General features: G+C 72.6%; 41 protein-coding genes, 1 tRNA gene and 1 other RNA gene (1 of these 43 cut by a window edge). 15 read left to right on the forward strand and 28 right to left on the reverse strand.

Annotated elements, in window-relative coordinates; translation table 11 throughout:
* From ASG05_RS04350 to ffs, 3 genes are all read right to left on the reverse strand, one after another.
* Nucleotides 1-1,965, reverse strand: a 1,965-nt coding sequence (locus tag ASG05_RS04350; protein ID WP_235491382.1) for a DNA polymerase III subunit gamma and tau, incomplete at its 3' end; no start/stop codon positions are given.
* Nucleotides 1,966-2,101: 136 nt separating this feature from the next.
* Nucleotides 2,102-11,080: an Ig-like domain-containing protein gene (locus ASG05_RS04355; protein WP_056257697.1), complete on the reverse strand. Its 8,979-nt coding sequence runs from the start codon at nucleotides 11,078-11,080 to the stop codon at nucleotides 2,102-2,104.
* A gap of 462 nt (nucleotides 11,081-11,542) precedes the next feature.
* An RNA gene (gene ffs / locus ASG05_RS15720) (signal recognition particle sRNA small type) lies at nucleotides 11,543-11,639 on the reverse strand.
* A gap of 54 nt (nucleotides 11,640-11,693) precedes the next feature.
* On the opposite strand from ffs, the gene ASG05_RS04360 reads away from it, so the two are divergent.
* Nucleotides 11,694-12,374, forward strand: a complete 681-nt coding sequence (locus ASG05_RS04360; protein WP_056257699.1) for an SDR family oxidoreductase — start codon at nucleotides 11,694-11,696, stop codon at nucleotides 12,372-12,374.
* Nucleotides 12,375-12,492: 118 nt separating this feature from the next.
* Here ASG05_RS04360 and ASG05_RS04365 read toward each other — a convergent pair whose 3' ends face one another.
* Nucleotides 12,493-13,686: an acetate/propionate family kinase gene (locus tag ASG05_RS04365; RefSeq protein WP_056257701.1), complete on the reverse strand. Its 1,194-nt coding sequence runs from the start codon at nucleotides 13,684-13,686 to the stop codon at nucleotides 12,493-12,495.
* Nucleotides 13,683-15,854, reverse strand: a complete 2,172-nt coding sequence (gene pta, locus ASG05_RS04370) for a phosphate acetyltransferase (protein WP_056257704.1) — start codon at nucleotides 15,852-15,854, stop codon at nucleotides 13,683-13,685. The genes ASG05_RS04365 and pta overlap by 4 nt, the downstream gene beginning before the upstream one ends.
* Before the next feature lie 75 nt (nucleotides 15,855-15,929).
* Between pta and ASG05_RS16180 the strand changes: the two genes are divergently transcribed.
* From ASG05_RS16180 to ASG05_RS04385, 3 genes are read left to right on the forward strand one after another with little or no spacing between them, the layout of a single operon-like run.
* The gene (locus ASG05_RS16180) at nucleotides 15,930-16,127 is read left to right on the forward strand and encodes an antitoxin VbhA family protein (protein ID WP_056257705.1); all 198 of its coding nucleotides are present in this window, start codon (nucleotides 15,930-15,932) and stop codon (nucleotides 16,125-16,127) included.
* Nucleotides 16,124-16,699, forward strand: a complete 576-nt coding sequence (locus ASG05_RS04380) for a Fic family protein (protein ID WP_056257708.1) — start codon at nucleotides 16,124-16,126, stop codon at nucleotides 16,697-16,699. Before ASG05_RS16180 ends, ASG05_RS04380 begins: the two co-directional genes overlap by 4 nt.
* A 9-nt stretch (nucleotides 16,700-16,708) precedes the next feature.
* Nucleotides 16,709-17,200: a GNAT family N-acetyltransferase gene (locus ASG05_RS04385; RefSeq protein WP_056257712.1), complete on the forward strand. Its 492-nt coding sequence runs from the start codon at nucleotides 16,709-16,711 to the stop codon at nucleotides 17,198-17,200.
* Between the two features lie 189 nt (nucleotides 17,201-17,389).
* On the opposite strand, the gene ASG05_RS04390 is transcribed toward ASG05_RS04385, so the two are convergent.
* Nucleotides 17,390-17,474, reverse strand: a tRNA-Ser gene (locus ASG05_RS04390).
* Nucleotides 17,475-17,593: 119 nt separating this feature from the next.
* On the opposite strand from ASG05_RS04390, the gene ASG05_RS04395 reads away from it, so the two are divergent.
* The 3 genes from ASG05_RS04395 (at nucleotide 17,594) to ASG05_RS04405 (ending at nucleotide 19,363) form a co-directional block, all read left to right on the forward strand.
* Nucleotides 17,594-18,118 carry a YbaK/EbsC family protein gene (locus ASG05_RS04395; RefSeq protein ID WP_056257716.1) on the forward strand — a complete coding sequence of 175 codons (525 nt, stop codon included), beginning with the start codon at nucleotides 17,594-17,596 and terminating at the stop codon, nucleotides 18,116-18,118.
* A 67-nt stretch (nucleotides 18,119-18,185) separates the two neighbouring features.
* Entirely contained in the window at nucleotides 18,186-18,566 is a 381-nt protein-coding gene (locus tag ASG05_RS04400) for an RNA-binding S4 domain-containing protein (RefSeq protein WP_056257719.1), read from the forward strand.
* A 158-nt stretch (nucleotides 18,567-18,724) separates the two neighbouring features.
* A complete protein-coding gene (locus tag ASG05_RS04405) occupies nucleotides 18,725-19,363 on the forward strand; it encodes a hypothetical protein (RefSeq protein WP_056257722.1) in 639 nt (212 codons plus the stop codon).
* A 6-nt stretch (nucleotides 19,364-19,369) separates the two neighbouring features.
* Here the strand turns inward: ASG05_RS04405 and ASG05_RS04410 are convergent, their stop codons facing one another.
* The 3 genes from ASG05_RS04410 to ASG05_RS04420 form a co-directional block, all read right to left on the reverse strand.
* Nucleotides 19,370-21,433 carry a helicase HerA-like domain-containing protein gene (locus ASG05_RS04410; RefSeq protein WP_056257725.1) on the reverse strand — a complete coding sequence of 688 codons (2,064 nt, stop codon included), beginning with the start codon at nucleotides 21,431-21,433 and terminating at the stop codon, nucleotides 19,370-19,372.
* A 145-nt stretch (nucleotides 21,434-21,578) separates the two neighbouring features.
* The gene (locus ASG05_RS04415; protein ID WP_082486453.1) at nucleotides 21,579-22,289 is read right to left on the reverse strand and encodes a phosphatase PAP2 family protein; all 711 of its coding nucleotides are present in this window, start codon (nucleotides 22,287-22,289) and stop codon (nucleotides 21,579-21,581) included.
* An 83-nt stretch (nucleotides 22,290-22,372) separates the two neighbouring features.
* On the reverse strand, nucleotides 22,373-23,602 hold the full coding sequence (locus ASG05_RS04420; RefSeq protein WP_056257728.1) for a multidrug effflux MFS transporter: 1,230 nt from the start codon (nucleotides 23,600-23,602) through the stop codon (nucleotides 22,373-22,375).
* A 325-nt stretch (nucleotides 23,603-23,927) separates the two neighbouring features.
* On the opposite strand from ASG05_RS04420, the gene ASG05_RS04425 reads away from it, so the two are divergent.
* Nucleotides 23,928-24,494, forward strand: a complete 567-nt coding sequence (locus tag ASG05_RS04425; RefSeq protein ID WP_056257730.1) for a TetR/AcrR family transcriptional regulator — start codon at nucleotides 23,928-23,930, stop codon at nucleotides 24,492-24,494.
* Between the two features lie 31 nt (nucleotides 24,495-24,525).
* Here the strand turns inward: ASG05_RS04425 and ASG05_RS04430 are convergent, their stop codons facing one another.
* From ASG05_RS04430 to ASG05_RS04455, 6 genes are all read right to left on the reverse strand, one after another.
* Nucleotides 24,526-25,083 carry an MOSC domain-containing protein gene (locus tag ASG05_RS04430; RefSeq protein ID WP_056257734.1) on the reverse strand — a complete coding sequence of 186 codons (558 nt, stop codon included), beginning with the start codon at nucleotides 25,081-25,083 and terminating at the stop codon, nucleotides 24,526-24,528.
* A gap of 107 nt (nucleotides 25,084-25,190) precedes the next feature.
* The gene (locus tag ASG05_RS04435; RefSeq protein WP_056257736.1) at nucleotides 25,191-26,288 is read right to left on the reverse strand and encodes a sugar-binding protein; all 1,098 of its coding nucleotides are present in this window, start codon (nucleotides 26,286-26,288) and stop codon (nucleotides 25,191-25,193) included.
* Nucleotides 26,289-26,399: 111 nt separating this feature from the next.
* The gene (mmsB, locus tag ASG05_RS04440) at nucleotides 26,400-27,758 is read right to left on the reverse strand and encodes a multiple monosaccharide ABC transporter permease (protein WP_200936731.1); all 1,359 of its coding nucleotides are present in this window, start codon (nucleotides 27,756-27,758) and stop codon (nucleotides 26,400-26,402) included.
* Between the two features lie 5 nt (nucleotides 27,759-27,763).
* Nucleotides 27,764-29,314, reverse strand: coding sequence for a multiple monosaccharide ABC transporter ATP-binding protein (gene mmsA, locus ASG05_RS04445; protein ID WP_056258446.1), 1,551 nt, complete (start codon nucleotides 29,312-29,314; stop codon nucleotides 27,764-27,766).
* Between the two features lie 333 nt (nucleotides 29,315-29,647).
* The gene (locus ASG05_RS04450) at nucleotides 29,648-30,667 is read right to left on the reverse strand and encodes a LacI family DNA-binding transcriptional regulator (protein ID WP_235491383.1); all 1,020 of its coding nucleotides are present in this window, start codon (nucleotides 30,665-30,667) and stop codon (nucleotides 29,648-29,650) included.
* A gap of 88 nt (nucleotides 30,668-30,755) precedes the next feature.
* Nucleotides 30,756-32,135: an MFS transporter gene (locus ASG05_RS04455; RefSeq protein WP_157490049.1), complete on the reverse strand. Its 1,380-nt coding sequence runs from the start codon at nucleotides 32,133-32,135 to the stop codon at nucleotides 30,756-30,758.
* Between the two features lie 94 nt (nucleotides 32,136-32,229).
* Here ASG05_RS04455 and ASG05_RS04460 point away from each other — a divergent pair, with 94 nt between their 5' ends.
* A complete protein-coding gene (locus tag ASG05_RS04460; RefSeq protein ID WP_056257739.1) occupies nucleotides 32,230-34,089 on the forward strand; it encodes a cell wall-binding repeat-containing protein in 1,860 nt (619 codons plus the stop codon).
* Nucleotides 34,090-34,173: 84 nt separating this feature from the next.
* Here the strand turns inward: ASG05_RS04460 and ASG05_RS04465 are convergent, their stop codons facing one another.
* Nucleotides 34,174-35,328 carry a cystathionine gamma-synthase gene (locus ASG05_RS04465; protein ID WP_056257741.1) on the reverse strand — a complete coding sequence of 385 codons (1,155 nt, stop codon included), beginning with the start codon at nucleotides 35,326-35,328 and terminating at the stop codon, nucleotides 34,174-34,176.
* Between the two features lie 99 nt (nucleotides 35,329-35,427).
* Nucleotides 35,428-36,792, reverse strand: coding sequence for a cystathionine beta-synthase (locus tag ASG05_RS04470; protein ID WP_056257744.1), 1,365 nt, complete (start codon nucleotides 36,790-36,792; stop codon nucleotides 35,428-35,430).
* Nucleotides 36,793-37,039: 247 nt separating this feature from the next.
* On the opposite strand from ASG05_RS04470, the gene ASG05_RS04475 reads away from it, so the two are divergent.
* Both ASG05_RS04475 and ASG05_RS04480 read left to right on the forward strand, forming a co-directional pair.
* Entirely contained in the window at nucleotides 37,040-37,714 is a 675-nt protein-coding gene (locus tag ASG05_RS04475; protein WP_200936696.1) for a DUF3105 domain-containing protein, read from the forward strand.
* Nucleotides 37,711-38,448 (forward strand): DUF305 domain-containing protein, encoded by a 738-nt coding sequence (locus ASG05_RS04480; protein ID WP_082486353.1) that lies wholly within the window; start codon nucleotides 37,711-37,713, stop codon nucleotides 38,446-38,448. The genes ASG05_RS04475 and ASG05_RS04480 overlap by 4 nt, the downstream gene beginning before the upstream one ends.
* Before the next feature lie 37 nt (nucleotides 38,449-38,485).
* Here the strand turns inward: ASG05_RS04480 and ASG05_RS04485 are convergent, their stop codons facing one another.
* The 3 genes from ASG05_RS04485 to ASG05_RS04495 form a co-directional block, all read right to left on the reverse strand.
* Nucleotides 38,486-39,886 carry a mechanosensitive ion channel domain-containing protein gene (locus ASG05_RS04485; RefSeq protein ID WP_056257749.1) on the reverse strand — a complete coding sequence of 467 codons (1,401 nt, stop codon included), beginning with the start codon at nucleotides 39,884-39,886 and terminating at the stop codon, nucleotides 38,486-38,488.
* Nucleotides 39,883-42,075: an adenylate/guanylate cyclase domain-containing protein gene (locus tag ASG05_RS04490; protein ID WP_200936699.1), complete on the reverse strand. Its 2,193-nt coding sequence runs from the start codon at nucleotides 42,073-42,075 to the stop codon at nucleotides 39,883-39,885. Before ASG05_RS04490 ends, ASG05_RS04485 begins: the two co-directional genes overlap by 4 nt.
* A 190-nt stretch (nucleotides 42,076-42,265) precedes the next feature.
* Nucleotides 42,266-44,137: an ABC transporter ATP-binding protein gene (locus ASG05_RS04495; protein ID WP_235491384.1), complete on the reverse strand. Its 1,872-nt coding sequence runs from the start codon at nucleotides 44,135-44,137 to the stop codon at nucleotides 42,266-42,268.
* 267 nt (nucleotides 44,138-44,404) lie between these two features.
* Between ASG05_RS04495 and ASG05_RS04500 the strand changes: the two genes are divergently transcribed.
* Nucleotides 44,405-46,000: a LuxR C-terminal-related transcriptional regulator gene (locus tag ASG05_RS04500; protein ID WP_056257752.1), complete on the forward strand. Its 1,596-nt coding sequence runs from the start codon at nucleotides 44,405-44,407 to the stop codon at nucleotides 45,998-46,000.
* 42 nt (nucleotides 46,001-46,042) lie between these two features.
* Nucleotides 46,043-47,482 (forward strand): APC family permease, encoded by a 1,440-nt coding sequence (locus tag ASG05_RS04505; RefSeq protein ID WP_056257756.1) that lies wholly within the window; start codon nucleotides 46,043-46,045, stop codon nucleotides 47,480-47,482.
* A 171-nt stretch (nucleotides 47,483-47,653) separates the two neighbouring features.
* Here the strand turns inward: ASG05_RS04505 and rplL are convergent, their stop codons facing one another.
* From rplL to ASG05_RS04525, 4 genes are all read right to left on the reverse strand, one after another.
* Nucleotides 47,654-48,037, reverse strand: coding sequence for a 50S ribosomal protein L7/L12 (gene rplL, locus ASG05_RS04510; RefSeq protein WP_056257758.1), 384 nt, complete (start codon nucleotides 48,035-48,037; stop codon nucleotides 47,654-47,656).
* Between the two features lie 48 nt (nucleotides 48,038-48,085).
* Nucleotides 48,086-48,601, reverse strand: coding sequence for a 50S ribosomal protein L10 (gene rplJ / locus ASG05_RS04515; protein WP_054146730.1), 516 nt, complete (start codon nucleotides 48,599-48,601; stop codon nucleotides 48,086-48,088).
* A gap of 246 nt (nucleotides 48,602-48,847) precedes the next feature.
* Nucleotides 48,848-50,452, reverse strand: a complete 1,605-nt coding sequence (locus tag ASG05_RS04520) for a cell wall metabolism sensor histidine kinase WalK (protein WP_082486355.1) — start codon at nucleotides 50,450-50,452, stop codon at nucleotides 48,848-48,850.
* Nucleotides 50,449-51,207, reverse strand: a complete 759-nt coding sequence (locus tag ASG05_RS04525) for a response regulator transcription factor (RefSeq protein WP_056258464.1) — start codon at nucleotides 51,205-51,207, stop codon at nucleotides 50,449-50,451. The genes ASG05_RS04520 and ASG05_RS04525 overlap by 4 nt, the downstream gene beginning before the upstream one ends.
* Nucleotides 51,208-51,373: 166 nt before the next feature.
* Here ASG05_RS04525 and ASG05_RS04530 point away from each other — a divergent pair, with 166 nt between their 5' ends.
* Together ASG05_RS04530 and ASG05_RS04535 are read left to right on the forward strand one after the other, a co-directional pair.
* The gene (locus tag ASG05_RS04530; RefSeq protein WP_056257760.1) at nucleotides 51,374-52,933 is read left to right on the forward strand and encodes an ABC transporter permease; all 1,560 of its coding nucleotides are present in this window, start codon (nucleotides 51,374-51,376) and stop codon (nucleotides 52,931-52,933) included.
* Nucleotides 52,930-53,766, forward strand: a complete 837-nt coding sequence (locus tag ASG05_RS04535) for an ABC transporter ATP-binding protein (RefSeq protein WP_369814030.1) — start codon at nucleotides 52,930-52,932, stop codon at nucleotides 53,764-53,766. The genes ASG05_RS04530 and ASG05_RS04535 overlap by 4 nt, the downstream gene beginning before the upstream one ends.
* 111 nt (nucleotides 53,767-53,877) lie before the next feature.
* Here the strand turns inward: ASG05_RS04535 and ASG05_RS04540 are convergent, their stop codons facing one another.
* The 4 genes from ASG05_RS04540 to ASG05_RS04555 form a co-directional block, all read right to left on the reverse strand.
* Nucleotides 53,878-54,843, reverse strand: coding sequence for a PD40 domain-containing protein (locus tag ASG05_RS04540; protein ID WP_056257763.1), 966 nt, complete (start codon nucleotides 54,841-54,843; stop codon nucleotides 53,878-53,880).
* A 15-nt stretch (nucleotides 54,844-54,858) separates the two neighbouring features.
* A complete protein-coding gene (locus tag ASG05_RS04545) occupies nucleotides 54,859-55,872 on the reverse strand; it encodes a sugar phosphate isomerase/epimerase (RefSeq protein WP_056257767.1) in 1,014 nt (337 codons plus the stop codon).
* Nucleotides 55,873-55,972: 100 nt separating this feature from the next.
* Nucleotides 55,973-57,130, reverse strand: a complete 1,158-nt coding sequence (locus ASG05_RS04550; protein WP_082486359.1) for a Gfo/Idh/MocA family protein — start codon at nucleotides 57,128-57,130, stop codon at nucleotides 55,973-55,975.
* A gap of 11 nt (nucleotides 57,131-57,141) precedes the next feature.
* Nucleotides 57,142-57,671, reverse strand: partial view of a carbohydrate ABC transporter permease gene (locus ASG05_RS04555; protein ID WP_056257769.1) — the 3' portion only. The gene runs 310 nt beyond the window's last position; the window shows 530 of its 840 coding nt (coding positions 311-840); its start codon lies beyond the right edge, outside the window; its stop codon occupies nucleotides 57,142-57,144.

Genomic DNA, 57,671 nt, shown 5'->3' on the forward strand with positions numbered 1-57,671 from the left:
GGCGGCCGGTGCGGCGGCGGCAGGCTCGGCGGCAGCAGGTGTGGGCGCGGCAGGTGCGGCGGCGGGCTCGGCTTCCGTGGCCTGCCGTCCGCCGGTCGTCGAGGTCGGGGTCGACGTCTCGGCCACGGGAGCCCCCGCCGGGGTGGGCCCTGCCGGCCCGTCACCCTCGACGCGGGCGATGTACTTGACCTTGACGCCGAGCACGTCGACGATGGCCCGTCGCAGGTACTCGCTGACGCCTTCGGCCGCACCCTGGGGACGCTTGAAGCTCTCGACGTCGTTCGCGCTCGGGAAGGCCAACGTCAGCACGTCGTCGGCGAAGTCGACGACCGTGGCCGTGACGACGACCATCCAGGCGGTGCGCCGAGCCTTCTGGACGACCTCGACGATCTCGGGCCAGCTGTCGCGGAGCTGCTGCAGCGTCACCGGGGCCACGGCCGAGCCCGCGGGCCGCTCGGCCTCGGCGGTCTGCGCCCAGGCGGCCGAATGCGGTGCCGACGGAGGTGCGGGTTCGGTCGTCGACGTGCCTTCGGCCTCGGTAGGCGTCGCCGGGGCAGCCGACGCCCACGACGCCGTCGCGCTCTCGACCGCCGACGGGCCGCCGGCCGCCTCGGTCGAGGGGGTGGCCTCGACGGGGGACGGCGAGGCAGGCGCACCCGAGGGGGCCGGTGCCGGGGCGGAGGCGCGGGTGGCGCCCGTCGAGGTCGACGGGCCCGATGACCGCGAGGTGTCGGCGGGGCGGGTGCCCGCCGACGGCGCGGACGCCGCGGGCGAGCTCGAGCCCGAACCGGACCCGGACGAGTCGACGCCGACGCGACGCTCGAGCCGTTCGACGCGGGCCAGAGCACCGCGTCCGCTCTGGTCGCTCTCGGGGACGAGCACGCGGGCGATCATCAGTTCGAGGTGCAGCCGGGGCGACGTGGCGCCGGTCATGTCGGTGAGTGCCCGGTTGACGACGTCGGCCGACCGCGACAGCTCGGCCGCGCCGAAGGCGTGCGACTGGTGCACGAGGCGGTCGAGCTCGTCGGCCGTCACACCGCGGAGGACGGCCGAGGCGCCCTCGACGGTCGCACCGACGACGATGAGGTCGCGCAGGCGCTCGAGCAGGTCTTCCACGAACCGACGGGGGTCTTGGCCGGTCTGGACGACCCGGTCGACGGCCGCGAACGCCGCCGCGCCGTCGCGGGCGCCGAGCGCCTCGACGACGTCGTCGAGCAGGGAGGCGTGCGTGTAGCCGAGCAGGGCGACGGCACGTTCGTACTGGATGGCGCCGTCTTCGCTGCCGGCCATCAGCTGGTCGAGCAGCGACAGGGTGTCGCGCACCGAACCACCGCCGGCCCGGACGACGAGCGGGAGCACGCCGGGGGCCGCCTCGACGGACTCGCTCTCGCAGAGCTCGTGGACGTACTCGAGCATCTGGGCCGGGGGCACGAGCCGGAACGGGTAGTGGTGTGTGCGTGACCGGATCGTGCCGATGACCTTGTCGGGCTCGGTCGTGGCGAAGATGAACTTGACGTGCTCGGGCGGCTCTTCGACGACCTTGAGCAGGGCGTTGAAGCCCTGCGGGGTGACCATGTGGGCCTCGTCGAGGATGAAGATCTTGAACCGGTCGCGAGCCGGGGCGAAGACGGCACGATCGCGGATGTCGCGGGCGTCGTCGACGCCGTTGTGGCTGGCGGCGTCGATCTCGATGACGTCGAGCGACCCGCCACCGTCGCGCGCGAGCTCGACGCACGACGCGCACACGCCGCACGGGGTGTCGGTCGGGCCCTGGGCGCAGTTCAGGCAGCGGGCCAGGATGCGGGCCGACGTCGTCTTGCCGCAGCCTCGGGGGCCGCTGAAGAGGTAGGCGTGGTTGACCCGGTTCGTCCGCAACGCGGTGCGGAGCGGATCGGTCACCTGCGTCTGCCCGATGAGCTCGGAGAAGTTCTCTGGCCGGTAACGGCGATACAGGGCGGTGACCACGGACCAAGAGTAGTCGGGGCCACCGACAACGGTCGACGGTCCGGGTCACCGTCGAGCAGCCCCGGACGGCGGCCCCGGGACGCACGAGGGGGCCCGTCGTGACGACGGGCCCCCGGGTGCGGCTACTCGGCCGGTGCTACCGGTTCCGCGCTCCCCCCGACCGACGTCGGAGGCGGGTGGCCGAGACCAGGCCGAGGCCGATCAGCAGCGCGAAGACCGCGAGCGAGAGCCCGCCGAGGACGTCGGAGCCCGTGTAGGCCAGGCCGGAGGCCCCTCCGGTCACGACCGCTCCGCCACCGGCTCCGCCACCGGTGCCCGACCCGCCGCCGGCCCCGGGCAGCCCCGGGAACCCGGGCGTGCCCGGCGTGCCCGGCGTACCCGGCGTGCCCGGCGTGCCCGGCGTGCCCGGCGTGCCGGCGGCCGCCGCGACCGAGAACCCGGTCGTGACGGGAGCCGAGGTGGCCCCGTCGACGGTCTGCGTGGCGGCGACCACGTGCGGCCCGACGCCGACGCCCGTGAAGACGACCGTCCAGGCTCCCGTCGCCGGGTCGGCCGTCACGGTCTGCACCGCGCCGGCGTCGAGCCGGACGGTCACCGCCGCCCCGGGCTCCGCGGTCCCGACGACCGTGACGGGCGTCGTGCCCGACGTCCCGGCCTGCAGGACCGAACCCGCGACCGGGGTCGTGACGACGACCGGGTCGACCGAGGCGATCAGGAGGTCCTGGGTCGCCGTGGTCGTGTCCGGACCGGCGGTCTGCGTCGCCGTGAGGACGTACGCGCCGACCGGCACGTCCGCGAAGTCGACCGACCAGGTGCCGTCGTCGCCGACCGTCGTCGTCTGCGTGACCCCGTCGCCGAGGCCGACCACGACGAGTGCGCCGGGCGTGCCGGTTCCCGTCACGGTCAGGTCCTCGACCCCGTCGCCGTCGACGTCGGCGACCAGGGCACCTGGAGCCGGCGAGGTGATGACGACGCCGGCGTCCGTGTTCGCGGGCGCGGTGACCGTGAAGGCGACGGTCTCGGGTGCTGACACCGCGCCTCCCACGGTCTGGGTCACCGACAGCGCGTGCTGCCCGGGCGCGACGCCCTGCAGCGTCGTCGACCAGGTGCCCCCGGCGGGGACCACGACCGTGACCGGCAGGCCGCCGTCGAGCCGCACGGCCACCGTGGCGCCCGGCTGGGCCGTGCCGTCGACGAGGACGTCGGCGGTGCCCGCCGTGCCCGAGGGCAGGATGGAGCCCTGCTCGGGCGAGGTCACCACGAGGGGGGCGACCTCGGCGGCGGATGCCACCGTGACGGTCACCGAGGCGGTCCCGGTCACGACCCCCGCGACCGTCTGCTCGACGACCACGGTGCTCGTGCCGACCGGGACGCCCGGCACGGTCACCGACCAGACACCGCCCTCGGTCACGGTCGTCGTCTGCGTGGTCCCGCCGACGGTGACGGTGATCGTGGCCCCGGGCTCGCCGGTGCCGGTGACCGGCAGGTCGACGAGGTCGTCGCCGTCCGCGTCCGTCACGAGCTGACCGTCGGCCGGCGAGGTGATCGTCGGTGCCGTCGCGGGGTCGGCCGGGGCGGGCACGACCTCGACCGTGACCTCGATCGGGGCGCTCGTCGCGTCGCCGATCGTCTGCACGACCGAGACCGTGTGCGACCCGGTGCCGAGCACGACGGGCACCTGCCACGAGCCGCCGTCGCCGACCGTCGTGGTGACGGGGTCTCCCCCGTCGACCGTGACGGCGACGGGCGCACCCGGCTGGCCCTGGCCCCGGACGACGACCGGCGCGGTGCCGGCGTCACCCGCCTGGTACTGCTGGCCGTCGGTCGGTGCCGTGACCGTCAGGGCCGCGGCGGCCTCGACCACGACCGTGGTCGTCACCGGGGCCGACTCGACCCCGGCGACCGTCTGCGTCGCCGACACCACGTGTTCGCCCACGCCGACCCCGGCGAAGGTGGTCGTCCAGGCCCCGTCGTCGTCGGCCTCGACCGTGACGGCCGTCCCGGCGTCGAGCGTCACCGAGACGGTCGCGCCGGCCTGCGCCGAACCCGACACCGGCAGGTCGACCGTGGCGTCCGCCGACACCACGAGGAGGCGCGTGCCCGTCTCGGGGTCGGTGATCGTGATCGGGTCTGCCGCGACCACCGCGAACGGCTGGGTCACGGGGACCGTCGTGACGGTGCCGTACTGCTGGCCCACCGAGATCGGCCCGGCACCCACCGGCACGCCGTCGAAGGTCGTGGTCCACGCCCCTGTCGTCGGGTCGGTCGGCACCGTCTGCGTCAGGTCGCCGCCGAGCGAGACCGTGACGGTCGCGCCGGGCTGCGCGGTGCCCGACACGGTCACCGGCGTGGTCTCGCCCTCGAGCACGACCACCGTGTCGCCCGGAGCGGGCTCGGTGATCGAGACCGGGGTGCCGACCACCACGTCGAGCTGCTGCGTGACGGGGGTCGTCGAGCCGGCGGGGACCGTCTGCGTGACGACCACCGGGTACGAACCGACCGGGACGTCACCGACCGTGACGGTCCAGGTGCCCTCGGGGGTCACCGTGGTCGTCTCGGTCAGGTCGTCCCCCACCTCGACCACGACGGTGGCCCCGGGCTGGCCCGTGCCGGCGACCGTGACGTCGGTGGTGTCGTCGGCGTCGCCGACCACGATCGACGCTCCGTCGGCGGGCGAGGTGACGGTGACCGGAGCGGCGACGTCGACCGACACCGCGCGGGTGACCGGGGTCGACACCGCTCCGTCGACGGTCTGGGTGACCGAGGCGGTGCGGTCGCCGACGGGGACGCCGTCGACCGTCACGGTCCAGGCGCCCGTCGTCGGGTCGGCCACGACCGTGCCGACCAGGCCGTCGCCCAGGTCGACCGTGACGGTCGCTCCGGGCTCGGCCGTGCCGGAGGCGACGATCGAGGCCGTGTCGCCCTCGGCGAGCACGACGACCGTCGTGCCGTCGGTGGGCCGGTCCACCACGAGGCCCGCGGCCGCGGCGACCGTGAACGGTCGCGTCGCCGCCTCGGAGGTCGCGCCGCGGATCGTCTGGGTGGCGGTGACGGTGTACTCGCCGACGGGGACTCCGTCGACGGTCGTCCGCCAGTCGCCCTCGGGGTCGACGGTGGCCGCAGCCGTGAGGCCGGCGCCGAGCGAGACGGCGACGGTGGCGCCGGGCTCGCCGGTGCCCGAGACGACGACCGACGTGGTGCCGGCCGGGTCGAGCAGCGACACGGTCGCTCCCGGCTCCGGGGCGACGATCACGGGCGCGGCGGGAGCGACGACGACGGACACGTCACGCGTGACCGGGCTGGACGTCGAGCCGTCGACGGTCTGGGTGACGGCGACGGTGCGGTCACCGACCGGGACGCCGGGCACGGTGGTGCTCCAGGCACCCGTCTCGTCGTCGGCCGTGGCGGTGGCGGTCAGGCCGTCACCGAGGTCGACCGAGATCGAGGCCCCCGGCTCGGCGGTGCCCGAGACGACCAGGTCGGTCGTGGCGTCGGCCGTGGCGACGGCGACGACGGTGCCCGGTGCCGGGGCGTCGATGACGACCGCGGCGGCGGCGACCACCGACAGCGGCTGGGTCACGGCGGGCGAGACCGAGCCACCGAGCGCCTGGGTGGCGCTCAGCGTGCGCTCGCCGACCGTGACGCCGGGGACGACGACGCTCCAGGCACCGGTGGCGCCGTCGGCCGTCGTCGAGGCGACGAGGTCGCCGCCGAGGTCGACGCGCACGGTCGCCCCGGGCTCGGCCGTGCCGCTCACGGTGACGTCCGTGGTCGCGGTGGCGTCGGCCACCGTCACCACGTCGCCGGGCGCAGGCTGCAGGACGGTCAGCCCGGCACCCACCTCGATCGTGAACGAGGCGGCGACGGGGGTCGAGGTCGTGCCGGCCACGGCTTGCGACGCGGTCACCTGGTAGACGGCGGCCGGCAGGTCGGCGAAGACGACGGACCAGTCACCCGACGCGGGGTCGGCGGTCGTGGTGACGGCCGCTCCCCCGTTCAGCCGGACCGAGACCTCGGCACCCGGCGACGCCGTGCCCGAGACCGGCACGTCGATCGTGCCGGCGGGGTCGAGCACCGTGAAGACGGAGTCGTCCGGGTCGACGATGACGACCGGGGCGGCCGCCCGCACCTCGAACGAGGCCTCCTGCGCCGGCGAGGTGGTGCCGCCGATGCTCTGCGTGGCCGACAGGGCGACCGTGCCGACGGGGACGCCGACCACGTCGACCGACCAGGCACCGGTGGTGGCGTCGGCCGTCACCGAGGCGGTCAGGTCGGGGCCCGTCGCGGGGTCGAGGACCACGTCGACCGTGGACCCGGCCGCGGCGGTGCCCGAGACCGTCACCGTCGCCGTGACGTCGGGCCCGGCCACGTCGACGACGGCGCCGTCGACGGGAGCCGTGACGACGAGCGGGGCACCGGCGACGATGCTGACCACGCGCGTCTCGGGTGCCGAGACCGAGGTGCCCACCGTCTGGGTCGCGGTGACGGTGCGGGTGCCCACGGGAACCCCGGCGAAGGAGACCGACCAGGCGCCCGTCGTGGTGCCCGCGGTGACGGTGTCGGTCAGGCCGTCGCCGAGGTCGACGCGGACGACCGCGCCCGGCTCGGCCTGGCCCGACACGACGAGGGTCGTCGTCGAGGACGGGTCGGCCAGGACGATCGGCACGCCGGCGGCGGGTGCCACGATCGTGAGGTCGGCCGCCGGGACGACCGTCACGAGGCGCGTGTCGGCCTGCTGGACGGTGTCGCGGACGGTCTGCGAGGCCCCGAGGACGCGCTCCCCGACCCCGATGCCGACGAGGGTCACGGCCCAGGCTCCGGTGGTGAGGTCGGCCAGGGCGGTGCCGGCCTCGACGCCGTCGAGGGTGACGGTGACGAGGGCACCCGGCTGTGCCGTGCCGGCGACCGGGACGTCCTGCGTGATGCCCGGCGAGGCGACGACGTAGCGGACGTCGGCGGCGGGCGTGGTGATGACCACGTCGGCGCCGGCGACGACCTCGAAGGCCGAGGTCACGGGGTCGGTCGTGGTCGTGCCGCCGACCGTCTGGGTCACCGAGGCGAGCTGGTCGCCGACGGGGACGCCCGGGACCGTGACGGTCCAGAGGCCGTCGGGGCCGGCGGTCGTCGGCACGACCGTGCCGGCCAGCGTGACCTCGATGGGTGCGCCGGGGGTGGCCGTGCCGCTCACGACGACGGCCGTGGTCGCCGCGTCCCCGGCGACGGTGATCACGTCACCGGGTGCCGGGGTCGAGATGGTGAGGTCGGCCTCGGCCGAGACCACCGAGAAGCTCGTCGGCCGGGCCTCGAGCAGGACGGCGCCCTGCTGCTGGCTCGCGCCGACGACGTGGTCGCCGACGGCGACGCCGGCCAGCTCGAGCGACCAGGCGCCCTGGGCGTCCGGTGTGACGGGAGCCTGGTCGACGCCGTCGAGCGTCACGACGAGCGGCAGGAGGGGCACGCCGGTGCCTGACACGGTGACCGGGGTGGTGCCCTGGTCGTCGGCCACCGCGATGCGGGTGCCGGGGACGGGCGCCGCGATGACGACGTCACCGCCTTCGACGACGTCGATGTCGACGGTCACGGCCGCCGAGGTCGAGCCGTTGACGCTCTGGGTCGCCGAGACCGTGTGCGGGCCGACCGGGACGCCGTCGACGACGACCGACCAGGTGCCGGACGCCGGGACGACCGTCTCGCCGACGAGGCCGTCGCCGAGGTCGACCGAGACGGTCGCCCCGACCTGGCCCGTGCCCGAGACGACGACGGGCGTCGTGCCGTCCGGCCCGGCGACGACGTACTCGTCGCCGTCGAGCGGTGACGTGACGTCGAGGGGCGTGCCCTGGGCGATGGTCAGCGGCTGCGTGACCGGTGCCGAGGTGGTGCCACCGAGGGTCTGGGTCGCGCCGAGCGTCCGGTCGCCGACGGGGACGTCGGGGATGACGGCCGTCCAGGCGCCGGTGACGGGGTCGACCGTGGCCGGCACCTCGAAGCCGGCGCCGAGGCCGACGGTGACGGTGGCCCCGGGGTCGGCGGTGCCGGTGACGGTCACGTCGGCGGTGGTGCCGCCGACGATCGGGATCGTGGCCCCGGGTGCCGGCGTCGAGATGGCGACCGGGGTCCCGGCGACGATCGTCACGACCCGCGTCTGCACGGCCGAGACGGTGCCGCCGACGGTCTGCGTCGCCGAGATGGTGCGCTGGCCGACGGGCACGTCGGCGACGTCGACCGACCAGGCGCCGGTCGTGGCGTCGGCCGTGACCCGCCCGGTCAATCCGTCGCCGAGGTCGACGCGGACGTCGGCCCCCGCCTCGGCGGTGCCCGAGACGGTGAGCGTCGCCAGGGAGGCGCTGCTCGCGACGCGCACCGTGGTGCCCGCGGCGGGAGCCTCGATGACGAGCGGGTCGCCGGCGGCGATCGTCAGCTGCTGCGTGACCGGCACCGAGACGACCCCGGCGACGGTCTGCGTGACGCTGATCGTGCGCGTCCCGACCGGCACGGACGAGACGGTCGCCGTCCAGGCGCCCGTTCCGTCGGCCGTCGTCGACGCGACGTAGCCGCCACCCAGGTCGACCTCGACCGGGGCGTTCGGCTCGGCGGCGCCGGTCACCGTGACCGGGGTGGTCGAGGTGGGGTCGGCGACCGTCAGGGTCGCGCCGGGCGCCGGCGTCGCGATCGTGACCGGGGTCGCGGCCACGAGGGCGAAGTCGGTGGTCTGCGGGGCGGACACCGCGCCTCCCACGGTCTGCGTCGCGGTGGCCGTGTAGGCGGCCACCGGCAGGGCCGGGAAGGTCACGGACCAGGTGCCGTTGGCGGCCACCGTGGCGGTGAGGTCGCGGCCGCCGCCGAGCGAGACGGCGACGGGGGCACCGGGCTGCCCGGTGCCCGAGACGGTGACGTCACGGGTCGAGTCGGCGCCGGGCAGGCGGTACTGCGTGCCCGAGGTCGGGCTCGTGACGGTGAGGCCGGCGCCGGCGACGACGCTGAAGGCCCGGGTGACCGGTGCCGACACGTCGGGGCCGACGGCCTGGGTGACCGAGGCGGTGTACGAGCCCACGGGCACGCCGGCGACCGTGGTCGTCCAGCTGCCGTCGGTGGCGACTACGGCGGTGGCCGTGCGGCCGCCGCCCAGGTCGACCGAGACGGTGGCCGTCGGCGTGCCGGTGCCCGAGACGATCACGGGCGTCGTGGAGCCCGCGTCGAGCACCGTGAAGACGCGACCGGCCGTGGGCGTCGTGACGACGAGGGGCTGCTGGGCGACGACGGTGAAGTCGCGGGTGACGGGACCGGTGGTCACGGCCCCGAGGGTCTGGGTCACGGAGGCGCTGTAGGCCCCCGCGGGCACGCTCGCGACGGTCACGCTCCAGCTGCCGTCGGCGGCCACCGTGCCGGTGCCCGTGCGACCGGCACCGAGGTCGACCGTGACGGTCGCGCCCGGCTCGCCGGCACCGGTCAGCACGACGCTGCGGGTCGCCCCGGGGGTGCCGGGCACCACGAAGACCTGCCCGGCGGTGGGCGTGGCGATGCTGAGGGGAGCCAGGGCCGCGGCGCGGACCGTGGAGGTCGCGAGGTCGACCCGCGAGGCGTTCACGAGCGGCAGCACCGAGAGGCTCACGGCGTGGACGGAGCTCGAGCCCGCGTCCGTGCCCCGGGCGTCACGGAAGCCCTCGCCGTCCTGGGCGTTGATGGTCACGCGGACGAGCTGGTTCAGCAGCGAGGTCAGCGGCGCGAGGGTCGTGACGACCGCGGCGGTCGTGGTGCGGAGGGTGCTCGTGGTTGCGGCGAGCGCCGTGCCGTCCACGAGCGGCGAGTAGAGGCCGCCGACCGAGCCGAGCAGGGTGCCGACGACGGGCAGGAGCGCGCCGCGGAGGGTGGCGGCGCCGAGGGCGCCGACGAGACCCGACCCGGTGACGGTGGTGGCGGTGGCCGGGACCGTCCCGTCGAGGAGCTGGCCGATGGTGGTGACCGTGCGCGTCGACAGGGTCTCGTTCGCGGTCGCGAGTCCGAGGTCGATGCGAAGCGCGACCCGCAGGTCGACGGTCGCCGCGGTGGCGCGCACGGCGGCGTTCGCGGCGGCGACGAGGTTCGTCGGCAGCTGGTTCTGCAGGATGTCGGTGATGCCGTTCGTGATGGCCGTGACCGTCGCGGGGTTCAGGAGGTCGCTGTTCGCGGGCAAGCCGTTGAGGGCGCCGAAGTCGATGACGACCTGGCCCGTGCTCGGCGTGATCGTCACCGGGCCCGAGGTCAGGGGCCTCGCGAGTTCGGTCGAGATCGTCGAGTCGAGGTCGACGGTCGCCGTCACGCCGACGACCGGCTGGCCGAGCGTGACCGCGCCCCCGAGGGGCAGGGTGTTGACCGCCGTGGTGAGCGGTGCGGTGATGGAGGTGCCGAGCGCGGTCACGGCGCCGCTGCCCGAGACGGCGTTCACGGTCGTCCCGAGTCCGGTCACGGTGCCGCGCAGCGACGAGGTCACCTGCTGGACGGCCGGGCTGGTCAGCGTGTAGCGGGCCCCGGCGACCTGGTAGGCCGTCGTCGGCGCCGTGGCGGTCGCCCCCCGCTGCTGGGTGATCTGGGACGACAGCGCGCCGAGGCCCAGTCGGACGTCGCTGAGCACGCCGTTCGTCGCGGGGACGGACGCGAGCAGGGGCTGCAGGTTCAGCGTCGCCCCGGTGCCGGGGGCTCCGCTGCCCGTGGCGATCGAGCCGTCGGCCCCGATCAGGCCGGCCGAGGCGGTGGCCGACGTCGCGGTGGCGCTCGCGTACTGGCCGTCGACGCCGAGGGTCACCAGCCCGTTGCCGCCCAGCAGGCGGATGCCGTTGCCGAGGCCGACCGTGAGCGCGTTGACCGCGGTGAGGTTCAGGGGGTTGCGCGACGTCGGCGGGTTCTGCGTGGTGCCGAAGGCCGAGTAGGCCCCGCCGAGGGCGGCGACCTGGTCGAGTGCGACGATGCCCGAACCGCCGAGCAGCGAGGCCTCGGCCTCGCTGCGGTCGGTCGTGGCCGCCTGCGCGGGGACGACGACGACGAGTGCGCCGACCACCGCCGCGACGACGGCCGCGGCCGTCGCCTTCAGTGCGCGGGACGCGTGGGAGCGGCGGGGACGCTCGATCGCCTGGCTTCGCATGGGTGTGCCTCTTCCTGACGGGACGAGCCCGCCGCCTGATCCGAAGAACTCCCGCTGGTGAGGCGGGAGGTGCTGCTGTTCTGTTGTGGTGCCGGGGTGACGGCGCGGTGTGCGGTCGAGCCCTGCGCCTCGTCGTCGTCCGGGGACGACGACGAGGCGGACGGGCCTACCGCGCGGTGCGCGGGCTCGTTCGCCTGGTGCGGGTGCTGCTGACGTGCCGTGGTGAGGGGCTCATCGGTCCTGATCCTGATCGTGTGGTGCGACGACGTCGTCGCGGCGTGGTCGCACCGTGGTGAGCGGTGCGGCCGGAGCGGTGGTTGGTCGCTCCCGACGAGCTGGTTCGGTCTCGCCGTCCGTCGAGCATAGGGGCGATCGCGTGCATCGCGCACCCCACGAAGGGGGGCCACCGGAACCCTGCCCCGCCAGGCACGTGAGGGGGACGCGGAGTTCTGCTCCGAAAAGAGGAATGACCCCTCACGCACCCGCCAGAGCCCGGTTACCCTTGCTGCATTTCTGCCCTGGGGGAGTTGGCCTGGATGACGCCACGTGAGGAGCCTCGACGAGTTTAGCGGCAACTGGACGGTCCCCGCGACCCGGGGTGTTGCCTGGAGGCATGAGAATCGTCATCGCCGGAGGGCACGGCAAGATCGCCCAGCTCCTCGAACGCCGACTCGCCGACGCCGGGCACGACCCCGTCGGCATCGTCCGCAACCCCGACCACACCGCCGACCTCGAGACCGCCGGGGCGCGTGCCCTGGTGCTCGACCTCGAGCAGACCGACGTCGACACGCTCGCCGGCCACCTCGACGGGGCCGACGCGGTCGTCTTCGCCGCCGGCGGCGGAGGGGGCAGCGGCGCCGAGCGCAAGCTGACCATCGACCGCGACGGTGCCGTGCTGCTCGCCGACGCCGCCGAGAAGGCGGGCGTCACCCGTTACGTGATGGTCTCGGCCATCGGCACGGACGACTTCGATCCCGCGCGGGCCGAATTGCCCGCGGAGAACGACGACGACGTGTACCAGGTGTACATGCGCGCCAAGAGCGAGGCCGACGCCGACCTGCGTCGTCGTGAGGGCCTCGACTGGACGATCGTGCGCCCCGGTGGCCTGACCGACGACGCCGGCACCGGCCAGGTGTCGGTCGGCACCACGGTCGAGCGCGGCAGCATACCCCGCGCCGACGTCGCCGAGGTCATCGCCACCGCCCTGATCGAGGGCACCGCCGTCAAGACGCAGTTCGAGGTCGTGTCGGGCGACGTGAGCGTCTCGGACGCGCTGGCGACCATCAAGTACTGACCCGCGCCTCCTGGTCGTCGCGTGACGACCGGTGGCACGAGAGCCCCGGAGGCGCGACCTGCGCACCGGGGCTCTCTCGCGTCGCCGGGGTGGCCGGGTCGTGCGCCGGCCCGACGCCTCAGCTGAGGGCGGCCGCCTGTCGGGCGATCTCGAGCTCTTCGTTCGTCGGCACGACGAGCACCTGGACCGGGGCACCGTCGGGCGAGATGAGGCGGGCCTCGCGCGAGGCCAGCTCGTTGCGGTCGTCGTCGACGTGGATGCCGAAGAACTCGAGGCCGAGCAGCGTGCGACGACGCAGCAGGGCATTGTTCTCGCCCACGCCCGCCGTGAACACGACGGCGTCGAGGCCGCCGAGCTGCGCCACGTAGGCGCCGATGTAGTGCCGGATGCGGTGCCGGTAGACGGCGAGCGCCGCCTCCGAGACCGCGTCGCCGCGGGACGCGCTGTCTTGCACGTCGCGCATGTCGCCGCTGCCGGTCAGGCCGAGCAGGCCGCTCTTCTTGTTGAGCAGCGCCTCGAGTTCGTCGAAGTCGAGCCCGGCCTCACGGTGCAGGTGGAACACGGCTGCCGGGTCGATGTCGCCGGACCGCGTGCCCATCACGAGGCCCTCGAGGGGTGTCATGCCCATGCTCGTCTCGATCGATCGACCGCCGTCGACGGCGGCGACCGAGGCGCCGTTGCCGAGGTGCAGCACGATGATCTTGAGCTCGGACAGGGGCCGACCGAGGAACTCGGCGGTCTTCTCGCTGACGTACTTGTGCGACGTGCCGTGGAACCCGAAGCGGCGGACGTGGTGCTCCTTCGCGAGCTCGGCGTCGATCGCGTAGGTGTAGGCGGCCGGGACGAGCGTCTGGTGGAACGCGGTGTCGAAGACGGCGACGTGGGGCACGTCGGGGAAGGCCTCCTTCGCGGCCCGGATGCCCTGGAGGTTGGCCGGGTTGTGCAGCGGGGCGAGGGCCGACAGGCGGTCGATCGCCTTCTCGACGTCGGTCGTGACGACCGTGGCGCGGTCGAACTCTTCTCCGCCGTGCACGACGCGGTGGCCGACGGCGACGGGCGGGTACTCGGCGAACGACGGGCCGTGCGCGTCGAACGCCGCGAGCATCGCGGCGAACCCGGCGGCGTGGTCGGCGATCGGCTGGGTGTCGTTGCGCGTCTCGTCACCCGTGACCTCGTTGCGGTGCCGGGTCGAGCCGACGTCCTCACCGATGCGCTCGACCAAGCCGCTGGCGAGCGTCCGCTCGCCGTCGAGCTCGATCAGCTGGTACTTGAACGACGACGAGCCGGAGTTGACGACGAGGACGGTGCTCACGAGGGGGCTCCTTCGGGGGTGGGGGTGGTGGGCGCCGGGGCGACCGGTGCCGCGGGGGCGTTCTCGGCGGCCTGCGTGCCGGCCTGGATGGCGGTGATGGCGACGGTGTTGACGATGTCGCCGACGAGGGCGCCGCGCGAGAGGTCGTTGATGGGCTTGCGGAGGCCTTGCAGGATGGGGCCGATCGCGACCGCACCCGCGCTGCGCTGCACGGCCTTGTAGGTGTTGTTGCCCGTGTTGAGGTCGGGGAAGATGAACACCGTCGCGCGGCCGGCGACCTCGGACTCGGGCATCTTGGCGGCGGCCACGGTCGGGTCGGCGGCGGCGTCGTACTGGATGGGGCCCTCGACGAGCAGGTCGGGCCGGCGTTCGCGCACGAGGGCGGTGGCGGCGCGCACCTTCTCGACGTCGGCGCCCGAGCCGCTGTCGCCGGTGCTGTAGCTCAGCATCGCGACGCGCGGCTCGATGCCGAACTGCAGTGCCGTCTGCGCCGACGAGATCGCGATGTCGGCGAGCTGCTCGGCGGTCGGGTCGGGGATGACGGCGCAGTCGCCGTAGACGAGCACGCGGTCGGCGAGCGCCATGAGGAACACGCTCGACACGACGCCGACGTCGGGCAGGGTCTTGATGACCTCGAAGGCGGGGCGGATGGTGTGCGCCGTGGTGTGCTTGGCGCCGGACACCATGCCGTCGGCCAGGCCCAGCTTCACCATCATCGTGCCGAAGTACGACACGTCGGTGACGGTGTCCATCGCCTGCGAGACCGCGATGCCCTTGTGGGCGCGCAGCTTGGCGTACTCGGTGGCGAAGAGCACCTGGAGGCTCGGGTCGAACGGGTCGAGGACGCGCGCGGCGGCGAGGTCGAGGCCGAGCTCGGCGCTGCGGGCGCGGATCGCCGTCTCGTCGCCGAGCAGGGTGATGTCGGCCACCCCGCGTTGCAGCAGGGTCGAGGCCGCCCGCAGGATGCGGTCGTCGTCGCCCTCGGGCAGCACGATCGACTTGCGGAGCCCCCGGGCCCGCTCGAGCAGCTGGTACTCGAACATCAGCGGGGTGACGACGCCGGACGGGCTCACCTGCAGCAGACGCAGCAGCTCGGCCCCGTCGACGTGCGTCTCGAACAGGGCCAGGGCGAGGTCGTACTTGCGCGGGGAGTCGGCGGCGAGCCGGCCCCGGGTCTGCGTGATGGCCAGGGCGGTGTCGTAGGTGCCGGTGGTCGTGGTGGCGATCGGCAGCGGGCTGTCGAGGCCCTCGAGCAGCCGCTCGACCTGGGGAGCGAGGGCGAAGCCGCCGTTCAGCACGATGCCGGCGAGCGACGGGAAGGTCTCGGAGGCGTGGGCGAGCACCGTGGCGACGAGCACGTCCGACCGGTCGCCCGGCACGACGACGACGGCGCCCTCGGTGAGGCGGGGCAGCACGTTCTCCATCGACATGGCGGCGACCACGACGCCGAGGGCCTCGCGGTCGAGCAGCGCGTCGTCGCCGCTCAGCAGCGTGGCCCCGGTGGCCTGCAGCACGGCCCGCATGGTCGGAGCGACGAGCACGCGGTCTTCGGGCAGCGTCCAGATCGGCACCCGCCCGGTGGGCGATGCCTCGAGGGCGTACCCGATGCCGTCGACCACCTCGTCGAGGTGGTCGGGGTCGACCCGGTTCGCCACGACGGCCAGCAGGCTCGCGTGCTCGGAGCGCAGTTCGGCCGTGGTCAGCTCGGCGACCTGGCGCATGTCGGCACCGGTGCGCCGGGTCTGACCGTCGGCGCTGCGGCCGCCCAGCACGAGCAGCACGGGGGCACCGAGGTTCGCGGCGATGCGGGCGTTGTACGACAGCTCGGTCGGGCTGCCGACGTCGGTGTAGTCGGAGCCGATCACGACGACGGCGTCGCACTGGCGTTCGACGGCCGCGAACCGGCTGACGATCGTCGCGAGCGCGGCGTCGGGGTCGGCGTGCACCGCGTCGTAGCTGACGCCGACGCACTCGTCGTAGGCGAGGTCGACGCTGTCGTGCGACAGCAGCAGCTCGAGCACGTAGTCGCGTTCGTCGGTCGAGCGGGCGACAGGTCGGAACACCCCCACGCGGCCCACCTCGTGGCTCAACGTGTCGAGCACGCCGAGCGCGATCGTGGACTTGCCCGTGTGGCCTTCGGCTGAGGTGATGTAGATGCGTGTCGACACGCCCGCCAGCCTACGGGCGGCAGCCTTCGAGCCGCCGGGGAGACGTGCCCCGCCCGGGGGTCGTAAGATCGGCGCGTGGCCACCCCGAGGAAGACCCGGACGGCGCGGTTCACCCGCGACGATGCCCTCGCGCGCGCGGTCGCCTCCACCCGCCTCGAGGGCGGGTCGCTCTCGGACGACCAGCGCCGCCTGATCGAGCGCTACCAGGCCGGCGAGCTCAGCGCCGACGACGTGACCGACCGCGTGGTCTCGGCCGCCCAGACCGAGCAGTGACGGTCGACCCGTACTACTGGCCGGGCACGGTCGTGCTCGCGAACGCCTTCGACATCCACGACGCCGACGAGCTGCGCCGGGTCGAGGACGACCTCGCCGGCACGGTGCTCGCCCTGCTCGACGCCGTCGACCTGCCCGACGAGTACGGCCGTGAGCTGCTCTGCGCGATCCACTCGACCGTCTTCGGGCTGATCTACCCCTGGGCCGGTCGGCTGCGGACGGTCGGCATCACCAAGGGCGTGGGCTCGTTCACCCCGCCAGAGCACCTCGACGCCGCGCTGCACCGGTTCGAGGACGACCTGGCCGAGGCCCCCGACGGCTCCGACCGCCCGGCCTTCGTCGCGGCGCTCGCCCGCCTGTACCGCGACCTCAACCACGTGCATCCGTTCCGCGAGGGCAACGGCCGCGCGCAACGGGCCTTCTGGGACCTCTGGTGCCACGAGGAGGGCTACCGCCTCGACTGGGCCTCGGTCACGAAGGACGAGAACGACTCGGCCTGCCGGGCGGGCGACGACGGCGACCTGGGGCCCCTCGAGGCGATGTTCGACCGGGTGCTGCTGCGCGCCTCCTAGGCTGTCGGCATGCTGATCCGCACCGCGACCGAGGCCGATCTGCCCGGCGTCCTCGAGATCCACGCCGACGCCGTCGCGCACTCGAAGGCCATCTGGACCGACGCCACGCCGACCCTCGAGGGTCGGCGCGAGTGGCTGACGGCACACCAGGAGGCGCGGCGCGGCGCGATCGTCGCGGTGGACGGCGACGAGGTGGTCGGCTACGGCAGCTACGGCCCGTTCCACGCCAAGGACGGCTACCGGCACACCTGTGAGAACTCGGTCTACGTCCGGCCGGGTCACCAGGGCGAGGGCATCGGCCGGGGGTTGCTGACCGAGCTGGTCGAGCGGGCCACGCGCGACGAGCTGCACGTCATGGTGGCGCTGATCGAGGCGGGCAACGAGGCGTCGGTGCGCCTGCACGCGTCGCTCGGATTCGAGGACGCCGGCGTGCTGCGCGAGGTCGGCACGAAGTTCGGCGAGTGGCTCGACCTGCGCTACATGACCCGCCCCCTGGCCTGACGCCCGGCCCCACGCCTGACCGTCCGCGGCGAAGCCGCAAGCGCCCGGCCCCACGCCTGCCCGTCCGCGGCGAAGCCGCAAGCGCCCGGCCCCACGCCTGCCCGTCCGCGGCGAAGCCGCCCGCGCCCGGAGGGCGCCAGACAAGCACAGCGACGAATGGCCCTCCCGTAGGGAAGGGCCATTCTGTCGCGGAGGATAGGGGATTCGAACCCCTGAGGGCTTGCACCCAACACGCTTTCCAAGCGTGCGCCATAGGCCACTAGGCGAATCCTCCAGGGCGGGCACACGGCGGACCGGCGCACGACCGAGACCAGCGTACCGGACTCGGCGACGCCTGGCGGACGCCCCGTGTCGGTCCGGCTCATGAGGCTCCCTCATGGCTACGGTCGGGGCATGACCGACGCGCACCGCCCCTCCTCGGAGCACCTCGACGCCGCCGCCCTCCCGCCGCGCGCCCGCACCGTCGTCTCGGCCCTGCGCGCCGCCGGCGCCGAGGGCGAGGTCCGCGCGTTCGACGAGTCGACCCACACGGCCGCCCAGGCCGCCGCCGCCCTCGGCTGCGAGGTGGGCGCCATCGCCAGCAGCCTGGTCTTCCGCACCGGCGACGAGGCCCTGTTGGTGCTCACGAGCGGCGCCCACCGGGTCGACACCGACCTCGTGGGCTCGACGCTCGGGCTCGGCCCGATCATGCGGGCGAACGCCGACCAGGTGAAGCGCGCGACCGGGCAGGTCATCGGCGGCGTGGCGCCGCTCGGCCACCCCGCCCCGGTGCGGACCCTCGTCGACACCGCCCTGGCCGCGCACGACGTCGTCTGGGCGAGCGCGGGCACGGCGAACACCGTCTTCGCGAGCAGCTTCGACGAGCTCGTCCGGGTGACGGGCGGCACCCCGGTGCGCGTCGCCGACGACGACCTCTGAGCCGGGCACGCGCGCGACTCGTCGGGCCGCTGCGGCCGACGTCGGCGGCCACCCGTAGCATCGACGCATGCCACCCCTCTCGTCCGCCCGCGTCGACGCCTGGCTCTGGGCCGTCCGGCTGTACAAGACCCGGTCGGCCGCGAACGCCGCCTGCCGCGCCGGTCACGTCCGGGTGAACGGCGACCGCGTGAAGGCGGCCCAGGCCGTCCGCCCCGGCGACGAGGTGCGGGCCCGCATCGCCGGCTTCGAGCGCATCGTCGTGGTCAAGACCTGCCTGGTGAAGCGCGTGGGTGCTCCTGCGGCGGCCGAGGCCCTGACCGACCTGACTCCCCCGCCGCCGCCGCGCGAAGAGGTCGCCGCGGTGCCCGTCCGCGACCGCGGGGCCGGTCGCCCGACCAAGCGCGACCGGCGCGAGATCGAGCGGCTGCGCGACCGCGCCGAGAGCTGACACTCGCTCGACTCCCCCGATCGCGGGCTCCCCGCACTGGGGTGGGACGACCCGGTTTCTGTGCGTACGCATCGTCTACGCTGAACAGGCGGCGCTGCCCCGACAGCAGCAGCCCCGGGTCGGGGGACCCGGGGTGACGCCCACCTCTGGGGGACGACATGAGCACGACCGACGCGGCGACGCCGACCGAGCGGGGCACCGTCACGGTGCGACCCCGGCGCGAGCTCGCCCGGGGCGCCACCCTCACCGGGGTGTTCAGCCTCTCGCCCGTCCTGGTCGCCGTGCTCTGGCTGACCCTGCCGTCGGGGCACCAGAACGGCGTGCTCGCGGTGGCGGTCGGCGTCGTGGTGATGGGGCTGCTCATGTACTGGCGCTACCGCCTCTCGTACGCCGCCGTCACCCGCACCGAGTTCGTCAAGCGCGGCTGGCTGCCCGGCTTCGTCCGCCTGCGGCGCGACGACGTCGACACGCTCGTGCTCGTCCGCACCTACCGCGACCACTCGACCGAGACGGTTGCCCAGCTCCTCGCCCTCGACGACGAGGGGCGACGACTGTTCCGCATGCGCGGCACCTACTGGTCCGAGGCATCGGTCGAGGCCGTCGTCGAGGCCCTGGGCATGCCGACGACCGTCGCGCCCCGCCCGATGACGCGCCGTGAGTTCTTCACCGCCTACCCCGACAGCCCCTACTGGTACGAGAGCCGGCCGTGGGTCGGCGTCACGATCGCGGTCGCCCTCTTCGCCCTGGCGACCGGGACGCTCGCGCTGCTCTTCCAGGCCTTCGGCAGCAGCGTCTGAGACGGCCTAGCGTCGGCGCAACGTGCCGAAGATCCCCTTGACGACCTCGCGGACCACGGCCTTGCCCGCGCTGGACCCGAGCACCTCGCCGAGCAGCCCCCCGGACGACCCCGACGAACGAGACCCGGACGAACGCGACCCCGAGGAGGCGCGGCTCGCCCCGCCCCGCCCGGCGCGTGCCTTCGCGGCCGCTCGCTCGGCGCGCTCGAACTCCTGCTGCTGACGTTCGTACTCGGCCTGGGCGGCCTTCCGCTCGCGCTCGGCGGTGGTCGCCGCCTTGGCGTCCGCCTTCTCGCGCGCGGCGGCCTCCTTCAGCTGGGCGTCGATGGTGGCCTGCCGGGCCGCCGCGTCCGTCCGCTCGCGGTCGTCGAGCGCCGCGGCCTCGAGCTTGCGGGCGAGCATCTCGCGGGCCGAGTCGCGGTCGATCGCCGCACCGTACGCGGCGATCAACGGTGAGGCCGCGACGGCGGCCGTCATGACGTCGGCGGGGGTCGGCGACATCGATCCGCGTGGGGCCCGGAGGCGCGTCCAGGCGACCGGGCTGGGAGCGCCCTTCTCGTTCATGACCGTCACCACCGCCTCCCCGGTGGCCAACGTCGTGAGCACCTGGGCGAGGTCGTAGTCGCTCGTCGGGTACGTCGACACCGTGGCCCGCAGGGCCTTCGCGTCGTCGGGGGTGAAGGCCCGCAGCTGGTGCTGCACGCGCGAGCCGAGCTGGGCGAGCACCTCGCCGGGGACGTCCTTCGGGGTCTGGGTGACGAAGACGATGCCGACGCCCTTCGAGCGGATGAGGCGCACGGTCTGGGTGATCTGCGCCAGGAACTCCTTCGACGCGTCCTTGAACAGCAGGTGCGCCTCGTCGAAGAAGAAGACGAGCTTCGGCTTGTCGAGGTCGCCCACCTCGGGCAGGTCGTTGTAGAGGTCGGCGAGCAGCCACATCAGGAAGGTCGAGAACAGGGCCGGCTGGTCGTGGACGCCGGGCACCTCGAGGAGGCTGACGATGCCTCGGCCGTCCTCGGCCGTGCGGAGGAACTCGGCGGTGTCGATCTCGGGCTCGCCGAAGAAGGCGTCGGCGCCCCGGTCGGCGAACGTGATCAGCTCGCGCAGGATGACCCCGACGGTCTGCTTGCTCAGCCCGCCGAGGCCCTCGAGCTCGCCCTTGCCCTCGTCGCTCGTCAGCCACGACAGCACGGCCCGCAGGTCGGCCAGGTCGAGCAGCGGCAGCCCGGCCTGCTCGGCGTAGTGGAACACCAGGCCGAGGCTGCTCTCCTGCGTGTCGTTGAGGCCGAGCACCTTGCTGAGCAGCAGCGAGCCGAACCCGCTGACCGTGGCCCGGACCGGCACGCCGGTGCCCTTGCCGCCCAGGGCGAAGTACTCGGTCGGGGCCGCCTGCGGCGACCAGTCCTGCCCGATGCCCCGCGTCCGCGCGAGCAGCTTCTCGTTCGCCTCGCCCGGCGTCGCGATGCCCGAGAGGTCGCCCTTGACGTCGGCCGCGAACACCGGCACCCCGGCGGCCGAGAGCTGCTCGGCCAGCACCTGCAGGGTCTTCGTCTTGCCCGTGCCGGTGGCCCCGGCCACGAGCCCGTGCCGGTTGAGCATCGACAGCGGGATGCGCACGGGGACGTCCGCCCGGGCCTCGCCGTTCACGAGTGCACCGATCTCGAGCGCCGGGCCGTCGAAGCCGTAGCCCGCCCGGACGACGTCGACGGCCGACTCGTCGAGCGGCCCGCCTGCCGGCGTCGGCAGGCCGTCGACCGGGCTGCCCGCCACGGGTTCGGGTTCGGTGAGCCCCGCGTCGGCCGCGGCGTCGGCGACGTCCGCCTCGGCGGCCGCCTGCTCGGGGTCGGCGGCGGCGGGAGCAGCCGCGTCGGCGGTGTCAGCGGGGGGCACGGCGTCGGGGGCAGCGGCGGCGGTGGGAGCAGCCGCGTCGGCGGAGTCGGCGGACGCAGCCGCCTCGCTGGCGAGCCGCTCGGCTCGCGCGAGTGCCGCCTCCGCGTCCTGCTTCGCCTTCTCGGCGGCGGCGACCGCGGCGGCGGCCTCCGCCCTGGCCTGCTCGAGCGCGTCCGTCATGCTGCCAGCCTAGGCACCCCCGGCGTCGGGGTCCGGGCGAGTTCGTCGCCGCCGGGCCATCGCGCGCGCCCGTGTGCCACGAACACGCCCGCCCCGGCGCGTGGACCCCCGGCAGACGACGCCGTGCACGAGGCCCCCGTCGGCGTCAGGCGCTGCGGCCCTGCCAGATCCAGCCGCGACCCCGGACGCGCTCCTGCTCGGCGAGCAACCGGTGCGCCACCGGTGCCCACAGCACGACGGCCACGCCGGCGCCGATCAGCAGGCCGCCGATCGTGTCGGTGAGCCAGTGCGCGCCGAGGTAGGTGCGGCTCAGCAGCATGAGCACCGTGTAGACCACGCCCGCGACCCACACCCAGACGCGCCGCAGGATCACCCCGAGCACGACGGCCAGGGTCGCGGCGTTGGCGGTGTGCCCCGAGGGGAACGACCCGTAGTCGCTCACCACGAGGATGTCCTCGGGACGCGCCCGGCCGAACGTGTGCTTGACGACCTGCACGACGCCCGCGCTGACCGCGCAGGCCGCGATCCAGTACAGAGCGGCCCAGGGGCGACGCCGCAGCAGGAAGACCGCGGCGACGCCGAGCGGCACCACGAAGACCCCGACCACCCCGGCGCCGATCGAGTTGAAGATCAACGACGGGACGTCCCAGAACGGGCTGCGGTGCTCCACCAGCTCGCCCATGAAGCGCTCGTCGACCCCGATCACGCCGGCGCGCGCCGTGATGACGACACCGAGCAGCAGCACGACCCCGATCGCCCCGAGGGCACTGAACACCCACCACCGCCGCTGGACGCGGCGCGCCACCCGCTCTTCGGTCGGGGACGCGGGCTTGGGGGCGAGCGGGTCGGTGCGCATCCCCAGACGGTACCGGGAGGCGCGGGCCGACGACCACGCGGTCACACCGCGGCGTCCGCCCGCGTCGTCCGAGGAGGCGCGGGTCAGCGACCGAGCGCCGGCACCGTCCGGGGGCGCACCAGCAGCCACAGGCTCGCGATGGCCACGCACGAGGTGGCGATCATCACGCTGCCCATCGGCACGGCCGAGCCGATGCCCAAGAAGCCGACCACCGGCGAGATGAGGCCCGCGAGGCCGAAGTTCAGCGCGCCGAGCAGCGACGCCGCCGTCCCGGCCTCCTTGCCGTGGTGGGCGAGCCCGAGCACCTGCACCTGGGGGAACGAGAACCCGCAGGCCGCGATGAAGAACCACAGCGGCACGAGGATGCCCACGAGCCCGGCGCCGAGCGAGTCGAGCACGACGATCGACGCGGCCGCGAGCAGCAGCACGACGGTCGAGCAGGCGAGGATCCACTGCGGCCCCACGCGACGGGCCAGCCGCGAGCTGATCTGCACGCCCGCGACGATGCCGAGCGAGTTGATCGCGAACAGGTAGCCGTACTGCTGCGCGTTCAGCCCGTAGACCTCCTGGAACAGGAACGACGAGGCCGACAGGTACGAGAACAGGCCCGAGAAGACCATGGCGCCGATCAGTGCGACGCCGACGAAGATGCGGTCGCTGAAGAGCACCTTGTAGCGCTGCCGCAGGGTGCTGTGCCCGGCCTCCGCCCGTCGGGCCGGGGGCAGGGTCTCGACGATCAGGAAGATCGCGGCGATGATCACGAACGCGCCGTACGCCACCAAGAAGACGAAGATGCCGCGCCAGCTGGTGAAGGCGAGCAGCTGCGACCCGATCACGGGAGCCACGATCGGGGCGAGCCCGTTGACCAGCGCGAGGCGGGAGAGCATGCGCACGAGCGGCAGGCCGCCGAACAGGTCGCGCACGGTCGCCATGGCGACGACGCCACCGGCGGCCGCGCCCATGCCCTGCAGCACGCGGAACACCGCAAGCAGCTCGATGGTCGGCGCGCTGGCCGCACCGATGCTGGCGAGGATGTGGACGGCCGTCGCCACGATGAGGGGCGTCCGCCGACCGACCTTGTCGCTCCACGGCCCGACGAGCAGCTGCCCGACCCCGAAGCCGATGGTGGTCGCGGTCAACGTGAGCTGGATGACCCCGCTGTCGACCGAGAAGTCGCGGCTGAGCTCGGGGAACGCCGGCAGGTAGAGGTCGATCGTGAACGGCCCCAGCGCGGTGAGCGCGCCGAGCACGACGACGTAGACGAGCCGCTGGCGACGGGTCAGGGAGTCACCCGGGTGGACGACGGTGGTCACGAGGCAGGTCCTGTCTGGTGGGGGTCACGGTGGGGTGGTCGCGGTCCGGCGGACGCGACGGGGCGCGGCACCGGCGGGCCGGCCGGCTCACGGGTCGAATCGATGCGATCGCGCCGACGCGCACGACCACCACGTGGTTCGAGGGGGTGGGAGGAGGGAGGGGGACGGCATCGGTGCACGACACCCGTCGCGTCCCAGCCTATCCCGCTCGCGCGGCCGGCCGACAGTCCCCCGTGCCGTGCCCCTGTCGGCACCCCGCCCCGGTCTAGGCTCGACCTGGCCTCGGACGCGACCGTCCCGTCCCGAGCCCCGAGGAGGAACGTCCATGGTCGACGCGCGCATCGTCCAGACCACGAAGGCACTGCACACCGCCGTCGTCGAGCTCGCCTCGACGCGGGCCGTGTCGAGCATCTCGGTCGCCGACGTCACCCGGGCCGCGGGCATCAACCGCGCCACGTTCTACAGCCACGCGACCTCACCCGGCAGCCTGCTCACCGCGGTGCTCACCCCCGAACTCGACGCGATCCGGGCCGAGGACCACGCCCTGCGCCTCGAGGGCCGGGCCGACGGCCCCGAGGCCACGCGGCGGTCGATCGAGAAGGTCGTCGACCACGTCGTCCGGTACCGCGAGATCTACCGCCTCGCGTTGCCCGACCCCCTCGACGCCTCGATCCACCAGGCCCTGGCCCGTCACTTCGAGGAGTCCAGCGTCCAGCACCTCGACTCCCTGCCCGCGGGCAGCCTGCCCGAGGGGCTCTCGGTGCACATCGCCGCCGGGCACCTCGCGCACGGGCTCGTCGGCGCCATCGAGGCCTGGCTCGGGGGCAAGCGCACGAGCCGCCGTGCACTGCTCGACACGATGAACCTCATGCTGCCCCCCTGGTGGGGCTGACCCACGGCCGACCGCCGGGTCGACGGCTCGCCTAGGAGGCGCGCAGCAGTCCCGGCCCCACGCGCAGCACCCCGTCGGTGAGGGGCTCGCAGCGCACTCCCCCGCGGCCCCTCAGCGCGCGGAAGGCGCCGGCCCCGAAGACGACGTCCATCCAGGCGCACGGGTTGGCCGCCCGGTTCGCGCGGAACGCGACGGGCCCGTCGCCGGTGTCGAGGTCGAACTCGTGCCCGACCAGCGCGTCGACGTCGACGCCGCGGACGACCACGTTGCGGCGGGTGAGTGCCGCGTCGAGCACCGTGCCCTCCGGCAGGCCGAGCTCGCGGGCCACGTGCTCGAGCTGCTCGGCGGCGAACAGGGTGACCGAGGCGCCCCGGTGCGCGGGGGCGTTGAAGTAGCGGTCGCCCACGATGCCGAGGTGGGCGCGCACGGTGACGGCGTCGTGGAGCTCTGACCCCGTGGCCGGAGCCGGGGCCGGGCCGTCGGCGGGGCGGCCCACGTAGCGGGAGCGGGGCGAGGCGAGCAGCAGCTCGACGGTGACGGGCGTCGCGGACGCGACCCGCGCCTCCTGCGCTGCTCGGTCGGTGCCCACGCAGGCACGATACCCGGCGGTGGCGACGACGCCCGCGACGACGACGGCCGGGCACCCCTGGTGGGGTGCCCGACCGGTGCCAATGCCGCCGAGCGGCAGCGGGGTGCTTACTTGGTGAGCGGCTCGAGGGTCGTGTCGTTGGCGTACGCCTCGGCGGCGTTCTCCTTCGTCACGATCTGGGGCGGCAGCAGGTAGGCGGGGACGATCTTGTTGCCGTTGTCGTACGACTCGTCGTCGTTCGTCTCGGCCTTGTCGCCCTTGCTCAGCGAGGTGACCATCGCGACGGCCTGCTTCACGAGGTTGCGGGTGTCCTTGTTGATGGTGGAGTACTGCTCGCCGGCCATGATCGACTTGACCGACTCGACCTCGGAGTCCTGACCGGTGACGACCGGGATGTCCTTGCCGGCCTGCTTCACCGAGGTGATGATGGCGCGGGCGAGGGTGTCGTTCGGGCTGAGGACGCCGTCGAGCTCCTTGTCACCGTAGGTGCTGGTGAGCAGCGAGTCCATGCGGCGCTGGGCGTTCTCGGGCTTCCAGCCGTCGGTCGCCGTCTGCTTGATGTCGGTCTGACCCGAGGCGACGACGAGGGTGCCGTCGTCGATCTTCGGCTGCAGGACGCTCATCGCGCCGTCGAAGAAGACCTTCGAGTTGGCGTCGTCGGACGAGCCGGAGAACAGCTCGATGTTGTACGGGCCGTCGGCCTTCTTGGCGGCCATGCCGTCGAGCAGGGCCTGACCCTGCAGCTCGCCGACCTTGTAGTTGTCGTACGCGACGTAGTAGTCGACGTCGTCCGTGTTGAGGATGAGGCGGTCGTAGGCGATGACCACGGCGCCGGCGTCGTGGGCGGCCTTGACCTGGGTGCCGAGCTGGCCACCGTCGGCGGCGCCGATGATGATGACCTTGGCACCCTTGGTGACCATGGACTGGATCTCGTCCTGCTGGTTGGCGACGGTGCCGCTGGCCGCTGCGTACTGCACGTCGGGCTTGAAGCCGGCGTCGGTCAGGTCGCTGGTGAAGAGGTCACCGGCGAGGACCCAGTTCTCGCTCGTCTTGGCGGGCAGGGCCACGCCGATCGTCGAGCCGGACTCGAAGCCCGAGGCCGCGTCGCCCGAACCCGCGTCGGTGCGGGCCGAGTTCGAGCAGCCGCTCAGGATCAGCGTCGTTGCTGCGGCGACCGCGAAGGTCGTCAGCGCGAGTTTGCGCATGCTGTGTCTACTTTCTCGTTGTGAGGGGTGGTGCCGTGTGGTCGCCCGCGGTGCGGACTCCCGGTGGAGGCGCGTCCGCCCGTCGATGGACGGGCGCGCCGGGTGGTGGGTCTAGTTGGGCGTGGTGGCCTTGGGCCGCTGGACGTCCGAGATGTCGCCGTTCGGGGTGAGGGCGGGCTCGGTGGTCTCGGCGTCGCGGCCGACGCCGTTCTGGCTGCCGGGCGTCAGGTCGGAGGCGGCGATGCCGTTCTTGTCGCGGCGCAGGCCACGGGTGAGGAACCCGGTGATCGAGGGGCGACCCTGGCTCTTGTTGTAGACGTCGACGGCGACGGCGATCAGCAGCACGAGGCCCTTGATCATCTGCACCTTGTCGGAGCCGACGCCCATCAGCTGCAGGCCGTTGTTCAGGACGGCGATGACGAAACCACCGACGATCGAACCGGTCACCGTGCCGATGCCGCCGGCGACGGCCGCACCACCGATGAAGACCGAGGCGATGGCGTCGAGCTCCCAGTTCAGGCCGTCCTGCGGGCCGGAGGCACCGGCGCGGGCCACGTAGATCATGCCGGCCAGGGCGGCGAGCACCGACATGTTCATCATGACGAAGAAGTTGATGCGCTTGGCCTTGACGCCCGACAGCTCGGCGGCGTGCGAGTTGCCGCCGACCGCGTAGATGTGACGACCGAAGATCGTGTTCTGCGTCACGAAGCCGTAGACCAGCACGAGCACGCCGAGGATGATGCCCGAGATCGGGAAGGACGTGCCGACCCGACCGCCGGCGAACAGCGTGGCGGCGTACGCGACGATGGCGACGAGCACGACCAGCTTGACGATGCTGACCCAGAACGGAGCCCGCTCGGAGCCCATCTTCTGCTGGATGCGACGGAGGCGGAACTCGTTGTAGACCACGGCGACGATGATCACGAGGCCGAGCAGCAGCGTCGCGTTGTTGTAGCCGGTGTTCGGCCCGAACTCGGGCAGGTAGCCGGCACCGATCACGGTGAAGCCGTCGGGCACGGGGATGGTGTCGGCGTTGCCCACGAACTGGTTGGCACCGCGGAAGAGCAGCATGCCGGCGAGCGTGACGATGAAGGCGGGGACGCCGACGTAGGCGACCCAGAAGCCCTGCCAGGCGCCGATGACCACGCCGACGACCAGGCCGAGCAGGATGGCCGCACCCCAGGGCAGACCCCAGCTGTCCATCGCCTTGGCGACGACGATGCCGCTGAAGGCGGCGACCGAGCCGACCGAGAGGTCGATGTGGCCGGCCACGATGACCATCACCATGCCGATGGCGAGGATCAGGATGTACGAGTACTGGCTGACCAGGGCGATCAGGTTGGTGGGCTGCAGGGTGAGCCCGTCGGTCAGCACCTGGAAGATCAGGATGGCCACGACGAGGGTCGCGATCATGCCGAACTGGCGCGCGTTCGACGTGTTGCCGCCGAACACCTTCTTCAGGTCTTTGATGCCACTCATGCGGCTTGCTCCTTCTTCTTCGAGGTCATGGATCGCATGAGCGTCTCGGCGTCGGCCTCTGAGGCCTCGATCTCGTTCGTGACGGTGCCCTCGAAGATCGTGTAGATGCGATCGGAGAGCCCCAGCAGCTCGGGCAGCTCGGACGAGATGACGATCACGCCTTTGCCCTGTGCCGCGAGCTGGTTGATGATGTTGTAGATCTCGAACTTGGCGCCCACGTCGATGCCGCGGGTCGGTTCGTCGAGGATGAGCAGGTCGGGGTCGGTGAACATCCACTTCGCCAGGACGACCTTCTGCTGGTTGCCGCCCGACAGCTTGGCGACTCCCTCGTCGACCGTGGGGGTCTTGACCCGGAGGCTCTTGCGGTACTCCTCGGCGATCGAGTGCTCTTCGTAGGTGTTGACCACGGACGCCTTCGAGATCTTGGTCAGCTTGGCGGCGACGGTCGAGCGCTTGATGTCGTCGAGCAGGTTGAGGCCGAGGACCTTGCGGTCTTCCGACACGTAGGCCAGACCGTTGTCGATGGCGTCCGAGACGTTCTTGATCTCGATCGTCTCGCCGTCCTTGACGATCTCACCCGAGACGAACTGCCCGTACGAGCGACCGAAGATGCTCATCGCGAGCTCGGTGCGACCGGCACCCATCAGGCCGGCGAGGCCCACGATCTCACCCTTGCGGACCGTGATGTTCGAGCCCTTGCAGACGAACCGCTCGGCGGTCTGCGGGTGGCGCACCCACCAGTCCTTGACCTCGAAGAAGACCTCGCCGATCTTCGGCGTGCGGTCGGGGAACCGGCTGGCCAGGTTGCGGCCGACCATGCCGCGGATGATGCGGTCCTCGTTGACGCCGTCGGCCTTCACGTCGAGGGTCTCGATCGTGCGTCCGTCGCGGATGATCGTGATCGAGTCGGCGATCGCCTCGATCTCGTTGAGCTTGTGGCTGATCATGATCGACGAGATGCCGCGGCCCTTGAGCCCGCGGATCAGGTCGAGCAGGTGCTGCGAGTCGGCCTCGTTCAGGGCCGCGGTGGGCTCGTCGAGGATGAGCAGCTTGACGTTCTTGTTCAGCGCCTTGGCGATCTCGACCAGCTGCTGCTTGCCGACGCCGAGGTTCTTGATGGCCGTGTCGGGGTCGTCGCGGAGGCCGACGCGGGCGAGCAGGTCGATGGCCTTCGTCTTGGCGGCTCGCCAGTCGATGGCACCGAAGCGGGTCGGCTCGTTGCCGAGGAAGATGTTCTCGGTGATCGAGAGCTCGGGGATGAGCGCGAGCTCTTGGTGGATGATCACGATGCCCTGCGACTCGCTCGAGCGGATGTCGCGGAAGCGCATCTCGTCGCCCTGGTAGACGATGTCGCCGGTGTAGGTGCCGAAGGGGTAGACCCCCGAGAGCACCTTCATCAGCGTGGACTTGCCGGCGCCGTTCTCGCCGCAGATGGCGTGCACCTCACCGGCGCGGACCTGCATCGACACGTCGTCGAGCGCCTTGACGCCCGGGAACTCCTTGGTGATGGAGCGCATCTCGAGGATGACGGGGGAATCAACGCCCATGTGGGGCACCCCCGGGGGTGTGGCTGCTCGCGAGCTGTGCGCTCGACGTCACGGCACTGGGCACGTCGTCCTCGACCTTCGACCTCGTCGTCGTCCGACGGAGACGTGCTCCGGCGGGCATCCTGCTGTTCGTCGTCGCCGTGCGGGGCCTGAGCGCGGAACCGGCGTTCGTTGCCCGGCCCGCTGAATGTGACCGTTCACACCGCGACTGGAGCAAAGCTAATCCTGAGAGGGGGTCGTGTCAAATGCCGTTGCGGATCTGTTACGAAGCCGGTCCGCGCGACGCCCGCCGCGCCTCCTGACCGCCCCGACGTCGCGGTTCCCGCGGGCCGGTCAGAGGAACCAGGGGCGCGAGGTCGACCCGCGCACGACGAGCTCCGGGGGGATCAGGGTGCGGTCGACGACGGTGCCGCCCTCGAGCTCGGCCACCACCAGCTCGACGGCCCGGCGACCGATCAGCGCGAAGTCCTGCCGGACCGTCGTGAGCGGGGGCCACAGGTGCGGCGCGGTCGGCGAGTCGTCGAAGCCGACGACGCTGACCTCGCGCGGCACGTCGACGTCGGCCTCGCGGAACGCGTGCAAGAGGCCCACCGCCATCAGGTCGTTGGCCGAGAACACCGCCGTGAAGTCGCGGCGGCGCAACAGTTCTTGACCCGCGACGTAGCCGAAATCGGCCGTCAGGTCGCCGAGAATGGGCGGCTCGATCGACAGGTCGGCCTCTCCCATCTCGAACAGGAACCCCTGCATGCGTTCGTCGGCCTCGATCCAGTCCTGCGGGCCGGCGACGTGGACGATGTGCCGGTGGCCGAGGTCGATGAGGTGCCGGGTGGCGAGCCGGGCGCCCTCGAACTGGTCGACCGACAGGCTGTGGGCGCGGGCCCGCTGGGTCGAGTCGAGGGCCACGATCGGCACGTCGAGGTCGAGTTCGTCGATGACGTCGAAGAACTTGCGCTGCGGGGCGATGACGATGATCGCCTCGACCGCCTGGTTCGTGAGCAGCTGCAGGCTCGCCCGGACGTCGTCGGACGCCGTGGTCGTGCTCGCGATGCTGAGCCGGTAACCCGCGGTGCGGGCCTCGAACTCGATCGCGTTGACGATGGTCTGCGGGCCGAAGTGCACGTTCTGCAGGGTGAGCACGCCGATGGCCTTCGAGCGGCTCGTGACCAGGGCTCGCGCGGCCTGGTTCGGCCGGTAGCCGATCTGGTCGATGACGTCGAGCACCTTCTGCCGGGTCGTCGGCCGGATGCTCGGACTGTCGTTGAGGACGCGCGAGACGGTCTGGTACGACACCCCGGCGAGGGCGGCGACGTCGCGGATGTTGGGAGCACGCACCTTGTCGATGTCAGGCTTCACCGTCGCTCCGTCGCTCTGTGACCGCGCGATGTGACCGTACACATCGTCGTCCGGAGACCATTATGCATTCATCCGGCGGGAGGCGCGGTCAGCGTCCTCGGGGCACCGCCCGGCCGCTGAGCGCGAGGGCGAGCACGGCGACGCCGGTGCCCACGGCGAAGCAGGCGACGAACGCGACCGGGTTCGACGCCCCGCCCAGCAGCCCGAACGCCGCCCCGGTCAGGGCCAGCGCGACGGCGGACCCGGTCGAATCGGCGATGGTGAGCGCCGAGCTGTTGAACCCGCGCTCGGCCTCGGGCGACAGGGCCAGCACGAGCACCGAGAAGCGCGGGTACATGAACCCCATTCCGAACCCGGCGACGGCCCAGGTGGCGATCAAGAAGACCGGGGGCAGGTGGAAGAGCGGGGTGAGGGCGGCGACGACGACGCCCACCAGCACGAGGACGATGCCCACCCGGATGCCCGTGCGCTGACGCACCCGGTCGCCGAGTCGACCCTGCACCCAGCTGGCGAACGCCCAGCCCAGCGCGCCGAGGGTCAGGGTGACCCCCGACGCCGAGGCGCTGAAGTCGTATTCGGCCGAGAGCATGTAGGGGATGTAGACCTCGCTGCCGAGGAACGCCGCCCCGACCAGCCCGCGCAGCAGCACGAGCGTCGGTAGCCCGGGGGCCGCCCGCAGCGTGCCCCGGGGCAACAGCGGCCGGAGGGCCACGGCGAGCACGACGACCGCCACCACGATGACGACGACGGTGAGCCAGGTCGGGAACTCCGAGACGAGGTTGAGCGCCAGCACGCCGATCGCGGCGCCGACCGACCAGAGGATGCGCCCGACGCTCCAGGCGACGCGCTGCGCCCCCTCGGCCACCTCGGGCGGCGGGACGCGACGCAGGCTCGGCAGGATCGCGAAGAAGGCGGGCACCGCGAGGGCGAGGGCGCCGAGGAAGACCCAGTGCCAACCCACCGTCTCGGCCACGACGCCGGCGACGAGCGGCCCGACGAGCCCGGGCACCACCCACGCGGCCGCGAAGCCGGCGAAGATCGAGGGGTGGAGGCCCGGCGGGTAGAGCCGAGCGACCATGACGTACAGCCCGACGATGACCGCACCCGAGCCGACGCCCTGCACGAGACGGCCGAGCAGCAACACCACCATGTCGGGCGCCGTGCCGACCACGAGCAGGCCGACGGCGAACATCAGCATCGAGGCGATGACGACGACGCGGGGACCGCTGCGGTCGGCCCAGTTGCCGGCGACCACCATGCCCACGAGTCCCGAGGCGAGCGGGGCGGCGAAGCTGAGCGAGTAGAGCGCCTCGCCGTCGAGCTCGCGACTGATGATCGGCATGATCGTCGTGACCGCCAGCGACTCGAACGCGGCGATGCCGATCAGGGCGCACATGCCGAGCGTGGCCAGGCGATACCGGCTGCTGAGCACTCCCTCGGGGCGGGTGCTCACGGCGGCGTCGGACATGCCGCCAGCCTAGGCCGAGCACCGGGCGACGCACGCTCGCCCTAGGATCGCGTCAGGCGGCGAGGGGCGTCGCCGTCTGCAGGGGGGCTCGCTCATGTCCACGTCATCTCGCCGACCCGGTGCCGTCCGGGCCCTCGGCCTCGCGATCGTCCTCGGGGTCGTCGTCGGAGCCGGTTCGACTGCGGCGGCCGTCGCCGCCCCGTCCGAGCCGGACCCGACCTCGTCTCCGTCGCTCGAGCGACAGGACGCCGCCTCCGATCACGAGATGGGCGCGTCGCTGGACGCCACCGGTGACCCGGCCGACTCGACGTCGCGCTCGGCGGCCGTCTCACCGCCCCGGGGCGTCCCCGGGTTCGACGTCAGCGCCTTCCAACCCGCCCCCGACTTCGCCGCGGCCCGCGCCGCCGGTGCCCGGTTCACGATCGTCAAGGCCTCCGAGGGCGTGCCCGGCACGTACACGAACGGCAACCCCACCGGCAGCACGAACCGCTACCGGTCGGCCCAGTTCTCCGGCGCCCGGGCGGCCGGGCTGACCGCCGGCTTCTACCACTACGCGCTGCCCTTCTACTCGTCGGGGGCACCGCAGGCGCAGTTCTTCCTCGACTCCACCCCCGCCTGGACCCCGGGCACGCTGCCCCCCGTCCTCGACGTCGAGGTGTCGACCAACCCGTCGAAGCAGGGCGGACGCTGCTGGGGGCTGTCGCAGTCCGAGATGGTCACGTGGATACAGGCGTGGATCGGCACGGTGGTGGCCCAGCAGGGCGTCCAACCGATCATCTACACCAACCAGGACTTCTGGAGCTCGTGCACGGGCGACAGCACGGCGTTCCCGAAGGACCGGCTCTTCGTCGCGTACTACCCGTCGGCGACGACGAACATCCCCGTCGCTCCCCCGACCTCCTCCTTCGCGACCTGGACGTTCTGGCAGTGGTCCCGCACCGAGGACTCGCCCTACCCCGGGGACCAGGACGTCTTCAACGGCACCGAGGCCGACCTGGCGGCCCTGACCCGCCCGACCGCACCGGCCGTGGGCCGCCTGGCGGGGGCGGACGCCTACGCCACCGCGGCGTCGATCGCCGCGAGCGCGTTCACGCCTCCGGTCGTCGTCGACGGCGACGCCCCGACCAAGGCCTCGGTCCCCCTGGTGTACGTCGCGTCGCGCAGCACCTATCCCGACGCCCTGGCCGGAGGCGCGGCCGCCGGCTACCGAGGCGCCCCGGTCCTGCTGACCTCCCCCGACACCCTGCCCGACGCGACCCGCGCGCAACTCGTCGCTTTCCGTCCGCAACGCATCGTCGTGCTGGGGGGCGCCGCCGCCGTGTCCGAGGCCGTCCGTCAGCAGCTCGCCCAGATAGCGACCGGCGGCGCCACCCGCGTCTCGGGCGTGGATCGGTTCGACACCTCGGCCCAGATCTCGCTTGCGACGTTCCCGGAGGGGCGCGGCGGCACGGCCTACGTCGCGACGGGGCTCGACTTCCCCGACGCCCTGTCGGGCGCGGCCCTGGCCGGTGGTCCCGACAAGGGCCCGATGCTGCTCACCGGGCCCGGCGCCCTCCCGGCGTCCGTCGCGATCGAGCTGAAGCGGCTCGCCCCGGCCCGCATCGTCGTGCTCGGCGGCGTCGCCGCCGTCGGGGACTCCGTCGTCGCCCAACTGAAGGCCATCGCCCCGACCTCGCGGCTCTCGGGCGACGACCGGTTCGCCACCTCGGCCGCCATCGCCGCCGCCGGCTACCCGCGCGGGGCCGACGTCGCGTTCCTCGCCACGGGCTCGAACTTCCCCGACGCCCTCGCCGGTGCGTCGACGGCGGGACGGCTGGCCGGGCCCGTCCTGCTCACGGGGTCGGCCGTTGTGCCCGCGAGCGTCCGCGCGGCCCTGACGTCGCTCCGCCCCGACGGCGTGGTCGTGCTCGGTGGGCCGAACGCCGTGAGCGCCGCCGTCGAAGCCGGACTCTGACCCGCGCCTCCGAGGTGACGGACGACGGAGGCGCGGTGCGGGACTCCCCTGCACCGCGCCTCCCCGGGTCGTGTCGCGAGACGCCTAGGCGTCGAGGCGCGAGAGCGCCTGCGTGACGTCGCCGAGCAGGTCGTCGACGTCCTCGATGCCGACCGACAGCCGGACGATCGTGTCGGGCACCTCGAGCTCGGTGCCGCGCACCGAGGCGTGGGTCATCTCGCTCGGGTAGCCGATCAGCGACTCGACGCCGCCGAGCGACTCGGCCAGCTGGAAGATCTCGGTCGACTCGGCGAAGCGCCGGGCCGCCGCCGCACCCGCGGCGAGCTGCACCGAGAGCATGCCGCCGAACGCGCGCATCTGCCGCGCGGCGAGCTCGTGCCCCGGGTGCGACTCGAGCCCCGGGTAGTAGACGCGCTCGACGGCCGGGTGGCCCTCGAGGGCCCGGGCGATCGCGAGCGCGTTGGACGAGTGGCGGTCGACCCGGACGCCGAGGGTCTTGACGCCGCGGACCGTCAGCCAGGCCTCCATCGGCGCCGAGACGGCACCGACGCCGAACTGCACGAAGCCGACCTTCGAGGCGAGCTCGTCGTCGGCCACGACGACCGCCCCGCCGACGACGTCGGAGTGCCCGCCGATGTACTTCGTCGTCGAGTGCACGACCGCGTCGGCCCCGAGCGAGAGCGGCTGCTGCAGGTAGGGCGAGGCGAAGGTGTTGTCGACCACGACGACGGCGCCGGCCGCGTGACCGATCTCGGCGAGCGCCGCGATGTCGCTGATCTTCATCAGCGGGTTGCTCGGCGTCTCGACCCACAGCACGGCGGTCGGTGCGGCCTGCACGGCTGCGCGCACGGCGTCGAGGTCGCTCATCTCGACCGTGTCGAGCGTGACGCCCCACGGCACCCAGACCCGGTCGACGAGGCGGTGCGTGCCGCCGTAGACGTCGTTGCCCATGACGATGCGCGAACCGGGTGCCAGGACCGAGCGCAGCAGGGCGTCCTCGGCCGACAGCCCCGAGGCGAAGCTGAACGCCGCGCTGCCGCCCTCGAGGTCGGCGAGCAGGGTCTGCAGCGAGTCGCGGGTCGGGTTCGCCGAGCGGGCGTACTCGTAGCCGCCGCGGAACCCGCCGATGCCGTCCTGCACGAAGGTGGACGACTGGTAGATGGGCGGCACGACCGCGCCGGTCGTGGGGTCGAACTCCTGGCCGGCGTGGATCGCGCGGGTCGAGAAACCGTGGGTCATGGGGTGTCCTTTCGAGGGGGACGGGTGCTGCGTGCGGGTGGGGAAGAAGAAGAGGAGGCGCGGGCCGGCGAGCGAGGCCGGGTCGCCCCGGCCGGCCGCTCACGAGGACAGGAACGCCAGCACGTCCTGGCGGGTGACGACGCCGACCGGCCGACCGTCGTCGGTGACGAGCAGGGCGTCGACCGACTCGAGGGCCGTGCGGGCCGCCGAGACGGGCTCGTTGACGCCGATCAGCGGCAGCGGGTCGCCGAGGTACGCCGAGACGGCGTCGCCCATCGTGGCCCCGCCCCGGAAGATCGCCTCGAGCAACGCCTTCTCTTCGATGGCACCGACGACCTCGCCGATGACGACGGGGGGCTCGGCCGAGAGCACGGGCATCTGCGAGACCCCGTAGGTCTTCATGATGCCGATGACGTCGTGGACGGTGTCGGACGGATGCGCGTGCACGAGGTCGGGCAGCTGGCCGTCCTTCGACGCGATCAGGTCGCGCACCGAGCGCTCGTCGTGGCTGACGCCGAAGCCGTACGAGCGCATCCAGGCGTCGTTGAAGATCTTGCCGAGGTAACCGCGCCCGCTGTCGGGCAGCAGGGCGACGACCACGTCGTCGGGGCCGAGCTCGCGGGCGACGTCGAGGGCGGCCGCGACGGCGAGGCCCGACGACCCCCCGACGAGCAGCCCCTCCTCGCGGGCGAGGCGACGGGTGAGCTCGAACGAGCGGGCGTCGTCCGCGGCGATGATGCGGTCGACGACCGAGGGGTCGTAGGCGGCCGGCCAGAAGTCCTCGCCGACGCCCTCGAGCAGGTAGGGGCGGCCGGTGCCGCCGCTGTAGACGCTGCCCTCGGGGTCGGCGCCGATGACCTGCACCGCGCCTCCGGACACCTCTTTGAGGTAGCGGCCCGTGCCGCTGATGGTGCCGCCGGTGCCGACGCCCGCGACGAAGTGCGTGATGCGACCGTCGGTGTCGCGCCAGATCTCGGGGCCGGTCGTCTCGTAGTGGCTGAGCGGGCCGTTGGGGTTCGCGTACTGGTTCGGCTTGAAGGCCCCGGGGATCTCGCTCGCCAGGCGGTCCGAGACGCTGTAGTAGGACTCGGGGCTGGTGGGCTCGACGGCGGTCGGCGTGACGACGATCTCGGCGCCGTAGGCCTTCAGCACGTTGCGCTTGTCGTCGCCGACCTTGTCGGGCAGCACGAACACGCAGCGGTAGCCGCGCTGCTGGGCGACCAGGGCGAGCCCGACGCCCGTGTTGCCGCTCGTGGGCTCGACGATGGTGCCGCCGGGGCCGAGCAGCCCGTCCCGCTCGGCGGCGTCGATGATGCGGGTGGCGATGCGGTCCTTCGACGACCCGCCCGGGTTGACGTACTCGACCTTGACGAGCACCGTCGCCGTGATGCCCTCGGTCACCTTGTTGAGCTTGACCAGCGGGGTGTCGCCGATCAGGTCGAGGACGGTCTCGGCGTACTTCACGGGGGTGCTCCGGTTCTCGCGCGGCCCTCGTGGGGCACGGCGCAGGTCGACGACTCGGGTGGCCGGGCCGGCCGGTGCGTCCTGGCGGGCCCGTGGGCCGAGTCTACCGAGGGGGTGGTGCCGTGTGACGGCTGCGTGACGCCGCCCGCGCGACTGGCACGCGCCTCCCAGGCAGTCGTGAGAGAAAATGGATGACGCATCTACGATCGGGTGCGTCCCGACCACCTCCCCGACCCAGAGGACCCCCGTGGCCAGCAGCGACAAGCCGACCGACAAGCCCACCGTCAAGCAGCAGCGCGACGCCCGACGCCAAGAGAAGGTCGCCGAGCTCAAACGGCAGCAGGCCCGGTCGAAGCGCAACCGCACGATCGGCATCGTCACGGCCTCGGTGGCCGGCGCGGCGGTGATCGCGCTCGTCGTGACCTTCGTCGTGACGAGCGGGCAGCCCCGTCAAGACCCTCAGGCCATCGAGGTGGACGGCGTGAAGACGTACGCCGACCTCACCGCGAACCACGTGGGCGGCAGCGTCGACTACGCGATGACCCCGCCGGCCGGTGGCGACCACAACCAGATCTGGCTCAACTGCGGCGTGTACACCGAGCCGGTGCCGAACGAGAACGCCGTCCACGACCTCGAGCACGGCGCGGTCTGGTTCACCTACGACCCCGAGCAGGTCAGCGAGTCCGAGATCGAGGCGCTGCGCGACTTCGCCCCCGACACCTACGCCGTCGTCTCGCCCTACGAGGGGCTCGACTCGCCGATGTACGTCTCGGCCTGGGGCGCCCAGCTGCCCTTCTCGAACGTCACCGACGACGAGGCCACCGTCTCGGACTTCGTCACCAAGTACTGGAAGTCCACGAACGCCCCGGAGCCCGGCGCCCCCTGCACCGGCGGCGTGGACGGCACCGGCAAGATCGCGTGACCGGGGCCGGCCGTGACGACGGCGACGTGACCGACGGGGCGGCGCCGACCCGCGCCTCCTCGGCTCGTCGGCTGCGGCTGGTCGTCGCGGGCGTCCTGACGGTCGCGATCGTGCTGCTGGTGGGCGTCGCGCTCGGCCGGCTCAGCTCGCCGAACCCCGTCACGCCCGGCACCGACAGCGTCGAGGCCGGCTTCTCGCGCGACATGCAGGTGCACCACGAACAGGCCGTGCAGATGGCCATGATGGTCCGCGACCGCACCGACGACCCCGACGTCCGCTCGCTGGCGTACGACATGGCCCTGACGCAGTCGCAGCAGGCCGGGCAGATGTACGCCTGGCTCGAGCTGTGGCGCGTGCCCCAGGCGCCGTCCGAGCCGACCATGACGTGGATGACCCGGCCGACGCTCGACGGCGACTACGGCAGCCACCACACGTCGGGCGCAGGAGGCGCGAGCGGCTCGGCGACGCCGGTCGCCACCCACGAACCCGGCGGCCGCATGCCGGGGCTGGCCACCGACGAGCAGCTCGCCTCGCTCGACTCCGCCCGCGGCGTCGAGGCCGAACGGGTCTTCCTGACGCTGATGATCGCCCACCACGAGGGCGGCATCGAGATGGCCGACGCGATCCTGGCGCGCAGCGAGGTGCCGCAGGTGCGGGCCTTCGCGTCGGGCATGGTGCAGACGCAGCAGAGCGAGGTCGACGCCATGCAGGCGATGCTCGCCGAGCGCGGCTGAGGGGAGCCGAGCGCGGCCGAGCGCGGCCGGGCCCGTCTCAGCCGGCCAGGGCGGCGCGCGCCTGGTCGCGGCGACGTTCGATGACGTCGCCGAACTCGCGTGCCAGCCGCGGCCGCACGCGGACCAGGTCGTCGAGCGTCGACGTCGGCACCAGCGCGACGGCCACCTCGGTCAGCGCGACGGCGTTCGTCGACGTCACCTCGCGCGTCAGGGCGGTCTGCCCCACGTAGTCGCCGGCCTCGACCCGGGTGACCGGCACGACCGCGCCGTCGGGCAGCGTCGCGCCGAGCGACACGGCACCGTGCAGCACGAAGCGGACGGCCTCGGGCACGACGCCGGCCGGCAGCACGACCTCACCGGCGGCGTAGCGCTCGAGCCGGACGAGCGGCACGAGGGCCGGGGTGTCCTCGGCCGACAGGTTCAGGGTGGGCGCGATCGCGAGGACGGCCCGTTCGGTGCGCTCGGGCGTGACGAAGTCGTCGGTGGCGTCGCCGTCGAGCGCGAGGCCCGCCCGCCGGGCGGCGTACCAGAGCCAGCCGCGGAAGGTCGCGAGGGCGGCCCCTTCGAGCGCGGGCCCGCGGGTGTCGAACGACAACGCGTAGTCCGTGCCGCCGAGCGGGACGGCGACCGGTGCACTGCCCTCGGCCAGTTGGGGCAGCGCCGACGCGACGCGCTGAAGCAGGGCGACGACCTCGGCGGGCGGGTCGTCGGTGGTGAACGAGACCGTCGTCGTCACGGTGAAGCTGCCGCCGCCCCGGCTCAGGTTCGTGAACGACGCTCCGGCCAGGGTGGCGTTCGGCATGATCTGGATGCCGTTGCCCGTGTCGATGTGGACGGCCCGCCAATTGACCTGGACGACCCGGCCGCGGACTCCCCCGGCGTCGAGCCAGTCGCCCAACCGGAACGGCTGTTCGAACAGCAGCAGCAGCCCCGACACGATGCTGCCGATGGCCCCCTGCAGCGCGAGGCCGAGGACGATCGAGGTGACTCCGAGCGCCGTGAACAGGCCCGCCACGTCGGTGCCCCAGACGACGCTGAAGAGCACCGCCAGGCCGATCGCGATGAGGATGATCCGGCCGATGTCGACGAAGATCGACGGCAGCCGGTCGCGCCAGCTGCCCTTCGAGGCGTTCGTGAAGAGCGCGAGGTTCACCGTGTTGAGCACGGCGAGGATCACCAGGAACCCGAAGATCGTCGCGACGACGTTCGTCCACGTGAAGTCCCGCGAGTCGAGCGCCCGGGTCACCTCGCCGAGCAGCAGCGCGATCGCCCCCGCGGGCACGACGTAGGTGCGCAGCAGGCGGGTGACCTTGTGGGCCGGGTTGCCCCGGCGGTGCAACGTCGAGGTGATCTCGGTCAACACGATGAGCGCGATCGGCAGGCCGATCACGACCACCAGCGTCGGCACGAACCACGGCTGCTGCCAGACGCTGGTCACGAGGCGGCCGGTCGGTCGAGACGGAAGACGCGCTGGGCGCCCGACTGGGTCGTGACGGTGCCGGCGTCCGACGCCGGGACGGCGTCTCCGATCTTCTGCACCACCCGCTCGGTGGCGTACACCCCGGGCTGTGCGGCGACGTCCTGCACGCGGTACGCGAGGGTCACGGCGTCACCCCACATGTCGTAGACCATGCTCTGCCGTCCGACCAGGCCGCTCGTCACCGGCCCCGTGTCGAGGCCCGCCCGCAACGCGAGCCGGGCATCGTGCGTCGCGTTGAACCGGTCGAGCACCGTCTGCAGCTCGAGCGTGAAGTCGACGACCCGACGGGCGGCGTCGACCCGCGGAACCGAGAGGCCGCAGCTCGCCAGGTAGCCGGTCTGGCTGCTGCGCACCTTCTCGACGCCGAACCGGTCGGCGGCTTCGTCGAACGACTTCCACAGGCCGTTGAGCAGGGCCAGCGACTCGCCCGAACGCAGCCCACGGCTCACGTCGTCGAACCCGACGATGTCGGCGAACACCACCGAGACGTCGGTGTGGTCCTCGGCGATGGTCTCCTCGCCCTCCTTGTAGCGCTTGGCGACGGCCTCGGGCATCAACGTGAGCAACAGCCGGTCGTTCTCGCGGCGCTGGTCGTCGATGAGGTCCTGCTTCAGCTTCAAGCTGCGGCTCATGTCGTTGAACGACGAGCCCAGGTCGGCGAACTCGTCGCCGCCGCGCACCGGTACCTCGACGCCGACCTCGCCTCCGCTCACGCGGTTGACGGCGGTCTGCAGCCGTCGGACGGGCCGGACGAAGACCTGCGCCAGCAGCAACGACAGCAGCGAGACGAGCACGATGATGGCGGCGGTCGACAGCAACAGGTTGCGCGTGAAGACGTCGACCGGGGCGAAGGCCTCCGAGGTGTCGACCTTGGCCACGATCACCCAGTTGAGGCCGTCGACGTCGACCGGCTTGTAGGCGGCGAGCACCTGGTGGCCGAGGTAGTCGGTGTTCACGGTCGTCCCGGTCCGGCCCTCGAGCGCGGCCTGGACGGCCGTCGTCGCGGCCGGCTGGAGCAGCACCGAGCTGCCCGTCTCGACCTGCCGGTTCGCGACCGAGGTGGGGGTGCCGTGCGAGATCACGTCGGCGGCGAAGGTCTCGGGGTGCTCGATCAGTTCGCGCGACGACGACCGCATCGTCAGGTCCGGGCCGGCGAGGTACGCCTCGCCGGTGTCGCCCAGGCCGTCACGACCCCACGACTCGTCCCCGGTCATGACGTCGTTGATGGCGTCGACCGGCACCTGGATGGCGAGGACGCCCGAGACGTCGGCGCCGGTGCCGACGGGTGAGGCGATCCAGGCGGTCGGCGCGCCGAGCGACGGCAGGTAGGGCTCGAAGTCGGTCGTGAACGACGAGTCCACGGTGTTCGACTCGAGGGCCTCGTCGTAGACCTCGCGCAGGTTCGTGCGCGAGTACGGCCCGGTCTCGACGTTGGTGCCGAGGTCGACCCCCGAGAAGGCCGAGTAGACCACGTTGCCGTCGGTGTCGAGCAGCAGGGCGTCCTCGTACGACAGCTGCGTCACCATCTCGCGGAAGTAGTCGTGGTACTCGGCCCGGGCGGCGGACCACTCGCTGCCGTCGTCGGCCGCGTCGAAGGCGAGCGACGCGTCGTAGTCGTCGTCGAAGGGCACCGTGTAGAGCGACTGCAGGTAGGTCTGGGCCGGTGTCGACGGCGTGATGAGGTCGACGTCGGCCTGCGTGCCCGTCGCGTCGTCGTACCGCGGCCCGAAGGTGTCCGAGTAGAAGGAGTCGATCGCCGAGGTCTGCTCGGCGCTCGGGGCCTGTGCGGCGAGGGCCGCGAACCCGGCGTTGAACGCGAGCGAGGCCTGCACGGCGCTGTCGTTGCGACTGTCGAGCACGACGGCCTGCTGGACGCTCGCCATGGTCCGCTCGACCTCGCGCGCACGGGACTCGCGGATGCTCGTCACCTGGTCGAACGCCGCCTCACGCAGCGAGTCGCGCCCGTTGACGTAGCCGACCGCACCGATCACGATGGCCGCGACGAAGCTCACGGCGAGCAGCATCACGAGCAGCTTCGACTGGATGTCGAGCGAGCCGCGGCCCACGAGGGCACGCCAGCTGAAGCGGCGGTGGGGCACGGCGTCGACCGCGTTGGTCGAGCGCTGGTCGGTCGAACTGCTGGTCACGTCTGGCCTCGTCCCTCGGGCCAGCCCGAACGTGACGCCCCGAGATCCGAGGACAACTCACCTGACCCGTCCTCAACAATTACCACTCCTGCCCCCGCGATGACCAGGGGCTCGCGACGCTTTCCGTCAGGAGGCGCGGGTCGCGTCCCTCACGAGGCGCGCGTCCCCGGTGCGGCGGCAGCCGGCGCGACTACGCCGACACCTGTTGCCCGTACAGCTCGGCGTACACCCCACCCAGGGCGAGCAGTTCGTCGTGCGTGCCGCGCTCGACGACGCGGCCCGCGACGACGACGAAGACCACGTCCGCCTCGCGCACGGTCGACAGGCGGTGGGCGATCGCGATCGTCGTCCGGCCCCGGGTCGCCGTGTCGAGAGCCTCCTGCACCACCCGCTCGGACACCGTGTCGAGGGCGCTCGTCGCCTCGTCGAGGACCATCACCGCCGGGTCCTTCAAGAGGACGCGGGCGATGGCGATGCGTTGCTTCTCACCGCCCGAGAGGCGGTAGCCCCGCTCCCCGACGATCGTGTCGTACCCGTCGGGGAACGACGCGATGGTCTCGTGGATGTTGGCCTGCCGGGCCGCGTCGACCAGTTGCTCGTCGGTCGCGTCGGGCCGCGCGTACCGCAGGTTGTCGCCGATGCTGGCGTGGAAGAGGTAGGTCTCCTGGCTGACGATGCCGATGTGGCCGAGCAGGCTCTCCTGGTCGAGCCGCCGGACGTCTGTGCCGGCGAAGCGCACCGCGCCTCCGGACGCCTCGTAGAACCGTGGGATCAGGTACGACACGGTCGTCTTGCCGGCGCCGCTCGGGCCGACGAAGGCCGCGAACTGACCGGGCGCGATGTCGAACGAGACCCCGTCGAGGGTCTTCTGTCCCGGCTCGGCGTCGGGGTACGAGAACGAGACGTCGTCGAACTCGACCCGGCCGAGCTGCGACTCGTCGACGGTCTCGGCCGATGAGTCGTTCGTGATCGCCGGGTGCAGGTCGAGGTACTCGAAGATGCGGGCGAAGAGCGCCCCCGAGGTCTGCAGGTCGAGGGCCACCCTCAAGAGGCCCATGAGCGGGAACGTCAGTCGGGCCTGCACCGTCGTGAACGCGACGATCGTGCCGGCCGTCACCGGGACGTCGCGCAGGATGAGCCACGCCGCGACCAGGTAGATGAGGGCGGGGATGACCGACAGGAAGATCTGCACGACGGCGAAGAACCACTGTCCGCTCATCTGCTGGCGCACCTGCAACCCGATCTGGGTGCGGTTCTCTGCCGAGTACCGTTCGACCTCGGCCCGCTGCTGGTTGAAGCTCTTCGCCAACAGGATGCCGCTGACGCTCAACGCCTCCTGCGTGATCGACGTCATGTCGCTGAGGGACTCCTGCGTCTTGGTGGCGATGCGCGCCCGCACCTGACCGACCCGGCGCTGGGCGACGACGAGCAACGGCAGCAGGATCACCGTGACGACCGTCATCTGCCAGCTGAGCACGAGCATCGACACGAACGCGGCGATGACCGTGACCGTGTTGCCGAGCACGCTCGAGATCGTGTTGCTCAGCACGCTCGCGACGCCGCCGACGTCGTTCTGCAGCCGGGACTGGATGACGCCGGTCTTCGTGCGGGTGAAGAAGGCGAGCTCCATGCGCTGGAGGTGCCCGAACAGGCGGATGCGCAGGGCGCCCATGACCTTGTTGCCGACCGTCGCCGTGAGGTACGTCTGCCAGACGCCGATGCCGGCCGACAGCACCCAGAGCCCCACCATGGCTCCCACGAGCTCGAGCAGCACGGGCACGTCGGGGCCGCCCGGCGGGAACAGCCCCCGGTCGAACGCCTGCTTGGTGAGCAGCGGCGGGGCCACGCTGATGGCCGCCCCGATCAGGACGAGCACGACCGTGACGACGAGTGCCCGCTTGTGCGGCGAGAAGAGGCCCCGGATGCGACCGACGAGGTCGGGGATGCGGGGCGCCGTGGCGTTGGCCGCCCGCTGGGCGTCGGCGTCACCGCTCGACACCCGGGACCCGCCCGGCCGAGCGCCGCCACGGGGACCGCCCGCGGGCGGATGCATCGAGCTCATCCGGTCAGCGTAGGCCGGACGCCCCCCGATCGTCGCCGTGCGGCCGCAGATCGGTGCAGTCCGTGCACCGACGCGAGGTCGGTGCGAGCGCGACACGCCGTAGAACGACCGTTCGTCCCCCAGTTGTGGGCGCAATGCCCGACACACCCCCCGGTGCGAAGACCACTCAGTTTAGTATGGCGATGTCGGTGCACCTGACCAGGCTCCGGCGGCCGCGCCCCCGTACCCGACGAGTGGGCCTCCCGAAGCGGCAGAGCTAGGACCATCGTGAACACGTCGAACCCCACGGCCGTCGAACCACCGAGTGCCGAACTTCAGCCCGCCGACCACCGGGCCGCTCTCGATGCCATCGAACAGGGCTGGACCCAGATCGCCCCCGTGCAGGGAGCGCGCCTCCGCGAGGCGATCCGCTCGACGCCCGAGGAGGAGTGGCGCGGGAGGCCGCGCATCCTGCTCGCGTTGGCGGCGAGCCACCGCTCGGTCGGTTCGCGCTCGCGCAGTGCCGCGCTGCCGTGGTTCCGGGGCGTCGCCAAGGCCCTCGATGCCGACCCCGACCTGCCCCTCGACATCCGGGCGGGCTACCACGTCCACCTCGGGGCGTCCCTCCGCACCCTCGGCAACTTCGTCGTGGCCCACGAGCACCTCGAGGTCGCGCGCACCCTGATCGAGAACGACCTCGCCGAGTCGATCAGCGTCCGCATCTCGCTCAGCGCCTCGTTCTCGCTGCAGCTCGGCCTGATCCGCCTGCACTACGGCGAGATCGACCAGGCCCGCTTCGCCCTCAGCCTGGCGAACGGGCTCGGCGAGGACCACCTCAGCACGGCCGAGCGCGTCGAGTGCCTGTCGGCCCTGGCCTTCGTCGCGATGCTGATCGGCGACTTCGACCTCGCCGACCGGCACGTCGACCTCGCCCGCGAGCTCGCCGACGGCACCGACCTGCTGGCCAGTTCGTTCGGAGCCCTGACGCAGATCACGCGCGTGCACCTCGCACTCGAACGCGGCGCGGCCGTCAGCGGTCACGAGGGCCTGCTCGCCGACGTCCGCCAGGCGTCCCGCGGCAACGACTGGGAGGCCCTCGGCCTCTTCGCCGAGGCCCACGTGCTGCTGTCCGAGGGGCGACACATCGAGGTGCTCGACCTGCTCGCCCGCATCACGCGGACCATCGACGGGTTCACCGGCCACAGCGCCCTGACCGACTCGGCGACCGTCCTGCGCGCCGAGACCATGCGCCTCCTCGGCCAGCCCCACGACGCCCGGCGACTCGCGTCGTCGGTGGTGCCGTCGCACCACCACATCCGCTGCCCCGGTCGCGTGCTCGCCCTCGTCCACCTCGCCGCCGGCGAGCCGGACGCCGCCCTCGAGGCGCTCGAGCCCTGCCTGGCCATCGGCGACCTCCACAGCGAGCGCACCATGGGTCAGGTGCACGCCATCCAGGCCGCCGCCCACCTCGCGCTCGGCGACGGCCCGCGCAGCGACATTGCGTTCGACCAGGCCCTGCTGAGCGCCGGCCACAACGGGTCCGTCTGGCTCTTCGCGACGCTGCCCGACGACGTCCTCGACCACCTGGTGCAGCGTGCCGTCGGCCGCCGCCAGCCGCCGGCCATCGTCGGGGTGCTCGACCGGCTCCGCGGCACCACGGCCGACGTCGTGCCCCAGCTCGCCGAACCGCTGAGCGACCGCGAGCTCGTCATCGTCCGACACCTGGCCACGGGCCAGACCCTCGGTCAGATCGGCAGCCAGCTGTTCATCTCGGTCAACACGGTGAAGAGCCACGTGCGCAGCATCTACCGCAAGCTGCAGGCGTCGTCGAGGCGTGAGGCCATGACCCGCGTCAAGCAGTTGGGCCTCGACCTCGAGGACTGACCACGACGGGGCTCGGCGCGCGTCGTACGGTAACCTCTCGCGGTGCCTGCAGAGCTCCGCGTCCCGTCCCGTCCGTCCCTCGTCGCCCAGTTGAGGGCGCGCAAACCCCTCGACGCCCCCACCGCCGACGACGTGACGGCCGAGGGCGGCCCCCGCCTGCGGCGCACCCTGGGGGTCTGGCACCTGACCGCGATCAGCATCGGGGCGACGCTCGGCACGGGCATCCTCGTCGTGCTGGGCACGGCCGTGCCGCTGGCCGGGCCGGCGGTGTGGATCTCGTTCGTCCTGGCGGGCGTCGCGGCGTTGCTCTCGGCCCTGTCGTACGCCGAGATGGCGGGCAGCGTGCCCGTCTCGGGCTCGAGCTACTCGTACGCGTACGCGACCCTCGGCGAGGGCATCGCCTGGGTCTGCGGCTGGTGCCTCGTGCTCGAGTACGCCGTCTCGGTCGCGGCCGTCGCCGTCGGCGCGGGCCAGTACGTGAACGAAGCACTCGACGTCTTCGGCCTGGCCCTGCCCGCGGCGATCGCCGAGCCGCCGGGGGCCGGCGGCGTGCTCAACCTGCCCGCGGCCGTGCTCGTCGTCCTCGCCACGCTCGTCCTCGTGCCGGGTGCCCGCGAGAGCGCCTGGGTCAACACCCTGCTCGTCGTGGTGAAGGTGGGGCTGCTCGTGTTCTTCGTCGCCGTGGCCTTCACCGCGTTCAGCGTCGGCAACTTCGAACCGCTCGCCCCGATGGGCGCCGCCGGGGTCTCGGCCGCCGCGTCCCGGCTGTTCTTCTCGTACATCGGCTTCGACGCGGCGTCGACGGCCGGCGAGGAGGCCCGCGACGCCCGGCGCGACCTGCCGCGGGCCATCATCGCCTCGATCGTGATCATCACGGTGCTGTACATCCTGGTGGCCGTCGCCGCGATCGGCGCCCGCCCGTGGACGGCGTTCACCGACGGCGAGGCCACCCTCGTCGCGATCGTCGGCGACATCACGGGCCAGCCGTGGGTGGCGTTCCTCTTCGCCGTCACGGCCGTGGCCGCCATCGCCAGCGTCGTGCTGACCGTGCTCTACGGCCAGACGCGCATCTTCGTCTCGATGGCCCGTGACGGCCTCGTGCCCCGGGTGCTCGGCCGCATCTCACCGCGGACCCAGACCCCGGTCGCCGGCACGCGGATCGTGGGCGGAGCGGTGGCCGTGGCCGCCGCGGTGATTCCCCTCGGCGCCCTGGCCGACGCGACGAGCATCGGCACGCTCTTCGCCTTCGCCCTGGTCAACGTGTCGGTGATCTGGCTGCGCCGCAACCGGCCGGAGCTCGAGCGCACCTACCGGGTGCCGCTCTACCCGCTCACTCCGATCCTCGGCTGCGCCTTCTGCGTCCTGCTGATGGTCACGCTCGGGTGGGTGACCTGGCTCGCCTTCGCCGTGTGGATGGTCGTGGGCACCGCGGTGTACCTCGGGTACGGGCGCCGGCACTCGGTGCTGGCCCGCGCCTCCTGACCCGGCCGCCGGCGTCCCCCCGAGGAGGCGCGGGTCACCGGGCTCGGACGACGCGCCCCGGCAGCGCCCCCGCACGAACGCCAGAAGGCGCCACCCCGAGGGGTGGCGCCTTCTGTCTTGTTGCTGAGCAGACGTGCCGCTCAAGGGCGAGGGGCCGCGAGGGCCCGCCGACTACTTGAGGGTGATCGTCGCGCCGGCGGCCTCGAGCTGAGCCTTGGCCTTGTCGGCGGCTTCCTTCGTGGCACCCTCGAGGACGGTGCTGGGGGCACCGTCGACGACGGCCTTGGCCTCGCCGAGGCCGAGGCTGGTGAGCGCGCGGACCTCTTTGATGACCTGGATCTTCTTGTCGCCGGCAGCCTCGAGCACGACGTCGAAGGCGGTCTGCTCTTCGACCTCTTCGGCGGCGGCGGCGGGGCCGGCGGCACCGGCAGCGGCCACGGGGGCAGCAGCGGTGACCTCGAAGACCTCTTCGAACTTCTTCACGAAGTCGCTGAGCTCGATGAGCGTGAGCTCCTTGAAGGCCTCGATCAGTTCGTCCTGCGTGAGCTTCGCCATGGTGTTCTCCTTGTGTGTTTTCTGAAGTGTGGGTTGGTACGACAGCTGCTAGCTGTCGGCTTCCTGCTTGGCACGCAGTGCCTCGACCGTGCGAACGGCCTGGGACAGCGGTGCCTGGAACAGGTAGGCAGCACCGAACAGCGAAGCCTTGAAGGCGCCGGCCAGTTTGCCCAGCAGCACCTCTCGGGATTCGAGGTCGGCGAGCTGCTTGACCTCGTCCGCCGTGAGCGGGTTACCGTCGAAGTAACCGTTCTTCACGATCAGAGCGGGGTGTGCCTTGGCGAAGTCACGCAGGCTCTTGGCGACGGCGACAGGGTCACCGTGCACGAAGGCGATCGCAGACGGTCCGACGAGGTCGTCGTCGAACGAGCTGATTCCGGCGTTGTTGGCCGCGATCTTGCTGAGCGTGTTCTTCACCACGGCGTACGTCGCGTCTGCACTGATGGACTTGCGGAGCTCTTTCAGCTCAGCAACAGTGAGACCGCGGTACTCGGTGAGCAGGACGGCGGTCGAGTCACGGAAGTTGTCCGTGAGCTCGGCGACCGATGCTTCCTTGTTCGCCATGGCTCTCCTAAAACGTGGGTGTGCCGGCAGCCCCCCGGCACTCGACTCGGCCGCACCGAGACCGGTGCTGCACGAACGAAAAAAGCTCCGGCGCAAGCGCACGGAGCTGGATCTCTTCGAGAAGAGGAACGACTTCACACACCTGCGCTGGTCGCTCTCTCTCGAGAACCTTCGGCACCCGTCTGCGAGCAGACGAGTACAACCGGCGGTCTTGGGCTTCGTACAGAGTAGACGCAGGAGGCGCGCTCACGCAAGTCGCGCCTCCTCGCCTCCTCTGACGCCCACGACGGCAGGCGTCGCGAGAGGCAGGCGCACGGTGAAGGTCGCCCCGTCTGCCGAGCTGTCGACGTCGACGGTGCCGCCGTGCGAGTGGACGACGGCCTCGACGATGGCGAGCCCGAGGCCGGTCGAACCGGCCTTGCGCGATCGTGAGCTGTCGGCGCGGGCGAAGCGCTCGAACAGCACGGGCAGCACGGCCTCGTCGATGCCGGGGCCGTCGTCGGCCACCGACACGACGGCCTGCCCCGACGCGTCGTCGACCGTGAGCGAGACGTGCACGTGGGTGCCGTCGGGCGTGTGGGTGCGCGCGTTGGTCAGCAGGTTCGCGACGATCTGGTGCAGGCGCATCGCGTCGCCCGACACCGTCACGGGCTCGTCGGGCACGTAGACGTCGACGTCGTGCGTGGGGCCGGCCACGTGGGCGTCGTTCACCGTGTCGAGCACCACGCGGGTGAGGTCGACGTCGCCGGTGACGAGGTCGCGCCCCTCGTCGAGTCGGGCGAGCAACAACAGGTCCTCGACGAGCGAGGTCATGCGCAGCGACTCGGACTCGATGCGCCCCATGGCGTAGACGACGTCGTCGGGCAGGCCGGCGTTCATGCGCCGGGTCAGCTCGGCGTAGCCCCGGACCGAGGCGAGCGGCGTCCGCAGCTCGTGCGAGGCGTCGGCGACGAACTGCCGCACCTTGTTCTCGCTCTGCTGCCGGGCCTCGAGCGCCCCGGCCACGTGGCCCAGCATGCGGTTGAGCGAGGCGCCGACGCGACCGACCTCGGTGCGGGTGTCGGCGTCGGCGTCGTCGACGCGTTCGGCGAGCGCGACCTCGCCCCGGTCGAGCGGCAGTTCGGCCACCCGCAGGGCCGTGTCGGACATGCGTTCGAGCGGGCGCAGGGCGCTGCGGACGACGGCGTAGGCGATGGCGATGGCGATCGCGAGCCCGACGACGGTGATCGCGACGATGACGGCGACCATGCGGGTCACGGTCGTCGACACGCTGTCCATCGGCAGGCCGACGACGATGTAGCCGTAGGTCGCCGTGCTACTGACCCCCGAGGTCGGGATGAGCTGCACGGGTTCCGCCTCGACCCGGTACGAGCCGAGGCTGCCCCCGAGGTCGACGGTCGTGGGGTCGGTCGTCCCGACGACCGAGAGCACGGCCGACGCGTTCGCCGACGTCACCGGGTCGTCGACGTCTCCGAACGAGTCGATGCTGTACGCCGCGGTGACCCGTTGACCGACCACGAGGGCCGTGAAGGTGCCCGGGGCCTGACGGGGACCGAGCAGATCGGCCTCGTCGGGTGAGACGCTCGGCCTGCCGGAGTCGGACCCGTCGGCCGCCGGCCCGCTGAGGGCCCGGTTCGTCGCCTGGCGCAGTTCGTCGTCGAGCTGGTCGACGAGCGAGCTGCGGAGGGCGACGACGCTCACTGCGCCGATCACGATCGTGAGCAGCACCACGAGGGCGACGATGCTGAGGATCAGGCGGTTGCGCAGCGTGAGCGGCCCGGCCAGCCCGGGCGCCCGGCGCACGAGGCCCCGGAGGCGCGAGCCCACCCGGGCGGGCAGGGCATCGGTCACGACGTGGGCTTGATCACGTAACCCACGCCGCGGACGGTGTGGATCATGGGCTCTTCGCCGACGTCGATCTTCTTGCGCAGGTACGAGATGTAGATCTCGACGACGCTCGACTTGCCGCCGAAGTCGTAGCTCCAGACCCGGTCGAGGATCTGCGCCTTGCTCAGCACCCGCCGCGGGTTGCGCATCAAGAACCGCAGCAGCTCGAACTCGGTCGCGGTCAGCTCGATCTCGCGACCGGACCGGGTCACCTCGTAGCTCTCCTCGTCGAGCACGAGGTCGCCGACGACGATGCGCGAGTCGCCCGCCTCGCTGATGGCCGAGGCCGACCGCCGGATCAGGCCGCGCAGGCGGGCCACGACCTCTTCGAGCGAGAACGGCTTGGTGACGTAGTCGTCGCCGCCGGCGGTGAGGCCCGACACCCGGTCTTCGACGCTGTCCTTCGCGGTGAGGAACAGGATCGGGGTGTCGTCGCCGCTCGACCGCAGCCGACCGAGCACCTGGATGCCGTCGATGTCGGGCAGCATCCAGTCGAGCACGATCGCGTCGGGCTTGAACTCGCGGGCCGTGGCGAGCGCCGCCTGACCGTCGGAGGCGGCCTTGACGTCCCATCCCTCGTAACGCAGGGCCATCGAGAGCAGGTCGGTGAGGCTGTTCTCGTCGTCGACGACGAGGACTCGGAGGGGCGTTCCGTCGGCACGGGTGAGGCGGGGGGCCGAAGCGGTGGCGGGGGTCGTTGTGGTCACCTCTCCAAGTATCGAGCGATTCCTATGAACGGACTGTGATCGATCGATGAGCAGGCTGCACATCTCTCATAGGCGCTTCATGGCCGGCTGATCGGGGCCTCATCGAGGCCCCTCCTAGGTTCGCTGCGGCGGCAGGCCTCCCGGGCCCGGCACCGCCCCAGTCAAGGAGACCCCCACCATGTTCTTCACCTACCTGCGCCGAGAGCTCGGCAACAGGCGCAAGCAGACCGTCGTCATCGCCATCGGCATGGCGCTGGCCATCGCCCTCGTCATCATCGTCAACGGCGTCGCCACGGGCGTGCGCAACGCCCAGTCGTCGGTGCTCGAGTCCGTCTACGGCGTCGGCACCGACGTCACCGTCACGCAGGCCGCCGAGCCCGGCGCCGACGGCGGCGGCCCCGGGCAGCAGTTCGCGTTCGGCTCGGGCGACGGCAGCACGGAAGACGGCAGCACCGAGGTCGCGCAGAGCACCCTCTCGGCCGCTCGTGGCACGGCCACCGTCGACGCCTCGACGCTCGCCACGGTCGAGGGGGTCGACGGCGTCGCTGCCGCGACCGCGACCCTCAGCCTGCAGTCCTCGAGCTTCTCGGGCACCCTGCCCGACTTCTCCCAGGGCAGCTCGGGAGGCGCGGGCACCGGCACCGACTCAGGTACCGGCACCGACGCGGGCACCGCCCCGCAGGCACCGCCCACCGGCGGAGCCGACGGCGCGGGCGGCAGCTCGTTCGACGTCGACCAGTTCGCCGTCGAGGGCATCGACGTCACCGCGGACGCGGTCGGCCCGCTGACCAGCGTCAGCCTCGTCGACGGCCGCACCTTCACCGCCGACGACGCCGGCACGGACGTCGTCGTGCTCGACCAGACCTACGCCACGAGCGCCGACCTCGCCACGGGCGACACCCTGGCCATCGGCGGCACCGACTTCACCGTGATCGGCGTCGTCGCGTCCACCTCGTCCGACGCGGCGACCTCGAGCGACACGTACGTCCCGCTCGACACGGCACAGACCGTCAGCGGCCTGACCGACCAGATCAGCACCGTCTACGTCACGGCGGCGAGCGCGAGCGACGTGGACTCGCTGAAGACCGACCTCAAGGCCGCCCTGCCCGACGCGACGGTCAGCACGCAGTCCGACCTCGCGTCGAGCGTCTCCGGCTCGCTGTCGACCGCCTCGGGCCTCGTCTCGAACCTCGGCACCTGGCTCTCGGTCATCGTGCTGGCCGCGGCGTTCGCCATCGCGATCCTCTTCACCGTCTCGGGCGTCGGCCGTCGCACCCGCGAGTTCGGCACGCTGAAGGCCGTCGGGTGGAGCAACGCCCGCATCACCCGCCAGGTCGCGGGCGAGTCGCTCGTGCAGGGCCTGATCGGCGGCGTCGTCGGCGTGGCCGTCGGCCTGCTCGGCATCGTCGTCGTCAACGCGATCGCGCCGACCCTCTCGGCCTCGGCCGCGAGTTCGTCGGGCCCTGGTGCGGGTGGCCCCGGCGGCGTGCCCGGCAGCGCGGCCACCGCGGCGGCCGGCACGGCAGCCCAGGGAGGCGCGGCGTCCGGTGCCGGCGGCGGCTTCGGTCAGCAGATGGCCCAGGCCACGACCGACATCGCGCTGCACGTCCCGGTCTCGCTCACGATCGTCCTGATCGCCGTCGGACTCGCCGTCCTCGGCGGCCTCCTCGCCGGGGCGATCGGCGGCTGGCGGGCCTCGCGGCTCCGTCCGGCCGAGGCGCTGCGGAGCGTCGCGTGAGCCGGGTCGAGGGCGGGGCGACCGGCGCGGTCGACGCGACCCGCGCCTCCTGGTCCCCCGCCGACCAGGACTCCCGCGCCGACCGGCACACCCCCGCCGACCGGCACACCCCGGCCGGCCGGCACTCCCCCACCGCACCGCACGCACCCGAAGGGCCCCGACCGATGTACAGCCTCACCGACGTCGTCAAGACGTACTCGCAGAAGAAGAAGACCGTGACCGCGCTGGCCGGCGTCACGCTCGAGATCCCCGCCGGCCAGATGGTCGCGATCCAGGGGCCGACCGGGGGCGGCAAGTCGACGCTGCTGCAGATGCTCGGCGCCCTCGACCGACCGACGAGCGGCACTGTGCTGCTCGGCGAGCAGGACCTCTCGAAGGCCGGCGACCACGCCCTCGCCGCGGCGAGGGGTCGCGAGATCGGCTTCGTGTTCCAGGGGTTCAACCTGATCCCGACGCTGACGGCCGCCGAGAACGTCGAGACGGCGTTCGCCGACGGCTCGGTGCCCCGCGACGAGCGACGCCGGCGGTCGGCCGCCGCCCTCGAGTCGGTCGGCCTCGCCGAACGCGCCGACCACCTGCCCGTCGAGCTCTCGGGTGGTCAGCAGCAACGAGTCGCCGTCGCGCGCGCCCTGGTGAAGGAGCCCACCGTGCTGCTCGCCGACGAGCCCACCGGGTCGCTCGACGAGGCGACCCGCGACGAGATCATGGACCTGCTCGAGGGCGTCTGGCGCGAGCGCGGCCTGACCCTCGTGATCGTCACGCACGACTCGGCCGTGGCGAGGCGGGCCGAACGCCGGCTGCACCTCACGGGCGGCCGGGTCACCGAGATCTGACCGCTGCCGGTGTCGGGTCAGGCCGGTTCGCTTCGCCCCACCCCTCGATCCGGCTCTCGCCCCTGTGCCGAGGCAGGGGTTCCGGGCCGATCGAGAGGGTGTGCGGCTCCGTCAGCCCAGGGGGTAGTCGGCGCAGGCGAAGCGGCGGGAGTCGGGGGCCCAGCAGGGCACGTTGATCGTGCCCTGCCCGCCGAACAGGGCGAGCACGTCGTGCGGGGCCCGGTCCGGCACGGGCAGGCCGTCGGGGCCGAGCGGCAGGGTGCGCAGCACGACGTCGCGGTTCTCGGGGTGGCCGAGCGTGCCGGGCTCGAACGACACCCAGAGCAGCGTGCTGCCGTCGGGTGACACGTGCGGGAACCAGTCGACCCGCTCGTCGTCGGTCACCCGGACGACGTCGCCGCCGTCGAGGCGGCTGCGGAAGAGCTGGGCGTGGCCGGCCACCCCCGCGGAGGCGCGTTCCGAGTTCGTCCACAACCAGGCGCCGTCGGGCGAGAACTCGGCCCCGTCGTCCGGGTGCTCGTCGTCGGTCACCGGCGTGGTGGCGCCGTCGGCCCGCGAGACCAGGGCGACGTTCGTCCGCCACCCGGCCCGCGCCTCCTCGTCGTCCGGGTCGTCGACGGGGGCCGGCAGGGCCCCGACGATGACGCTGAGCGTCGCGCCGTCGGGCGAGACGCCGTGCAGGTAGTTCTTGTGGTTGCGCCCCTCGGGGTGGTCGCGGGTCACACGGCGCGCCCGGCCGCCCGGGGTCACGCCCTCCCACGGCACCTCGTACAGGTGGCCGTCGCGGGCGCTGACGATCACCGCGCACTGGTCGGGGGCGATCACGTGGTCGTTGTTGATCTCGGGGACGTCGCCCATCGGCACCGGCTCGAGCGCCCCCTCGTCGACCCCGCGCGCGTCGGCGGGCAGCCGCCAGAGCAGGCCGTCGCCGTTGACCACGAGCCAGCGGCCGTCGGGGCTCCAGTTCGGGGCCTCGACCAGCACCCGGGTGCTCTCGAGGACGACCTCGACGTCGCCGCTCGCGGGGTCGACGACGAGCAGGCGGCTGCGTTGGCCGGGCAACAGGGTTCGGGGCATGCCGTCAGTCTGCCGTCACTGGTTCGAGAACGCGGCGTCGAAGGAGGCGCTCGGCCGTGGCCAGAGCAGCGTCCGGACGTACGCCAGCGCCTCGGGGGCGCCGTGCAGGCGGTCCATGCCGGCGTCCTCCCACTCGATCGAGATCGGGCCGTCGTAGCCGATGGAGTCGAGGGCGCGGAAGGCGTCCTCCCAGTCCATGTCGCCGTGCCCGGTCGAGACGAAGTCCCAGCCGCGGCGGGGGTCGCCCCAGGGCAGGTGCGACCCGAGCACGCCCGAGCGCCCGGTGGGTGGCTTGATGCGGGTGTCCTTGCAGTCGACGTGGAAGATCCGGTCGGCGAAGTCGGTGATGAACGAGACGGTGTCGACGCCCTGCCAGAGCATGTGCGACGGGTCCCAGTTGAAGCCGAACGCCGACCGGTGCCCGATGGCCTCGAGGGCCCGGACGCTCGTCCAGTGGTCGTACGCGATCTCGCTCGGGTGCACCTCGTGCGCGAACCGCACGCCCTCGGCGTCGAACACGTCGAGGATGGGGTTCCAGCGGTCGGCGAAGTCCTGGTAGCCGGCGTCGATCACGCTCGCGGGCACCGGCGGGAACATCGCCACGTAGGGCCAGATCTTCGAGCCGGTGAAGCCGACGACGGTGTCGACGCCCATCTTGCGGGCGACGCGGGCCGCGCGCTTCATGTCGTCGGCGGCCCGCTGCCGCACGCCCTCGGGGTCGCCGTCGCCCCAGGTCGACGGCCGGACGATCGCCTGGTGCCGGAAGTCGATCGGGTCGTCGCAGACGGCCTGGCCGGTCAGGTGGTTCGAGATCGCCCAGACGCGCAGGCCGTGCCGGTCGAGCACGTCGAGGCGCGACCTCAGGTAGGCGTCGTCCTGGTCGGCGCGCTCGAGGTCGAGGTGGTCGCCCGACGCCGCGATCTCGAGGCCGTCGTACCCCCAGCCGGCGGCCAGCGCCGCGACCTCCTCGAAGGGCAGGTCGGCCCACTGGCCGGTGAACAGGGTGACGGGGCGCGAGCTCTCGGTCATGGGGTCCTTCTCGGGGGCGGCGGTGCGGGGCTGCTTGCGGTGCGGCGCTGCTTGCGGTGCGGCGGACGGCGACGGGTGGGCGGTGTCAGGGCGGGCAGGGTCAGGGCAGGTCGACCCAGGTGCGGGCGGCGGCGGAGGCGAGCACGGCCTCGGTCACCTGCACGGCCCGGAGGCCGTCGGCGAACGTGGGCAGCCCCTCGGGCCTGCCACCGCGGACGGCGTCGTGGGCGTCACGGACGAACCCCGCGAACGCGTCGACGTAGCCCATGGGGTGGCCGGCCGGCAGGGTCGACAGGCGGGCGGCGTCCGGGGCGAGCACGGCGGCGTCGCGGGCGACGAGCTGCGTGCCCGAGCGGCGGCCGACCCAGAGGGTCTCGGGCTCCTCCTGCGAGAACTCGATGCTCTCGGCCGTGCCCGACAGGTCGAGCAGAAGGCGGTTCTTCCGCCCCGGCGCGACCTGCGACACGAAGAGGGTGCCGATCGCGCCGCGGGTCGTCTCGAACACCACCGCCGCCTCGTCCTCGGTGTCGACCGGCGACCCACCACGGACCGCGTGGACCGTGTGGGTCGTCGAGGTCAGGCGGGCCAGCCGGTCGCCCAGGACGAACTCGAGGAGGTCGACCAGGTGGCTGCCGATGTCGGCGAAGGCGCGCGACGGGCCGCCCGCCGCCGAGTCGACGCGCCAGTCGACGTCGTCGCTGTCGAGCAGCCAGTCCTGCAGGTACGAGCCCCGGACGCTCAGCACCCGGCCCACCTCGCCCGAGGCGACCCGGGCCCGGGCCTCGCGGACCATCGGGTGGTACCGGTAGACGAACGGCACGGCGCCGACCAGTCGCCCGTCGCGGGCGGCCTCGACCAGGACCTCGGCCTCGGCGGACGAGGTCGCCAGCGGCTTCTCGCAGACGACGTGCTTGCCGGCCGCGAGCGCGGCCAGGGCGACCGGGGCGTGCGTGGCGTTCGGCGAGCAGATGTGCACGACGTCGACGCCGGGGTCGGTGACCAGGTCGTCGACGCTCTCGTGCGCCGTGTCGACGCCGAGCAGCCCCGCCGCGCCGGCCGCGCTCGACGCGCTCGACGACGCCAGGGCGACCACCCGGGCACCGGCGGACCGTGCGGCCCCGGCGTGCACGCGTGCCATGAAGCCGCCGCCCACGATGCCGACGCCCAGCGGCTCGACCGGCACCGCGCCTCCTCGGCTCGGCGCGGCCCGGCCGGCCGGGCGGGCGGTGGCGCCCGCCGGCCCCACCGCCGTGGCCACGGCCGGCTCTGTCACTTCACGGCCCCCGACGACAGCCCGGTGATCAGGTGTTTCTGCACGAGCATGAAGCCGATGAGCACGGGCAGCGACACGACGACCGAGGCCGCCATCAGCTGGTTCCAGTAGACGTCCTGCTGCGAGGCGTAGGCGCGGAGGCCGATCGAGAGCGTCCTGGTGTCCTTGCTCGTGAGCACCGAGGCGAAGAGCACCTCGCCCCAGGCCGTGATGAAGGCGTAGACCGCGACGGCGATGATCCCGGGCTTCGCGACCGGGATCACGACGCGGAACAGCGCGCCGAGGCGACCCGTGCCGTCGATCATCGAGGCCTCTTCGAGCTCTTTCGGGATCGACGCGAAGTAGCCCGTCAGCATCCAGATCGAGAAGGGCAGCGAGAACGTCATGTACGTGATGATCAGGCCGAGGTAGCTGCCGGTCAGCTGCACGCCGACCGTCCGCTGGATCTGCACGAAGATCAGGAACAGCGGCAGCAGGAACAGGATGCCCGGGAACATCTGCGTCGACAGCACGACGAGGCTGAAGC

Source organism: Frigoribacterium sp. Leaf186, assembly GCF_001423905.1.
GTDB lineage: Bacteria > Actinomycetota > Actinomycetes > Actinomycetales > Microbacteriaceae > Frigoribacterium.

Coding starts and splice junctions, on each gene's coding strand:
- ASG05_RS04540 (WP_056257763.1), bottom strand. CDS start 54,843: ATGCCCCGAACCCTGTTGCCCGGCCAACGCAGCCGCCTGCTCGTCGTC.
- ASG05_RS04400 (WP_056257719.1), top strand. CDS start 18,186: ATGCCACCCCTCTCGTCCGCCCGCGTCGACGCCTGGCTCTGGGCCGTC.
- ASG05_RS04410 (WP_056257725.1), bottom strand. CDS start 21,433: ATGACGGACGCGCTCGAGCAGGCCAGGGCGGAGGCCGCCGCCGCGGTC.
- ASG05_RS04495 (WP_235491384.1), bottom strand. CDS start 44,137: ATGAGCTCGATGCATCCGCCCGCGGGCGGTCCCCGTGGCGGCGCTCGG.
- ASG05_RS04405 (WP_056257722.1), top strand. CDS start 18,725: ATGAGCACGACCGACGCGGCGACGCCGACCGAGCGGGGCACCGTCACG.
- ASG05_RS04545 (WP_056257767.1), bottom strand. CDS start 55,872: ATGACCGAGAGCTCGCGCCCCGTCACCCTGTTCACCGGCCAGTGGGCC.
- ASG05_RS04415 (WP_082486453.1), bottom strand. CDS start 22,289: ATGCGCACCGACCCGCTCGCCCCCAAGCCCGCGTCCCCGACCGAAGAG.
- ASG05_RS04395 (WP_056257716.1), top strand. CDS start 17,594: ATGACCGACGCGCACCGCCCCTCCTCGGAGCACCTCGACGCCGCCGCC.
- ASG05_RS04360 (WP_056257699.1), top strand. CDS start 11,694: ATGAGAATCGTCATCGCCGGAGGGCACGGCAAGATCGCCCAGCTCCTC.
- ASG05_RS04355 (WP_056257697.1), bottom strand. CDS start 11,080: ATGCGAAGCCAGGCGATCGAGCGTCCCCGCCGCTCCCACGCGTCCCGC.
- rplJ (WP_054146730.1), bottom strand. CDS start 48,601: ATGGCGAACAAGGAAGCATCGGTCGCCGAGCTCACGGACAACTTCCGT.
- ASG05_RS04425 (WP_056257730.1), top strand. CDS start 23,928: ATGGTCGACGCGCGCATCGTCCAGACCACGAAGGCACTGCACACCGCC.
- ASG05_RS04455 (WP_157490049.1), bottom strand. CDS start 32,135: ATGTCCGACGCCGCCGTGAGCACCCGCCCCGAGGGAGTGCTCAGCAGC.
- ASG05_RS04385 (WP_056257712.1), top strand. CDS start 16,709: ATGCTGATCCGCACCGCGACCGAGGCCGATCTGCCCGGCGTCCTCGAG.
- ASG05_RS04435 (WP_056257736.1), bottom strand. CDS start 26,288: ATGCGCAAACTCGCGCTGACGACCTTCGCGGTCGCCGCAGCAACGACG.
- rplL (WP_056257758.1), bottom strand. CDS start 48,037: ATGGCGAAGCTCACGCAGGACGAACTGATCGAGGCCTTCAAGGAGCTC.
- ASG05_RS04530 (WP_056257760.1), top strand. CDS start 51,374: ATGTTCTTCACCTACCTGCGCCGAGAGCTCGGCAACAGGCGCAAGCAG.
- ASG05_RS04460 (WP_056257739.1), top strand. CDS start 32,230: ATGTCCACGTCATCTCGCCGACCCGGTGCCGTCCGGGCCCTCGGCCTC.
- ASG05_RS04465 (WP_056257741.1), bottom strand. CDS start 35,328: ATGACCCACGGTTTCTCGACCCGCGCGATCCACGCCGGCCAGGAGTTC.
- mmsA (WP_056258446.1), bottom strand. CDS start 29,314: ATGGGCGTTGATTCCCCCGTCATCCTCGAGATGCGCTCCATCACCAAG.